Source organism: Pseudomonas urethralis (assembly GCF_021602465.1).
GTDB classification, from domain to species: domain Bacteria; phylum Pseudomonadota; class Gammaproteobacteria; order Pseudomonadales; family Pseudomonadaceae; genus Aquipseudomonas; species Aquipseudomonas vlassakiae.
In genome coordinates, this window is the sequence record NZ_BQIJ01000008.1 from 115,344 (window position 1) to 171,809 (window position 56,466).

Below are 56,466 nucleotides of genomic sequence, written 5' to 3' on the forward strand. Positions count from 1 at the left end.
CGCGTCGAGCCTAACGAGATGCCGGAAGGCCTGCACAAGCTGCGGCCGAACCACCCGCTGTCGCGTAACCTCGACCACAACTGGCAGCAGGCCCTGCTACGCACCTCGGCCGAGCGCCGGGTTGGCGTGGAATGGCACGCGGTGCTGCGCGAGCAGCGGCTGATGCTGACCGTCAGCAGTGAAGAAGGCGTCAGCGTGCAAGTGGCGCTGGATGGCCCGTTTGGTGCTGCCAACAAGCCGCAGCAGGCCCTGGACCAGTTGCACGACCTGCTCGGCCAGCTGGGCACCACGATGTACCACGCCAACCGCATCGAGCTGGATGCACCGCAGGCGTTCTTCATCCCCAACTCGCAGCTCAAGGCCCTGCGCCGTGAAGCCATCGAGGCGCTGACCGAGGCCCGGGTGAAGGCGCACCCACGTGGCGGGCGCAAGGCCGAGACCACGCCGCCACCGGTGTACCCGGAGTCGCACCTGTCGTTCCTGGCCAACGTCTACAACCAGAAGGCCCGTGACTTCTATCACCGCCATGGCGTGCAGTTGATCGATGCGGCGTACGAAGCCCATGAGGAACACGGCGAAGTGCCGGTGATGATCACCAAGCACTGCCTGCGCTTCTCGTTCAACCTGTGCCCCAAACAGGCCAAGGGCGTCACCGGCGTGCGTACCAAGGTAGCGCCGATGCAGTTGATCCAGGGCGATGAAGTGCTGACCCTGAAGTTCGACTGCAAGCCGTGCGAGATGCATGTGATCGGCAAGATGAAGAACCACATCATCGACCTGCCGACCCCAGGTAGCGCGGTGGCTCAGGTGGTGGGGCACATCAGCCCGGAAGACCTGCTCAAGACCATTCCACGCGGGATGCATTGAAGACATGGGGGCTGCTTTGCAGCCCCGCTTTTTGATACTTACAGAATGCCCAACCCGCGCGCGGTGCGATCCACCGCAATCCGGGTCTTCTCCACCAGCTCATCCAGCTCGCTGTGGTTGGCCACCAGGGCCGGCGCCATGATCATCCGGCCCAAGGTCGAACGGATGATCACCCCTTCCTCGAAGCCATAAGTACGGCACTGCCAGGCCAGGTCGTTCTCATTGGCATAACGCTTGCGGCTGCCCTTGTCCTCGGCAAATTGTAGCGCCGCCACCAGGCCTGCACCTTGCACCTGGCCAATCAACGGATGGTTGGCGAACACCTCGCGCAGGATGCGTTGCAGGTACGGCCCGGTGTCTTCCTTGACCTGGCGCACGATGCCTTCATCGCGCAGCGCCTTGAGGTTGGCAATGGCCACCGCCGCCGCCACCGGGTGCCCGGAATAGGTCAGGCCATGGGCGAACACGCCGCCACGCTCGACCAATGCCTCGGCAATCCGCTTGCTCAGCACCAGGCCCCCCATCGGCACGTAACCCGAAGTCAGGCCCTTCGCAATCGACAAGGTGTCCGGCTCGAAGCCGAAGTATTCGTGAGCAAACCACTCACCGGTGCGGCCAAAGCCACCGATGACTTCGTCGGCGCACAGCAGCACATCGTACTGGCGGCAGATGCGCTGGATTTCCGGCCAGTAGCTTTCCGGCGGGAAGATCATGCCGCCGGCGCCCTGGAACGGCTCGGCGATGAAGCCGGCGACGTTCTCGGCGCCCAGTTCCAGAATCTTCTCTTCCAGTTGCAGGGCGCAGCGGCGGCCGAACTCGGCCGGGGTCAGGTCACCACCGGCGGCATACCAGTACGGCTCGTCGATGTGCGCGACATCCGGGATCATGCCACCCATTTCGTGCATGAACTTCATGCCGCCCAGCGCGGTGGCGGCCAGGGTCGAGCCGTGGTAACCGTTCCAGCGGCCGATCATGATCTTCTTGCTCGGCTGGCCGACCACCTGCCAGTAACGACGCACGGTGCGGATCAGTACCTCGTTGGCCTCGGACCCGGAGTTGGTGTAGATGGCGTGGCTGTAGTGGCCCGGCAGCAGGCTGAACAGCAGCTCGGACAGCTCGATCACCGCCGGGTGGGTGGTGTGGAAGAACATGTTGTAGTAGGCCAGCTGGTCCATCTGCGCGGCGGCAGCGGCGGTGAGGTCCTTGCGGCCATAGCCGAGCTGGGTGCACCACAGGCCCGACATGCCGTCCAGGTAGCGCTTGCCGTCGCTGTCCCACAGGTGCAGGCGCTCGCCGCCGACCATCACCCGCGGCCCCTCGGCGTTCAGCGCCTTCTGGTCGAGGAACGCGTGGATGTGGTGGGCGGCGTCGCCGGCCTGGTAGTCACGGGTATCGCGCTGGGCGTGCAGCTTGGCTTGGAACGGTGCGTTCATTGTTGTTCTCCAGGGTAAGACGCGGCGTGCAGTTGGCCCTGCCAGACCGCTGACAGTAAAAATCGGGTGGGGTGAAACGGCGCGTTCAGCGCCTTCGCAGGTAGCTTTCCAGCGGGTCCTTGCTCAGGCCCTCCTGGGCCTGGGCCAGCGAGTCGATGAACAGCGAAAACAGCTCGGACTGCTTGGCGATATCGAGCTTGGTGTAGAGGTTCTTGCGGTGGGTCTTCACCGTGTCCTCGCTGATCCCCAGGCGCTCGGCCAGGGACCGGGTCGAGTGGCCGCGCAGCAGGTACTGGGCGATGCGGCACTCGCGTTCGGTGAGCAGCGAGCAGCCGAAGTTGTTCAGCGCGGCGTTGATCTGCCGGCCCAAGGCGCTCTCGAAACGCCCGCCCAAGGCGTCGACATCGAGGTGGCTCCACTGCCGCCGCACCGTTGCCACGACCCACGGCGCCACGCACTTGAGGTCATTGACCTGCTGGCGGTCCAGGCGGCGGGTGCTGGCCAGGGCCACGGCGATGGTCAGGTGCTCGTCGAGGGGGACGATGAAGTTGAGTTCGTCTTCCAGGTGGGCGTGCTGGTAGAACGCCAGGTAGTACTCGCTGCGCTTGAAGTGGTCAGGGGCGACGTCACTGAGGCGGTAGCAACCGGGGCCGATGCCGTCCATGCAGGCCCGGTAGAACGGGCATAGCAAGTAGTAGCCTTCGAGGTACTTGTGGATGTTGCCTTCCGGTAGCCACGGACCTTCCTCGTCCTTTTCGAACAATGCCGAGGGCAGGCCTTTGCGCGGGTAGAGGAACACGGTGATGGCCTGGCACGGGGCAATCAGCTTGAGCGCAGCGAACAGTGCCTCGACGAAGCCCGGCGAGCCCTGGGCGTCGACGACACGGGCCATCTGCACGTACCAGTCGGGCGATTTCAGCCGGTCTTTGCTCATTGTCGTGGTCCCATGCCGGGGTTGTTGTGGTTGGGATTCTTGCATGGGGCCGTGGTGCAGGCCATCACCCTTCGGGGTGAGCTAGTGCGATTGTGGGGGGGCTGACAGGTGCCTGCCTCTGAATAGCGTCAGGGCTGACAGGTGCTTGTATATAGCTCTTCAGCGCCTATGAGATCGAGCGCCGCCCGCGCGGCGCATCGCGGGCAAGCCCGCTCCCACATCTGTTTCGGGCCAATCTCTCCTATGAAGCCAACAGGGACCGCCTTGTTTGCTCCCTTCGATATCGAAGTGGGCGCCACTGCTTTTCATCGATTTTCAGTCTTGCACCAAGGCGGATCCTGTTGGCGGGACAGGAGTAACTGGCCCGAAACAGATGTGGGAGCGGGCTTGCCCGCGATGCGCCGCGCGGGCGGCGCTCGATCTCATAGGCGCTGAAGAGCTATAGACAAGCACCTGTCAGCCTTGATTCTATTAAGAGACAAGCACCTGTCAGCCTTGACCCTATTCAGCGGCAAGCACCTGTCAGCCCTAACAATGTCTAAAGGCATGCCCCTACCAGCCCCACCCTCCCTCACACCCAGACAGCATCCCAGTGCGGGTAGTCGCCTATCCTGCTCACCAACCCTGTTCTTACCGGGTTGTAAACGATGTAGCGGGCAACCTTCACCACATCTTCATCCCGTCGCAAGGCGCGATCGTGATAGCCGTTTTGCCAGATTGTAGAGGCTCGCGCACCGGCCTTTCGCAGTGCATGGCTGGATCGAGACTTGAAGCGACGCATCAATTCGCCGAGCGTCACTTCTTTCAGCTCGATCAACCAATGTACATGGTCAGGCATCACTACCCAGGCAAGGGTTCGGCAATTGTCTTCCTGATCGGCTTGGCGAAAGTACCTGATCACCAGCCTGGCAGAATGGAAATCTTGGAACAAAGGCCTGCGATGGTCAGTGCTGGAAGTAAGTAAATAGACCCTGCCGGGTTCAGAGCAGCGGCCGCGGCGGAGCAAGCAGCTTTGTGGGGTTGGCATGTGTTCATCCTTGAGCAAACACGACTGTTGGAAGGCTAGCCATTTCAGTGATGGATGATCTGTTGAACCATTTCAAGATATGAAGCTGCTGGTGCATCGGGGTTGCATCAGGGCTACAAGGTGCCTGTCTGAGACCTCTACGCAACCCTCACGCACCCTCCCCCAAAGGAACCAGCAACATGGGCTGCTGCCTGATGCTGTACCCATCTTCAACTTAGCTATACAAGACCAACAGCGTTGTACAATTGCTGCCCCTTCAAATTGGAGCCGGCATGAAGAAAAACCCACTGAGCCAACGCAAGGACGATCACCTGGATATCGTCCTGGCCGCCGGCAACAACCCCCTTGGCGCAGACCCCGGCTGGTCGTCAGTGCGCTTCGAACACTGCGCATTGCCGGAAATGGCCCTGGACGACGTCGACCTGAGCACCGAGCTGTTCGGCTGTGCACTAGGCGCCCCGCTGTTGATCAGTTCCATGACCGGCGGTGCCGAACGTGCGCGCTTCATCAATCACCATCTCGCCGAAGCCGCCCAGGCACTGGGCATCGCCATGGGCGTTGGCTCGCAGCGCGTCAGCCTGCGCAGTGGCCAGGACCAGGGCTTGACCGGCGAGCTGCGCCACCTGGCACCCGATGTACCGCTACTGGCCAACCTCGGCGCTGCCCAGCTGCGTGAGGCCGACGGCCTGGACCTGGCACGCCGTGCCGTCGACACCTTGCAGGCCAATGCCCTGATCATTCACCTGAACCCCCTGCAGGAAGCCGTACAGCCAGAGGGCGACCGTGACTGGCGCGGAGTGCTGCAACGCATCGAAACCCTGACCCGCCAGCTGCCAACGCCGGTGATCGTCAAGGAAGTCGGTGCAGGCATTTCCCCCCGGGTGGCGCGCCTGCTCTGCGATGCAGGCGTTGCCATGGTCGACGTGGCCGGTGCCGGCGGAACCAGCTGGGCAGCCGTGGAGGCCGAACGTGCCGGCAATGCCGCTGAGCGCGAGGTCGCCCTGGCGTTTGCCGGCTGGGGCATCCCGACCGCGCACTGCCTGCTGGCGGTGCGCCGCGCCGTGCCGGAAATCGGCCTGATCGCCTCCGGTGGCGTGGCCAACGGCGTCGATGCCGCCAAGGCCATCCGCCTCGGCGCCGACCTGGTAGGCCAGGCTGCCAATGTCCTCAGTGCCGCCGTGATCTCGACCCAGGCCGTGGTGGAACATTTCGAGATCGTGCTGCGCCAGTTGCGCATCGCCTGCTTCTGTACCGGCTCGCGCAACCTTGCGCAACTGCGCCGGGCACGCTTGCTGGCTGGCAACCTGACGCCGCCATGAGGCTTGCGGCTGTGGCATGATCAGCGGCTCCCTTCACTCTGGCGCGCGTGCATGCTGATCGACGAAGAACTGACCCTGAAAAAGCTCGAGACCTTCCTCGCCTTCATGCGCAGTGGCAACCTCGGCCGCGCCGCCGCCGAGCTGTCCACCAGCGCGGTCAGCGTGCACCGCGCCATCCACTCCCTGGAAAGCGCGTTGCGCTGCCCGCTGTTCAAGCACGAAGGCCGCCAGCTGATTCCGCTGGAAAGCGCCTACGTGCTGGAGAAGAAAGCCCGCCAACTGATCCAGGACGCCGAACAGATGGTCCGCCAGACCCGCGAGGCCGCCGGTTTCTATGCCGAGCGCTTCCGCCTCGGCGCGCTGTACTCGCTGACCGTCAAGACCGTGCCGAAGCTGGTGATGGGCCTGAAACTGCGGCGCAGCGAGCTGAACATCGACCTGACCCTGGGCTCGAACGTCGACTTGCTGCAACGCCTGAAGAACCACGAGCTGGAAGCCATTCTGGTGTCACTGGACGAAAGCGCAGCAGACACGGCCTGCGAACAGTTGCCACTGTTCTCCGACGATATCTTCCTGGCCGTGCCCACCGATTCACCGTTCGCCGAGCAACAGGAAGTGGACCTGGCGGACCTGGCCGACTCCACCTTCATCACCCTGACCCAGGGTTTCGCCACTCACCGCGATGGCGCCCGGGTGTTCCAGCAGGCGGGGTTCGAGCCGAAGGTGGCGATGCAGGTGAATGACATCTTCACCCTGCTGAGCATGGTCAGCTCGGGCGTGGGGTTCGCCCTGCTGCCAGGGCGCATCGCAGCGGTATACGAGAACCGCGTGAAGCTGATTGCGCTGCAGGCGAGGTACCGGTTACAGCAGCATATCGGGGTGGTGTTTCTCAAGTCCCGGGAGCGGGAGCCGAATTTGTTGGCTTTGCTGGCTGAATGCCGGATGTACAGCCGGGACAATTGAGCTGGGCCATTCGCGGCTAAGGCCGCTCCTGCAGGGATACCCTCTGCACCGAGGGCAACGCGGTACCTGTTGGAGCGGTTTTAGCCGCGAAGAGACCAGTACTAGCCAACCAATCCCCTGACACAGAAATACAGCACTGAAGGTCCCATGAGACACCCCAACCCAGTATGGAAAGTAGCGGTCAGTGCACCGTAAGGCACCAGCCGACGATCCGTAGCCGCCAACCCGGCGGTCACCCCCGACACAGTCCCCGCCAACCCACCAAACACCATTGCCGAGCGCGGGTTGTCCAGCGCCAGCAACCGCGCCGACACCGGCGTGAACACCATCACCAGGATCGCCTTGATCAACCCGGTGGCAATCGACAGCGCCACCACATCCGAACTCGCCCCCAGCGCCGCCCCGGTCACCGGCCCGACGATATAGGTCACCGCCCCGGCGCCGATAGTGGTCATGCTCACCGCATCCCGGTAGCCAAAGGCATAGGCCACCGCGCAACCCACGATAAATGGCAGCACCGTACCCAGCAGCAACGACACCGCACCAATCAACCCGGCCTTGCGCGCCTCGGTGGCCTGCACCTCGAAGGCCGTGGCAACGATGGCGAAGTCGCGCAGCATGGCCCCGCCCATCAGGCCGATACCGGAAAACAGCGCCATGTCGGCCAGGCCTTTCTGACCGCCGGTCAGGGTACCGCCAACCCAGGCCAGCACCAGGCCGATGACGATGGCGATTGCCGAGCCATGCACCCGGCCAAACGTCAGGTACTTCGACAGCAGCACCGACAACCACATGATCCCGCCAACCACCGCAAAGGCCGTGATCAGGCCGTTGTGCTCCAGGGCATTGTCAATGATCGGCCACATGATCAGCGCCCTCCGGCAGGGGCGACCTGCGCATTTGCAATTTCAGGCGCTTCAGGCGCCGGCAAGGGTTCGCCGCGATGGCTGCGGCTGATCACGGCAATGGTCAGCCCGCACACCAGCACCGCACCGATCGCCGCCAGCAGCGCCACCGGCCCGCCGTGCAGGGCGGTAACCACGTTCTGCTGGGCGGCCATGGCCACCACCACCGGGATGTACAGGGCGCCCCAGAAGCCGACACCGAACTCGCACTCCTTGCTCATGCCGCCATTGCGGTGCATGTACAGCCGCGCGCAGATCAGCAGGATCATGGCGATGCCGACCCCGCCCACATTGGATTTGACGCCCAGCAGCACGCCCAGGAAGTCGCCGACGATAACGCCAGCCAGCGTGCATACCGCCAGCAGAGCCACACCATAGATGATCATTGTTGTTGTCCTCAGCTTGAGTCGAAGTTGCTTGTTGTTGTTCTTCGAGTTACGGCGCCGTCATCGGTTGTCGGCCACCTCCTGGCGCAACAGCGCGTCGACGGTATCCCAACGGGTGGCGTCGAGGGCAACCACCCTGCCCTGTTCGAACACCGGGCGGGCCAGGCCGCTGAGCACGCTGCCCGGCGGCATCTCCACCTGCAGGCGCACGCCGCGTTCATAGGCGTTGCGCAACGTAGCACGCCAGTCGACCAGCCGGGCCATGTTGCCGGCCAGGTCATCGCGCAGGCGTTGTGGATCGAAGATCGGCCGCGCACTGCTGCCGCTCAGGTACGTGATGCGCGGGCGACGCAGCTCGACGCTGGCAAAGGCAGCTGCCAGCTCGGCGGCCGGGCCGTCGAGCAACGCGCAGTGGGATGGCACGCTCACCGCCAGGCGGCGGGCTACGCCCTGACCACGCTGGCGAGCCCTGGCAGCGACCTCGGCCATGGCGCTGTCGCTGCCAGCGATGACGATCTGGTTGTCGCTGTTGAGGTTGGCCAGGTACACCTCACCGCCCACCTCGGCCAGCAAGCCTTCGACACTGCTCAAGTCGAGGCCGCTGAGGGCGGTCATGCCGTAGCCCTGCGGATAGGCCCGCTGCATCAGTTCACCCCGCAGGGCCACCAGGCGCACTGCATCGGCGAACGCCAGCGCCCCGGCGGTCACGGCGGCGGGATAAGCGCCGATGGACAGGCCGGCAACATAGCCCGGTGCCGGGCTGCGCTGCAGCAACCAGCCTGCCCAGGCCACCCCGGCCAGCAGCAGGCACAACTGCACGGCGCGGGTCGACTGCAACGCCTGCTTACTGTCGAGGGCCGAAACCTGCTCGCCCAGCGCATCACTGGCCTCTTCCAGTAACGGCGTGGCGCCCTCGGGCAAGCGCTCCAGCATGCCTGCCTGTTGCGCACCCTGGCCAGGGAAGGCAAACAGGCTGCTCACGCCGCATACTCCAGCGCATGCCAGGGGTCCGCTACCAGGCATGCGCCATGGCACGATTTGAGCAACACCCGGCGCGCCATGCCGGCCCATTCACGCAAGGCTACCGCACCCGCCGGCGTCTCCAGTTGCACGTCGATGCGGCATGGGCCGCAATCGAGCATGTCGAGCAGTTCGCGCGCCTGCGCCCGGGTCATGCGCTGCGGCGTACGCACCAGCAGATCGAGGTCACTGGCGCCATGCACGACGTTGCAGCCGGTGGCCAGCTGGTAACCGACGCCCCCGGTCGGCCCCCAGGCCAGCCCGCTGGCATCGAGCACCGGCGCCACCGAGGCCAGCGCGCGCACGGCTGGCCAGGCCCCCTCACCGGCGCCGCGCAACGCCTCGGGGCTTGTTTGCCGCTGGATATCGCACACACGCATCAGCACACCCAGGCGCTGCTCACGGCCCTGCCCGCGCACGCCCACGGCCACCCAGCCACTGGCGCAGGCGGCACGCCGTACCACCACCGGCTGCCCGGCGGCCAGTGCCTGCACGGCCCAGGCAGGCGCGTCGCCAGGCAGGTCGGCTGCGGGCATGCCCCAGAGCAGGTCATGTGGCTGTGGCGCGTTCATCTCAGGCCTCCTGCCACTGGCTGCGCAGGCGTGTGCGCACCTCGCGCGAGGCACTGCGGTTTTCACCGTTCAACCGCGATGCCAGGTCAGTCTCATGGCCGATATCACGCACGGCGTCGGCCAGGCAGGCACGCACCTGGGCAATGTCGGCGGCACTCGGCGCCTCGGCACTGGCGACCTGCAGGCGCCGCCATAGCAAGCCCAGCGAGGCATAGCTGGCAAGGTCATAGGCCATCGGCGGCACCTCGGCGGCCAGCGCCTCCAGTTGCTCGACACTGCGCAGGGTAATGCGCGCTGCTGCCGCCTTGCCCATGGCATGCACCATCACCCCGCTGTCATCCAGGGCGATCAGCCGTTGCGCCTGGTAGCCGTGGGCCAGGAAGGCACCGGACATGGCCTTGCCGACCAGCAGGCCAATCACCGGGTGCCCCGCCAGGCGCGCTTGCGCGTAAGCCTGCACCGCGCCAGCCAATGCCTGGTGAATCCCCAAGGCTTCCTCGCGTCGGCCATAGGCCTGGCTGGGCACATCGATGACGGCCACGATGACGCGCTTTTCGCCCTCGCGGTCCAGCTCGACCGCATCGCTGACGGCCTTGGCCAGGCCCCAGCCTTCAAGCAGGCCGACTTCGCCCGCACGCGCCCTTGGCAACGGGTTGTGCGCATCCGGCACTACCGCAATGAAGCGCGCCAGGCGGTTATCCAGTTCACCATCGACCACCCGCAACGAGGCGGGATAGCCTGCCAGCGGTTCGCCAGCGGCCAGGCCGGGCAGCCAGTTCAGGGCACGGTTCATGGAGCATCTCCTTGGTAGAGGGCACGCACGGCAGCGGCGTCCAGTTGCGGGCAGTCGGCGCCCAGGCTGGCCAGGCGCTCCAGGTACCAGGCGTGGCGGCCGGCGCGGTCGGCCGACGGCGCGTCCAGCAGGTGCAGCAGTTGCTGGCGCAGGCTATCGACGTCGTCTGCAACAAAAGCGTCCACCAGGCCGCTGGCGTACCGCTGTTCGCCACCGGTCAGGCTCCAGATGAATGGGCGATCCTTGGCGTCGTACTCGGCGATACCGGCTTCCTGCTCGATCACTTGCGGGCCATTGAGGCCCAACCGCGCCTCGCGGGTGACCAGCAGGTGGCTGCACAGCCCGGCCGCGATGGACATGCCACCGAAGCAACCCACCGAGCCTGCGATCAAGCCGATCACCGGTTGATGGGCGCGCAGTTCGACCATTGCCGCCTGGATCTCGGCAATCGCTGCCAGGCCGAGGTTGGCTTCTTGCAGGCGTACGCCGCCGGTTTCCAGTAACAGTACGGCGCAGGTGGGGATGCCGTTGCGGTTGTCCTCGATGGCCAGCTCCAGGGCGCCGGCAATCTTGGCGCCACCCACTTCGCCCATGCTGCCGCCCTGGAAGGCACCTTCGATGGCGGCGAGCACGGTTTGGCGGCCATTGAGCCGGCCCTTGGCGATGACCACGCCGTCATCGGCCTGGGGCACGATGCCTTGGCGCGGCAGCCATGGCGACATCAGGCGGTCGAACGGGCCGAGCAGTTCGCGGAAGCTGCCAGGGTCGAGCAAGGCGCGAGCGCGCTGGCGAGCGCCCAGCTCGACGAAGCTGCGGCTTTGCAGCAGACGGGCGGTGTCAGTCATGGGCAATCTCCTCGAAACCTTGCTCCAGGCGCAGGCGCACCACGCCAGGGGTGGCGCCGAAGTCGTGGATGTCGATCTTCACGGCAGGTAGCGTGCGGCCGTCGAACAGGCGCTGAAACAGCTGGCTCCAGCGGGCGCTGCTGCCGTTGACCGAGGTGACCACCTGGATCTCCAGGCGGCCGGCACTGCCGGGCTCGATCAGCACCTCCAGGTCGCCAGAACTGACGCAGCCGACCTGGGTGCGGCCGCGGCCAGGCTCGGCGGCAGGGAATTGAAAGTTCAGGGTTTCCATGTCACAGGCTCCCGGCTTTGTCGAGGAACAGACAGGCGGCCAACAGATCGGCGGCGCCGCCCGGTGAGGCGTTCAGTTGCAGCAGTTGCGCATCCAGCAGGCGCAGCTCACGGCGGCCATCGAGGCTGGCGCAGCCGCCGGCATCGAGCACCGCGCGGGCACCCGCTTGCATGGTTTGCAGGCCTTGCGGGCCGGCGCGCCAGAGCACACAGGTGTCACTGAGTGCGGCCATGATCGCCAGCAAGGCATCCAGCCGAGCCTGGCTTTCGCTGGCGCCCGCGGCGCGGCTGCGGCGCAGTTGTGGCAGGCCATGTTCGAGCACGGCGGGGAAGCCTTGTTGGGCCTGTTCGCGGGCCCCTCCGGCGCCGTAGCGGTGGCGCACCTGGATGCCGTGGCTGTCTTGTGCGATAGCGGCCGGGTCGTCGATCAGGGCGATGCGCCCGGCGCGGGCGGCAACTGCCTGGGGGCCGGCCTTGGCATCGAGCGCTTGTGCGGCGACCAGCAGGCCAAGGGCCCAGATTGCGCCGCGGTGGGTATTGATGCCGCCTGTGGTGGCGAGCATGGCCTGTTCGCCTGCGCGGCCGATACGGCCCAGTTCGGCGCGCAGCGGTTGGCCGATTTCGCCATGGGCTTGCGCGGCTTCGGCCATCTGCCGCAGGCAGGACCACAGGGCCAGTGCCGAGGCGTGCATCAGGGCCAGGGTCATGTCGGCGTGGGCGCCATTGCTGCGGCGGTCGACCAGGCCGGGTTTTGGCGACAGGTCGGCTTCGTCGATGAGGGCCTCGACGGCGAGGTCGGCAAGTCGGTCGGCCTGGGCGCTATCGGTTTGCAGGTCCGGCCTCTTCGCGGCTGAAGCCGCTCCTACAGGGATCGCGTATGCCATCATTTACCAGCTCCTGAACCTTGCGGGCGGGTTGTAGAGGCCGCCAGACCACTCGACCAGGTCGGCGATGCTGCGCGCGGCGAGCAACTCGCGGCTGGCGTCGGTGCGGCGGATGCCGAGGTCCTCGGGCAAGGCGATCAGGCCTTGCTGACGCAGGCGCAGGGTGTCCTTGGGGTCGTGGCGCAGACCGATGACGGTGACCCCGGCCACGGCGGCGATCATCTGCTGGCGCTCTTCCAGGCTGCGCGCCTTGTACAGGTAGGCGATGCCTTCCTCGGTGAGCAGGTGGGTGACGTCGTCGCCGTAGATCATCACCGGTGCCAGAGGCATGCCGGCTTTCTTCGCCACGTCCACCGCGTCGAGCGTTTCGACGAAGGTCGGTTTGCCACCTTCCTGGTAGGTCTCGACCATCTGCACCACCAGCTTGCGGCCGCGTTCGAGCAGGGTCTCGGGCACGGTCATGTCGAGCCAGGCCGGGGTCGCATGGCGCCGCCCGCGAGGGTCGTGCCCCATGTTCGGCGCCCCGCCGAAGCCGGCCAGGCGGCCACGGGTGACGGTCGAGGAATGGCCGTCACCATCGACCTGCAAGGTGGCACCGATGAACAGGTCGACCGCGTATTGCCCGGCCAGCTGGCACATCATCCGGTTGGAGCGCAGCGAACCATCGCGGCCGGTGAAGAACACGTCCGGGCGCTGGGCGATGTAGTCCTCCATGCCCAGCTCGGTACCGAAGCAGTGCACGCTCTCGACCCAGCCGGTCTCGATGGCGGGGATCAGGGTCGGGTGCGGGTTGAGCGTCCAGTTGCGACAGATCTTGCCCTTCAGGCCCAGCGATTCGCCGTAGGTTGGCAGGATCAGTTCGATCGCGGCGGTGTTGAAGCCGATGCCATGGTTCAGCGATTGCACCTGGTGTTTCTCGTAGATCCCACGGATCGCCATCATCGCCATCAGCACGTGCACCGGCTTGATGTGGCGCGGGTCGCGGGTGAACAGCGGTTCGATGTAGAACGGCTGGTCGGCGACCACCACGAAGTCGACCCAGGACGCCGGGATGTCCACCCGCGGCAGGTCGTCGACACGGTCCACCAGCTGGTTGACCTGGGCGATCACCAGGCCGTCGCTGAAGGCGGCAGGCTCGACCAATGCCGGGGTGTCCTCGGTGCTGGGACCGGTGTACAGGTTGCCGTCGCGGTCGGCCATGAAGCCGGCGACCAGGGTGACATTGGGGATCAGGTCGACCAGTAGCCGTGAATACAGTTCGATATAGGTGTGGATGGCACCGACTTCGAGCAGGCCATCTTCCAGCAGCTGGCCGATGCGCAGGCTCTGCGGGCCGGCGAAGGAAAAGTCGAGCTTGCGTGCGATACCACGCTCGAACAGGTCCAGGTGCTCGGCGCGGCTGACGCTGGGCATGATCATGTGCAGGTCATGCAGGCGCCCAGGGTCGGCCTTGGCCAGCGAACGCGAGAGGAAGTCGGCCTGCTTCTGGTTGTTGCCTTCGAGCACCACGCGGTCGCCGGGGGCGATCAGCAGCTCCAGGGCTTCGACGATCCGCGCGGTGGGCAGCACCACACCGTCGGCCAGGTGACGGACGCGGTCCAGGCGGCGCTGCTTCTCGGCGCGTCGCCTGGACCATTGCGGCGGTGGATTCTTCGTTACGGTCATTGGGTGACTCCACGGGTTCGCTGTCGTGTAGGCACCTTAGGGCGAGCAGGAAGGCGTGATCAATCAAGGTGGGGCGCTGATCGTTACGGCCAGGGTAATGATCTCGCGGTTATGGCCTCCGGCGATACCTTTGCTAGAGTGGCCATGCACAAACGGAGGGTGCGCTCCCTACGGCAAAAACGCACGATGCCCCTGCAGATTTGTCGATTGTACAAGGCAAATTCGCATGCCAGGATCCAGCGATCCTCCAGCGCACTCCAGACTTCATTTGGAAAATCAATAACAAAGCAGGGAGAACGCGATGACCGCGCACGCTCATACCTCGGCAACGGCTCATGTACTGGCCGAGGTCCGCAACCAGATTGGCCACCTCACCCTCAACCGCCCAGCCGGTCTCAACGCCCTGACCCTGGACATGGTGCGCAGCCTGCGCCAGCACTTCGACCAATGGGCCGACGACCCTCAGGTGCAGGCCGTGGTGCTGCGCGGCGAAGGCCCCAAGGGCTTCTGCGCCGGTGGCGATATCCGCTCGCTGCACGACAGCTACAAGGCCGGCGATACCCTGCACGAAGACTTCTTCGTCGAGGAATACGCCCTGGACCTGGCCATCCACCGCTACCGCAAGCCGGTGCTGGTGCTGATGGACGGCTTTACCCTCGGCGGCGGCATGGGCCTGGCCCAAGGCTGCGACCTGCGGATCGTCACTGAACGCAGCCGGCTGGGCATGCCGGAGGTCGGCATCGGCTACTTCCCGGATGTCGGTGGCAGCTACTTCCTGTCGCGCATCCCGGGCGAACTGGGCACCTACCTGGGCGTCAGCGGCGCTCAGGTCCAGGCCGCCGATGCCCTGTACTGCGGGCTGGCCGACTGGTACCTGAGCAGCGACAGACTCGCAGCCCTGGATCAAGGGCTGGATACCCTGCGCTTTGGCGCTCACCCGCTCAAGGACCTGCAGAACCTGCTGGCCAAGCTCGGCAGCCAGGTGCTGGGCGATGCGCCGCTGGAAAAACTGCGCCCGGCCATCGACCATTTCTTCGCCCAGCCCGACCTGCCGGCGATCATCGAACAACTGCGTGCGGTGCGCATCGGCGACAGCCACCCATGGGCGTTGGCCACCGCCGAACAGCTGGAAAGCCGCTCGCCTCTGGCCATGGCGGTTACCCTGGAGATGCTGCGCCGCGGTCGCCACCTGGCACTGGAAGACTGCTTCGCCATGGAACTGCACATCGACCGCCAGTGGTTCCAGTACGGCGACATCATCGAGGGCGTGCGTGCCCTGATCATCGACAAGGACAAGCAGCCGCGCTGGAACCCGCCAACCCTGGCCGGGTTGACGCGCCAGCGGGTCGACCAATTCTTCGAAGGCCTGTGAGCCCGGGAGTACACAGATGCAAGACCTGGAACTGAACGAAGAACAGATCATGATCCGCGACATGGCCCGGGACTTCGCCCGTGGCGAGATCGCGCCGCATGCCCAGGCCTGGGAAAAGGCCGGCTGGATCGACGATGGCGTGGTGCGCAAGATGGGCGAGCTGGGCCTGCTGGGCATGGTCGTGCCCGAGGCGTTCGGCGGCAGCTACACCGACTACGTCGCCTACGCCCTGGCAGTCGAGGAAATCGCCGCAGGCTGTGGCGCCACTGGCGCGATGATGAGCATCCACAACTCGGTCGGCTGCGGCCCCCTGCTCGCCTACGGCACGGCTGAGCAGCAACAGGCCTGGTTGCCGCGCCTGGCCGCTGGCGAAGTCATCGGCTGCTTCTGCCTGACCGAGCCCCAGGCCGGCTCCGAAGCACACAACCTGCGCACCCGCGCCGAGCTGGTCAATGGCGAGTGGGTCATCAACGGGTCCAAGCAATTCGTCAGCAACGCCCGCCGTGCAGGCCTGGCCATCGTCTTCGCGGTGACCGATCCGGAGCTCGGCAAGAAAGGCCTTTCAGCCTTCCTGGTACCCACCGACAACCCAGGCTTCAAGGTCGACCGCAGCGAGCACAAGATGGGCATCCGCGCCTCCGACACTTGCGCGGTGACCTTCGACAACTGCCGCATCCCGGCGGCCAACCTCCTCGGCGAGCGCGGCAAGGGCCTGGCCATTGCCCTGTCCAACCTCGAAGGCGGCCGCATCGGCATCGCCGCCCAGGCCCTGGGCATCGCCCGTGCCGCGTTCGAGGCGGCGCTAGTGTACTCGCGTGACCGCATCCAGTTCGGCAAGCCGATCAACGAGCACCAGAGCATCGCCAACCTCCTGGCCGACATGCAGGTGCAGGTGAATGCGGCACGCTTGCTGATCCTGCATGCCGCCCGGCTGCGCAGCGCAGGCAAGCCGTGCCTGTCGGAGGCCTCGCAGGCCAAGCTGTTCGCGTCGGAAATGGCCGAGCGGGTGTGCTCGATGGCGATTCAAGTGCATGGCGGGTATGGCTATCTGGAGGACTACCCGGTCGAGCGGTATTACCGGGATGCGCGGATTACACAGATTTACGAAGGATCGAGCGAAATTCAACGAATGCTGATTGCGCGGGAACTCAAGCACTACACGGTGTAGCGTGCGCGGGTTGATTCTGATGACCTGAAAAGCCCTGTTCCTGTTTATGCACTTCGCAGTGAAAAACAGGAACAGGATAGACGCGCAGCCAGCTAGGCCTGTCAGAACGGTTGGTAACTGATATCAAAGATGTAATGGTTGGCGTCACCGTAAGACTCGACGAACTCGAATGCTGCGATCGCCGCGCTCGGTGTACTGAAGGAGACACGTTCAGTATAGGGCTGATATCCCACCCGCCCCGGCGTACGATTAAACAGAGTGTAAATGGTTTTTATCGGTGTACCCGCCGCCGTATAGAAAGTAATAGCGTTGTTCCGAATGGTATGTCCCGTCATGTAGAATTCAACTTTATTGGCCAGCCCTCGCAGCTCGAATCGCGCATGAGTCTTGTGATAGCCTCCAACGACCAATGCCTGAGCATGCGTGCCCGCCCTAACATAGGCCATATTCACAGAGTTGAGCCCTTTCTTCATGACAATCCGCAGTGCCGGCAAATCAAGCGTATCGTTTATCAGGTGACCCTGAAAGCCTGCAAAGCGTTCCCGAGTCACTGCACCTTGTAAGACCAGAGGCACAGCCTGGGAGACCTTAGGCACTTTGGTACCATTAGGCACAAGTTCGTAGCTCACTAGCAGAGGGTGATTGGCAGGGTCAAGGACCGACTGCATGTTTTGCGCCAACACATGATCCAATGGCAGCACCTGAGAGTGCGGGCCGGGCTTTTTCAGTAGTATTTTTCCTGTCCGATAGTTGCCCACCCGAATGATGATCTCATCACCCTGCGCCAGACTCGGGTTATCCAGTTCCACAACAAACTGATTATTGACAATCGGCGTCAGATTGAGTTTATTTCCTACCGCCGAGACCACCTTAGGTTCACCAATGAAGTTTTTTTGCATCTCAGTGGTGGCCACGGTGAACTCGAGCGGCTGCGAGGCCACGACCGGCTTGCCCTTCCGGATGACCTGATAATAGAACTTGATCTTCACCGGTGAGTTGCCCTTCGGTTCGAAGACGGAGCGCTCCACCTCGAAATCTATGCCATCCTTGCTGACTTCAGCCAGATCAAGCACGTCCCAACCCGACTCACCCTCTGAGGTTTCCCAGAAGAGCTTGATCTCGCAAGGCGGCTGCTCGGCCTCTTTGGGCACCTTGATGACCATGCCCATCTCATACTTTTCATCATCCGGATTCAGCACCTTGTTCACCAGTGCATACTCTGGAATGGGTGCCGGCAAGCTCGCAATCGGCTCACCGATTTGATACCTGACCGTTCCGGATTTGAATACGCCATTGGCTCGCTCTATCGTATAAGAAATATCGACATAGCCGCCTTCAAAGGGTTTTACGAATGTCTCTCCTTTGAGCCGGAACGGGAATACCTTTCCGGCACGCTTGACGGAGACTTCTTCCGGTTTGATGGGGATTTCAAAAGCACTGCCATCTGATTTCACGCCCTTGTAGGACAAGCGTACCTTGTCTTTGTAAAGGGTATTGGCAAGCGCCGGAATCAGCACATTGATAAAGCTACGATCGGGGTCGACACGAAAATCCTCTACCTTGAAGATGCTCGGCGTCGGCAACAGCGACGGCATGCCCAGGATGTTGATATAGGTACTTTTCGACTTGCTGGCCGTCCCGGTGCTGGAGGTCAGTGTATAGCTCAGCTGGGCGCTACCCCCTCCCAATGGCCACCACTCGTCAAAGGGCACAGGAATGTGCTGAGGTTTATTCGGGTCTGTCACGGTCAGCGGGCCGAACGTTTTGGCCGTGACCTGATCCTGATGTGTCTTGCCGACCATGTGCAGCAACAGGCTGTCCCCGACCTGATATTTGCCAGGGAACTGAATAACGACATGGTCGGATACGACATCAGCAGTCTTCAGTTCACCGGAGCTGATGACCACACCCGCCTCGTTCAATACCTCGGGCGCCGCCAGCGCGTCTGCCGTAAGCTTGACGCTTACCTCGAGCCAGTCAGACCATTCCGAGTCATTGTCTACGGGATCTTTTACAAAGTAGTACACAAACAACTCGTCGCTGTCGCCTTCCGCCTTGATTGTCGTTTCAGGCACGGTAATCGCCACGGGTTTATCGACTTGCCCGGCAGTCACCTCGTGGGAAATGATCTGGTTTCCCCAGTAAAGATAAATGAGGTCCCCCGCGCGCATGTTCAAATAGGCTGGGACCGTAACGATCACCCCTGCTTTCGCCTCAGCCGGGCCGATCGTACCCGAGGCAGGCTTGGTCATTACCGGAGGGGCCAGTTCGGCATCGATACCTTCATCCCCTTTGACACCCGGCTGCCCCTTGATGAACAACGTGCTGACAATGGGTGAGGTCGCAACTAACTTGCCTTTCCTTACCAACCGATAGTAGAGAAAGCTACTACCCTCTTGAACATCTTTGCCTTTCACCAGCAATGTCTTGTATTTCTGAGCCACTTCAGCTTGTGAAACACTACCGCTGGCTATCGCAGTGTTCCCCCACATCAAACTGAGTATGTCGCCTGCGGCCACCAGTTTACCCAGGCGGACCATGACGCTGAGTTCAGCGTCTTCGCTCGCAACCCACTCGTCGTTAAGACCGAAGTCTTCAATGGCCGTGTCGTTGATCGTCACTGGGTGAACAGCGCCAAGCACATAAGGTGGCGCCAAGTCGTCCACCTTCGTTGCGGGGTACTTTTTCTGGTAGTAGCTGCCAAATTGCTCTAGTACATAATCAACTTCGGACACGGCCTCGACCGCATCGTCCATGGACGCATCATTTAGATCGCTCATGATTCCTTCCTCGTTGGTTTGCCGGGTTAACCGCCATCCCACGATAGGAATCGCTCATGTCCTGTACAACTGGCAGAAATATCAGTTTTCGCGAGGCGCGGCCGGTCGTAGATTTACAGGCGCTGCCGCAATGTCTGCGAGGGCGGCACGCCATATCGCTGGCGGTATATTTCGGAGAAACGCCCCAAGTGCAGGAAGCCATACTCCATGGCTAGCTCGGTCACACTGCGCACGGTACAAGTGCGGTCAATAAGGCATGCATGCACACGCTGCAGCTTGCGCTGGCGCACGTACTGTTTGGGTGATGTGCCCAACTGCCTGTCGAACAAGGCGTACAACGAGCGCACGCTCATGCAGGCCTGTTCTGCCAACGCCTCGGCAGACAGTTCAAGCTTGAGATTGCGCTCGATGTAATCGAGGATCCGCTCCAGGCTCGCCCCTGGCGTACCCAGGCTTTCGCGGCGGATATTGGTGCTCATCAGGGTCATCAGCTTGCTGGCGACGATCTGGCTGTAGTGCCCCTGTACTCGCGGTAGCGAGTCACTGACCTCGGCTTCGTGGCAGACCATGGCCAACAAGTTGACGAAGCCATCCAGCTCTTCCAGCCGGTAGTGGTTGCGCAAGAACCGTACGCCGCCGTCCGGCCGTTGCCAGCGTTGCTCGTCGCAGATGCTGTCGAGCATGCGGGTCGGCACTTTGAGGATGAATTTCTCGCAGTCTTCGGAATAGGTCAGGTCGACCGGATCGTCCGGGTTGATCAACAGCAGTTCGCCCGGCACCAGGTGGTGCTCACGCTGATGCCCGCGCCATAGGCAGTTGCCGTTGAGCAGGACCTGCAAGTGGTAGATGGATTCCAGCGCCGGCGAGGTGACCCGCACACTGCCGCCGTAGCTGATGCGGCACAGGTCGAGTTCGGCGAACTTACGGTGGCTGAGACTGGCCTGCGGGTGGCTGGTGCGTGACAGGCCGATGCAGTGCTGGCCGACGTGCTGGTTCACGTAGTCGGACACGGCATAAGGGTCGGCGTGATGAAACACGCTACTTCGCTCGCTCAGCAGGCGGCTTTCCATAGGCTAGGCACTCGGCATCGTTATTGTTCTGGGCGCCGCGCCCTACTGGCCCGCGGGCCTGTGGTTGCGGTCGTTCACGGTCATTCTATCGGGCCGGGGTCAGGGGATAGCTGGCAGCTGACCACTGGCGCATGGATGACACCCTAAGAAAAAGACGGGGGTTGGGCAATCCGATGTTCGGATTGGGTGTGCGAATAACGAACCGCGGCTGGTGTTATCCGGTCGACTATCGAACAAAATCGATTTTTTATCGCATGCAACATCGATATCGAAGGGTAAAAACAAGGCGGACCCTGTTGGCCTCACAGGCGTAATTGGCCGGAAACCTGTTTCGGGCCAATTATTCCTGCACCCGTTGCGCGCGCCTCACTGCACCGGCAGGAAATTCATCAACAAAAGGCTCTGCGCGTAATTCAGGCCGATCCGCCGATAGCGCTCGTCCAGCAGCTCCGCCAGTAAATCCAGCCGCGACACGATCTTGCCGAACTCCACGGCGAAGCTCAGGTTGCTGCCCTCTTCGGAAATTTCGTTGGAAAACAGCAGCAACACCCCGTTGGCATCCTGGCGCTGGCTGAGCATCCAGGTGGCCTTCTCGATATTGCGTGCCGCGTTGTTGATGAACAGCGGATCGAGGGTGTCGGTCATGTAGAACTCGGTACGCCCGCCATGCGCGGTGATCAACATGCTGCCGATGGCGTAGATGAAGGCGCCGACCCGGTCGCCACGAAACTCCGGGCTCAGGGCATAACTCAGCGCCACGAGGTCGCGGCGGTTGCCCAATTGCGCCAGGGGTAGGCGCTGTTCGATGGCGATGCGGGTCTGCCGTTCGGCAGTGGCGGCGTCGAGGTAGCCGGACATCTTCCACTGGTTGGGGTTGCGCAGGTACAGCTTGTTCATCAGCAGGTACAGGCTTTGCAAGTTGTCGCGCATGGCCAGGGTGGCCATACGGTCGACGCTGGTCTGGAACAGCTCGCCGGGCTTGCCATTGCCGAACTGGCTGACGATCTCGTGGCCTTGCTGCTGGCTGCAGCCGGCCAGGCCTAGCAGAGCGCCTGCCAGCAGCAGACGCAGGAAAAATCGGAGATTGCTTGCAACCATCGGCACCGGGTCGGAATCGGCGGCCGCGCCGGGGATCGGCGCAGCCTGGCCAAGCATAGAGCCCGGGAATCGGAAAAAGTGCAGTGCCGCTCAGTCCGCTGACCGGATCACATGGCGTGGCGGAGCATCTCCACCACCTGCGCATGCAGCGCCGGGTCACCACAGGCCACTACACAACCGCCATTCTGCGCGCTGCTGCCATCCCAGGCAGTGATCACCCCGCCCGCCCCTTCAATGATCGGCATCAGCGCCTGCACGTCATACGGCTGCAGGCTCGCCTCGACAATCACGTCGACGAAACCCGATGCCAGCATGCAGTAGGCGTAGCAATCACCACCGTAACGCATCAGCCGCGCCTTGCCGGCCACAGCCTCGAATGCGGCCTTGCGCTCGGCGGTGTCGAACATGTCCGGCGTGGTGCACATCAGCGTGGCCGAGGCCAAGTCGGCACAGGCACGGGTCTTCAGCGGCGTGCCGCTGCGCCATGCACCTTGTGGGGTGCCGACGAAGCGTTCACCGGTGAACGGTTGGTTCATCACCCCCACCACCGGGCGTGTGCCATCGTTCAGGGCAATCAACGTGCCCCACAGCGGCAAGCCGGTAATGAACGCACGGGTGCCGTCGATCGGGTCGAGCACCCAGGTCAGCGGGCTGCTGCCCACGGCGACGCCGGCCTCTTCACCGAGGATGCCGTGCTCCGGATAGCGCGCCTGGATCAGCTCACGCATGGCGTCTTCGGCGGCCTTGTCGGCCACGGTCACCGGGTCGTACAGGCGCCCGCCCTTGTCCTCGACCTCAAGGCTTGCGCGGAAGTACGGCTGGATCGCCAGCGCAGCGGCATCGGCCAGTTGCTCGGCGAAGGCTTTGAATTCGCCGATCTGTTCAGCGCTCAGGGACATGGTGCAGGCCTCGTGGAAAATATCGGGGCTGCATCATACCCGACAACCTGCGTGTTACACCGCTGTCAGGTGCTCATACCGAATAGTTGCCCCCACCAGCATCAGTACGATGCCACCATGAGCTTGGCGCGCTCATACCAGTGCAAGGTGAAGCGAGCGCGAAAGGTTTTGCTTGGCTGAACCGGGTCTAGACTGTACAGACCAGATGACATGGCATGAACCGGGGGGCTGCCACACGTGGAGGTGTGCGATGAGCCAGTTCAAGCGTCTGTTCGTCATGCTCGGCCGGCAAATGCGCCATACCCCGGCGCTGCAGCGCGCGGCGGCGCTGGCCGAATCCAGTGGTGCCCTGCTGGATATCAATGTGTTCGTCGACGATGTCGACACGTTTGGCCTGATGAGCGACAGCCACGAACGCGAACGGCTGCTCGCCGACAACCGCCAGTGGCTGGCCGACGAGGCTGAGCAACTGGGCAACGCCGGGCTCGATGTGTCCACCGAACTGCTGCTGACCCGCGACCCGCTGGGCAGCGTGCTGGAACGCATCGAGCGGCTGGGTTGCGACCTGCTGATCAAGGACGTGCAGCACGAGCCGGTGCTCAAGCGCCTGCTGGTCACGCCGCTGGACTGGCAATTGCTCAAGGAAAGCCCGGTGGCCGTGCATCTGGTCAGCGACATCCGCCTGCCGCTACCGCGGCAGATTGCGGCGACGGTGGACCTCGAGTGCCACGGCGCAGGCGAACATCTGGACGACAGGGTGATCCGCAGCGCCCATGCCCTGGCCTTGCAATGCAACGCCGAACTGCACCTGCTGCACGTGTGCGATGCGGCCAAGACCCATATCGCCGACTTCGGTGCCGGCACGGTCACCATGCCGGGGTTCGATGGCAGTGTGCGCACAGCGCAGCGGGCAGCCTTCAACCGGCTCGGCGACCATCACCAGATACCCTTGGAGCGACGGCACTTTATCGAGGGTGCGGCCATCCGCGCGATTGCCCGGTTCGTCAGCCACAGCCGGGTCGATGTGATCGTGATGGGCAGCCATCGGCATGATGCGATGCAAACGTTCCTTGGCGGCACCACGGCGCATGTGCTGGAGCATCCATTGTGCAATGTGCTGGCAATCAAGGACAGCCGCTGAGACTTGCACGGCCCGAACTGGCCTCTTCGCGGGCAAGCCCGCTCCCACAGGTATACCATCAGCCCGAAGCACTGCAGGCACCCTGTGGGAGCGGGTTTACCCGCGAAGAGGCCAGACCTGCAAAACAATGGCATCTGGCACACCAGTTCTAACTAAAAAGAATGCATTTGATAATGATTCGTAGTAATTTCTCGGCGCTTCTACCACTTCCCATCAGCGCCCTACTCCAGGATCGTACCGTCGATGCGTCGCACGTTCGTTTCGCTTTGTGTGCTTCAAGCTATCTCCCCGCTGGCCTTTGCCGAGCCTGAACCTTTCGGCGAACCCGCCCAGATCGAACTCCAGGCCCTGAACATCACCAGCAGCGCCGACAGCGAACGCGCCGATGGCCCGGTGGATGGCTACAAGGCCACCCGCTCGGCCAGTGCCACGCGCACCGACACCGCCCTGCACGAGACCCCGCAATCGATCAGCGTGGTGCCCAAGGATGTGCTTGAAGACACCGGTGCCACCCGCCTGCAGGATGGCCTGGACTACGCGGGTGGCGTCGGCCGCGCCAACAACTTCGGCGGCCAGGGGCTGACCACCTTCACCGTGCGCGGCTTCACCACCGGCGAGTTCTACCGCAACGGCTTCCCGATCAACCGCGGCTACCCCAACGCCCCTGACGCCAACACCGTCGAGCGCCTCGAAGTGATCCGCGGCCCGGCCACCAGCCTGTATGGCCGTGGCGACCCTGGTGGTACGTTCAACGTGGTCAGCAAGCAGCCGCTGGCCGAGCCCAAGGTGACCCTCGCCAGCCAGTTCGACGACCAGGGCATGCACCGGGCGACCCTGGACGCCACCGGCCCTTTGAATGCCGATGGCTCGCTGGCGTATCGGCTGAATGTGCTGGGCGAAGGTGGCGAAAGCTTCCGCGACGATGTCGAAAGCGAGCGCTATGACGTTGCACCGGTGATCAGCTGGCAGGTCAACGACGCCACCAGGGTCATCTTCGAAGGCGACTTCATGCGCAACAACCACCCGCTGGATCGCGGCCTGACGCGCCTGCCCGGCCAGATCGGCACGGCCTCGCGGGACACCAACGTCTGGGAAAAAGGCAGCGACAACCTGCTGCACAACGACAACGACATGGCCCAGTTGCGCTTCGAGCACCTGCTCAACGACAACTGGACGCTGGGCGGTGGCCTGCAATGGCTGGACGGCTCGCTCAAGGGCAACGCGGTGGAAGCCAACGGCCTGCAGGCCGACGGGCGCACGCTGGGACGCAACTTCAACTACCGCAAGCTGGAGTGGACCGACCGTGACTACCAGCTCAACCTCACCGGCCACTTCGACACGGGCGGCTTCGCCCATACCCTGCTGACCGGTATCGAATACGAAGACTATGACTACAACTCGATCATCCAGCGTTCGGCCGCCGGTAGCGGTGCCTACCCGATCGACATTTTCGACCCGGTGCTGGGCCAGCCACGCCCTGCCCTGACCCGCACCACCACCCATGACCAGGAAAACCTCAAGACCTGGGCGGCCTTCATCCAGGACCAGGTGGCCCTGACCGAGCGCCTGAAAGCCCTCGCCGGGGTGCGTTTCGAGCGCTACGAGCATGACTACGACAACAAGCTCAACAATGCCGGTGACTTCAACAAGGGTGAGAACGGCGTCACCCCGCGCCTGGGCCTGATCTACGACCTGACCGACAGCGTCGCCGTCTATGCCAACACCGCGCGCTCGTTCAAGCCCAACAGCGGCGCGAGCCTGCAAGGCACGGGCTTCGATCCGGAAAAGGGCAAGTCATACGAGCTGGGCGTGAAGTGGGAAGCGCTGGATCGCCAGCTGAGCGTCGACGCGGCGATCTACCACATCGTCAAGGAAAACGTGCTCACCCGCGACCCCAACGACCCGAGCGGCACCTACAGCGTCGCAGCCGGTGAAGTGCGCAGCCGCGGCCTGGACATCAACGTCGCCGGCAACCTGACTCCGGAATGGCGGATGATCGGCGGCTACGCCTACGTCGACGCCGAGGTGACCAAGGACAACAGCCTCCCCACCGGCACCCGCCTGGCGAACATCCCGCGCAACAGCTTCAGCCTGCTCAACACCTATGAATTCCAGGATGGGCTGGCCAAGGGCCTGGGACTCGGGGTTGGCGTGAAGTATGTGGATGACCGCGCCGGGCAGACGGCGGCCAGTACCTACACCATGGAACGCTACAGCGTGGTCGACCTGCTGAGCTTCTACAAGGTCAATGAGCACGTGCGCTTGAACCTGGACGTGAAGAACCTGTTCAACAAGGGCTATGACGAAGGGGCGTTCAACACCTATGTGTACCCGGGTGCGCCGCGCACGGTACAGGCGGGGGTTGCCTATACCTTCTGACATGACAGGGGGCCGCCTGGCGGCCCCGTGCATCAGAAGCTCTTGCTGTAGAACAGCGAGTAGGACTCGATACCGTCGTTCGGTTGCTTGATGCCGGCATTGGAGTAGTGCATCAGGCGGACCCCCACCTTCTGCGCACCCGGCAGCTTCAGGCCAAAGCCGATGCGGTCTTCGAAGTTGACCGATGAGCCCAGGTGCTGGTCGCCCACATCGGTCTTGGAGAAGGCCGCCAGGCCGATGCCGGCTTCGACATACGGGGTGTAGCTGAAACCGCTGAATTCATAGGTGAACACCGGGCTGAACGACAGCGAGTGAGCGCCGCTGGCATCGCCACCTTCCCAATAGGTGTAGGCCGCGTCCCAATATCCCGTCACAAAGCCGATGTCGCTTTTCAGCCACTGCTTGTCCCAGTCGAACGCCATACCGAGACGGTACGTCATGTCGCCCTGGCTAGTAGCTCCCACGGCGCCGGAAATCTGTGCGGCCTGGGCCATAGAGGTGCCCCCGAGCACCAATAGGGCGGCGGCCAGCGTGCTGGCAAGACGGGTTTTCATCAATGACTTCTCCTGATGGTCACACGGGCAAGTGGGGGCTAGGGCCCCTCGATTTTGGCGGTGAACGGTGCATCCAACCGGTCACACGGCGTAATACTTTTCTGATTATTGTCCAGATAATCAGAAAGTTGAAAGTAAATTGCCAGCATTGGTTGTATTTACCCGCAGTGCCCAGCGACTGATGCCGGCAGGTCCGCGCCAAGGCGGAGTACAGATGTACTCCGCTCGTCCTGGGCGCTCAATGCCAGTTCAGGCTTGCGGTGACAGGCGTCTTGCCGTTTACCGTGACCCGTTGCTGGACCGTTGCACCCTGCGCCTGGCCGGTGACCTGGTACTGGCCGGGTGGCAGCTGGACATAGACCAACGGCCCGGCATCCTGCAGGCTCAACACCGGCTTGCCTTGTGCAGTGCGGATGTCGACTGCGGCGCCGCTCTCGAACTGGCCGTGTGCACCGGTCGACAGTTCGATGTGCAGGTCATAACCCGGGGTCCTGCGTATGGCATTGGCCTCATCCTGGCCGATACCGCCCGCCAGGTAGCGCACGCCATTCTGCTCCTGCGGCTGCACTTGCACGGCTTGCATGTCGATGGGCGCGTTGTGGTCGTCGACTTCTGCGGCAGCGGCCAGGGTCCAGGGCAGCGCCAGTGCGATCAGCAACGTGGCGCCCACAGCATGGTGATGGTTACGCATGGTCAGCTCCTCCTCAAGGAGATGGCTTACCTGATGTTTGACCTCACACCGTGCTGATGTTCACGCCGCCCGCCGCTCTTCGAGAAGTTTCACGAACATGCTCAGGCTGCGCGAAACCGTGCCACGACGCCATACCAACCAGGTCTTGAGGTAGCGGAACTGCTCCTGCATCGGCCAGGCGCAGACCGTGCTGCAGCCAGGCATGTTGTCGAGCATGCTGCGCGGCAGCATGGCCAGGCCGGCACCGGCGCTGACGCAGGCGAGCATGCCATGGTACGACTCCATTTCGTGGATCTTGCCGGGCACCGCCTGGTCCTGGACAAACCAGTTCTCGAAGTGGTGGCGGTACGAGCAGTTGGCGCGAAAGGCATAGATGCTCGCGCCGTTGACGTCCTGGGCACGGGTGACCGGGGCGTGGTTGAGGGGCGAGATGATCACCATCTCCTCCTCGAACACCGGCATGCCTTCGAGCGTGGGATGCAGCACCGGGCCGTCGACGAAGGCCGCCACCAGGCGTCCCGACAGCACGCCTTCGAGCATGGTGCCGGAAGGCCCGGTGGACAGGTCGAGGTCGACTTTGGGGTAGCGCTGGTTGTAGGCCGCCAGCAGCGCCGGAATGCGCACCGCTGCCGTGCTCTCCAGCGAACCCAGGGCGAAAGTACCCTGGGGATCCTCGCCGGCCACGGTCAGGCGTGCCTCGTGCACCAGGTCGAGGATGCGCCGGGTGTACTCAAGGAAGTTCCAGCCCGCTGGCGACAGGCGCAGGCGGCTCTTCTCGCGGATGAACAGCTCGACGCCGAGGTCTTCCTCCAGCTGCTTGATGCGCGTGGTCAGGTTCGACGGCACCCGATGGATATGCTGGGCGGCGGCGCTGATGCTGCCCTGCTCGGCCACGGCCTTGAAGATTTCCAGTTGCACCAGGTCCACAGTCATTCTCCAAACGTGAATGTTTCGCTCATTATTATTCAGTTTTCATTAAAGCCATAGCCCACTAGTCTGGCGTCACTGATTAACAACAACGAGAGTGCCCCCGCCATGAGTGCGATCAGCAGCCTGACCCACGCCATCTCCGTCGACCCGTTCAGCGGCGAGCAGATCGGCGCCTACCCCTTCGACACCGACGCCGCACTGGAAGCGGCGCTGCAACGTGCCAAGGCTGGCTACGGCCAATGGCGCCAAGTGTCGCTGGGTCAGCGCAGCGAGTACCTGCTCGCCCTGGCCAGCACCCTCGAAGCCAAGGCCGAAGCCTTCGCGCAGATGATCAGCCGTGAAATCGGCAAGCCGATCGCCCAGGCCCGCGGTGAAGTCGCCAAGTGCGTCGGCCTGTGCCGCTGGTATGCCGAGCACGGCCCGGCGATGCTCGCCGCCGAGCCGACCCAGGTCGAGAAAGCCCGCATCGAGTACCGCCCGCTGGGCCCGATCCTGGCCGTGATGCCGTGGAACTTCCCGGTCTGGCAGGTGCTGCGCGGCGCCGTGCCGGCGATCCTGGCCGGCAACACCTATGTCCTGAAGCACGCACCGAATGTGATGGGCAGCGCCTACCTGCTGGGTGAACTGTTCAAGGACGCCGGCCTGCCTGAAGGCGTGTTCGAAGTGCTGAACGTCACCCCGGACGGCGTCACCCGCGCCATCAACGACGTGCGCATCGCCGCCGTGACCCTGACCGGCAGCGTGCGCGCCGGCATGGCCATCGGAGCCCAGGCAGGTGCTGCGCTGAAGAAATGCGTGCTGGAGCTGGGCGGTTCCGACCCGTTCATCGTGTTGGCTGACGCTGATATCGACGCCGCTGTGCAGGCCGCCGTGATCGGTCGCTACCAGAACACCGGCCAGGTCTGCGCCGCCGCCAAGCGCCTGATCATCGAAGCAAGCATCGTCGAGGAATTCACGCACAAGTTCGTCGAAGCCACGCGCAAGCTGAAAGTCGGCAACCCGCTGGAAGACGACACCTACATCGGCCCGATGGCCCGCTATGACCTGCGCGACGAGCTGGATGGCCAGGTCCAGGCGTCGCTGGCCGAAGGCGCCACCCTGCTGCTGGGCGGCAACAAGGTCGAAGGCGTGGGCAACTTCTACGCACCGACCGTGCTGGCCAACGTCACCCCGGACATGACTGCCTTCAAGCAGGAGCTGTTCGGGCCAGTGGCGGCAATCATCACGGCCCGTGGCGCCGACCATGCGGTTGAGCTGGCCAACGACAGCGAGTTCGGCCTGGCGTCGACCGTCTACACCGCCGACTATGCACTGGCCGAGCGCATGACAGCGGCGCTGGACACCGGTGGCGTGTTCATCAACGGGTACTGCGCTTCGGACCCCCGCGTGGCGTTTGGCGGCGTGAAGAAGAGCGGCTTCGGCCGTGAACTGTCGCACTTTGGGGTGCGCGAGTTCACCAATGCCCAGACCGTGTGGCTGGACCGCAACTGAGGCCAGGCCCCCGGGGCCGCAGAACGGCCCCGGCGTTAGCCATTCCGGACCTGGTCCGTGACCCAGTCCAGCATCCCCCCCGGCACGATCAGTTCGTGCCGCGCCCGCGAACAGGCGGTATACAGCCCCGCCAACAGCCGCGCCCGCTCGTTGCGATTGCCCGCCGTGCTCGGTGCCACCATCAGCTCCGGCGACACCATCACCCGGGCGAACTCCATGTTCTTCACATCCCGCACCCGGCCAAGGAACAGCTTTGGCGCCTTGTCCCAGCGGTAACGGCTCTTGGCCTTGGCAAAGTGCTCGGGGGTATAGCCTTTGCGCAGCATGCCGGCCACGGCGACAAAGGCCTTGTCGTCGCCCTTGTCCTGCTCCAGCGCCTGCCAGCTGGGGTAACGGAACAACATCGGGTGGCGCGCCCGGGTGCCATAGCGGTACAGCTCGATGCAGTCCTCGACGAACAGCTCGAAGTCCTTGCGCGCGCTTTGCAGCAGCACGAAGGGCACCCCTTGATGGGTCAGGCGCTGGAACCAGCCGAACAGGCCCCACTCGTCATCGACGATCAAGGCGGTTGGCTGCTCAGGCACGGTCACCGTGTCGAAGAAACTCACCCGCGTGTAATGCTCGGCACTGCCGCTGAAGGCCGCCTGGATCGCCGCCGGGTGCGCCTGGATCAACGGGTTGAGCACGCCGTCCATGGCCGGGCCAGCGCGCAGCGAGTGGTCGATGTAACGCTGGCGGATGAAATTGCCATGGTGCGGGCTGAGGCCATTGAGGTTCTGCAGCTCGTCACCCAGGGCAATCACCGACTGCGGACTGCGATCGAGCACCGCGAGCATCGGCGCGGACAATTCATGGGCTTCGTCGACAATGACGTGGCTGTAGCGGCTGTCGATCACCTCGGCAGTCAGCGACAACAGCTTGACCCGGTGATAGTCACGCACTGGCAGCTGGATTTCGCGGGCTGACGGGCGAATCAGCTCCTGCCAATACAGGCGCGCCTTCTCCAGCAGCACTTCCTGGTCCAGCGGCGAGGTACCCGGCCCGGCCCAGGGCAAGTGATGCAGCTGCAACCGGCTGTCGCCGCTGCGGCAGAAACTGCGCACGGCCTTGACGCACAGGGCCACCACATCGCGGGCGGCGAGCGGGCCGATGTCGGGGATGTTCAGCCAGCGCACCACCTGCGCCTCCTGCGGGCGCCAGGACAGTTTGGTACGGTACGGGTCGCGCAGGCGCCAGCCGTTGCTGGTGAGGTCGCGGTTGAGGATGTCGTCGGCCAGCTGGCCGAAGGTCATCGCGGTGTAGGCCTGGGCGTCCTTCACCCGTGCCTGCAAAGCCCGCAGCTGGCCTTCGGTAAGGGCCAGCAACAGCGTGCGCTGGGGGTCGAGCAGGCGTGCGAACTGGTGGATCAGGAAGGTCTTGCCGGTACCGGCGAAACCCTGCACGGCAACCGATTCGTCGACGCCGCAAAGGAACTCGCGCAGCAAGCGGTTCTGTTGGTCACTGAGCATCAGGTCACTGGCCAGTGATGGCAGGTAGACCGGGTGGAGCGGGGTCACACGCTGGCGGTAGCTGTCGGCGAACTGGAAATTCCACTGGCCTTCGGCATCCTGGAACTCGTCGGCCTGATACTCGGTTTCGGCCGACACCAGGCCCACGCCGTTCTCACCCAGCATGCCCAGCCCCATGGCGAACGCCTCGCGGTCGAAATGCTGCGCGACCTGCCCCTGGAAGCGGCCCGGGGCGGCGCCCTCGACTTCATTGGCGATGCGCACGATCTCGGCGAAGCGACGCTCCTGCGCGTCCGCCGAGGCGCTGGCCGGTTGGCGTGGCAGGTTCTGCACGAACAGCACGGCGGCCGCCTCCAGCAGGCTGGCGGTCGGGAAGAAGTCGGTGGCGGTGGGCGCGCTGGCCAGGCGGTCGGCCTGGTCGCTGGGCAAAGGCAGGTAGAACATCGGGACCTCGGGTGGAAACTGCCGAGCACGATAGCAATTTTCCAATGGCAATGCTGGGTTGTCTGCACAGGCCCTTTCGCGGGTGAACCCGCTCCCACAGGTACTGCACTGCCCTCAGGTCTGCTGATATCCCTGTGGGAGCGGGTTTACCCGCGAAGAGGCCGGTAAAGGCACCATAGGACTCAGCCCCTTGCCCGCTTCAAGGTCTCGCTCGGAAACTCCTTGAACAACTGCCGATAACTCTCTGAAAACCTTCCCAGATGCCAGAACGACCAGCGCATGGCCACTTCGGCCACGGTCACCTCGCCGCCGCGTAACAGATCCCGCCGCGCACCGTTGAGCCGACGCAAGCGCAACCAGTGCGCCGGCGGCATCCCGGTGAAGGCCTTGAACGCCTGCTGCAGCTGGCGCAGCGAGACACCGGCGACCTCGGCCAGCTCCACCAGATTGAGCGTTTCTTCCGGGCAATCTGCCGCCCATTCGCTGACCCGCTGCATGATCGCCCGCTCCTCGCCGCGCCGCCCCAAGGCCCCGCCTTGCAAGCGCTGGCAGGCATTGTCGAGGATGAACAGGCAGTCTTCGAGCAACTGCTCGGCCAGTGCCTGCCCTTGCAGCGGGCAGCCTGCCTGGCCAAGGCGGGTCAAGGTGGCGCTCAGCCAGCTGCCGAACAACGCGTTCTGCCCACTGCCCAGCGGCACCATGAACAACCCTTCGAGCCGGTGCAGGTCCAGGCCATGGCGGGCGAGAAAGGCCTGGTCGAACACCACGGCCACTTCCTGGTAGTTCTCCGGGGTAATCCAGATGTTACGGCTTTGTTCGTTGAGCAGGTACAGGCTGTTCTCGCTCTGGTCGAAACAGAACGCCAGCGAACCGCTCGGTGCGCGGAAAAACTGCTCGACGCGGGTATTGAGCCGTTCCTCGTAGACCTCCACGCCATCGAGCCCCAGGCAGCGCAGCTGGCCGCTGAAATGCCCTGGCGACATCTGCCGGTACTGCTGCTGCCAACCGGGAGTGGCGCGTACCTGTTCGGTGACATCGGTGGTGTGGAAAGCCTGGACCTGCAAGGCGTTGGGCGCTGTCACGCTTTGTCCTAGTTGCACTCTTTTGGTGCATTCATCGTTGAAGAAAGTGGATAGATGGCTTTGCGAGCCTGCGCTCAAGATAGTCTCCAGCGCGCCACCTGGGAAGTCACCGGCACTGCCGCGCACACGAAACCCCAACCAAGAGGTCTGTATGAACGCCCCCTTCGATCAGCTGTCCGCCTGGCTGAAAGAACACCGCATCACCGAAGTCGAATGCGTGATCAGCGACCTGACCGGCATCGCCCGCGGCAAGATCGCACCGACCGCCAAGTTCCTTCACGAACGCGGCATGCGCCTGCCAGAAAGCGTGCTGCTGCAGACCGTCACCGGCGATTACGTCGATGACGACATCTACTACAGCCTGCTCGATGCAGCCGACATCGACATGGTCTGCCGCCCCGACCCGACGGCCGTCTACCAGATCCCGTGGGCCATCGAGCCCACCGCCATCGTCATTCACGACACGTTCGACAAGCAGGGCAACCCGATCGAGCTGTCGCCACGCAACGTGCTGAAGAAGGTGCTCAAGCTGTATGCCGACAAAGGCTGGCAGCCGATCGTCGCGCCAGAGATGGAGTTCTACCTGACCCAGCGCTGCGAAGACCCGGACCTGCCCCTGCAAGTGCCATTGGGCCGCTCGGGCCGCGCCGAAAGCGGGCGCCAGTCGTTCTCGATCGACGCCGCTAACGAATTCGACCCTCTGTTCGAAGACGTCTACGACTGGTGCGAGCTGCAGGGCCTGGACCTCGACACGCTGATCCACGAAGACGGCCCGGCGCAGATGGAAATCAACTTCCGTCATGGCGACGCGCTGGACCTGGCCGACCAGATCACCGTGTTCAAGCGCACCATGCGTGAAGCCGCGCTCAAGCACAACGTCACCGCCACCTTCATGGCCAAGCCGATCACCGACGAACCGGGCAGCGCCATGCACCTGCACCAGAGCGTGGTCGACATTGCCACCGGCAAACCGGTGTTCGCCAACGACGATGGCAGCATGAGCGAACTGTTCCTGCACCACATCGGCGGCCTGCAGAAGTACATCCCCAAGCTGCTGCCGATGTTCGCGCCGAACGTCAACTCGTTCCGCCGCTTCCTGCCGGACACCTCGGCACCGGTCAACGTCGAATGGGGCGAGGAAAACCGCACCGCCGGCCTGCGCGTGCCAACCTCCAGCCCCGATGCGATGCGCGTGGAGAACCGCCTGCCGGGTGCCGACGCCAACCCCTACCTGGCGATCGCCGCCAGCCTGCTGTGCGGTTACCTGGGCATGGTCGAGCAGATCGAGCCGAGCGCGCCGGTCCAGGGCCGTGCCTATGAACGGCGCAACCTGCGGCTACCGATCACCATCGAGGATGCGCTGCAGCACATGGAAGACTGCGAAACCGTGCAGCGTTACCTGGGCAAGCAGTTCGTCCAGGGCTACGTCGCGGTCAAGCGTGCCGAGCATGAAAACTTCAAGCGCGTCATCAGCTCCTGGGAGCGCGAGTTCCTGCTGCTGAGCGTGTGATTCACCGGGCAGGGCCAGGCGCCCTCCTTGCACCGCTTTCAAAGAACAAGACCAACGAGGTGTCGACATGCGTCATCTGCAAGCCCTGATCCCCGCTACCTTCGCCATGCTGTTCGGCGCCGCCGCACAGGCCACGCCCAGCGTCAGCGTGTACAACTGGACCGACTACATCGGTGACACGACCCTGGCCGACTTCCAGGCCAGCAGTGGGATCAAGGTGGTCTATGACGTGTTCGACTCCAACGAAACCCTGGAAGGCAAACTGCTCGCCGGCCGCACCGGCTACGATGTGGTGGTGCCCTCCAACCACTTCCTGGCCCGCCAGGCCCAGGCCGGTGCGTTCCTGCCACTGGACCGCAGCAAGCTGCCGAACTGGCAGCACCTGGACCCGAAGCTGCTCAAGCAGCTCGAGCAGAATGACCCTGGCAACCAGTACGCAGTGCCCTACCTTTGGGGCACCAACGGCATTGGCTATAACGTCGACAAGGTCAAGGCCGCACTGGGTGTCGACCATATCGACTCCTGGGCAACGCTGTTCGAGCCAGAGAACCTGAAGAAGCTCAAGCAATGCGGCGTGGCCTTCATGGACTCACCCGACGAGCTGTTCCCGGCAATGCTCAACTACCTGGGCATGGACCCACGCAGCGAAAAACCGGGCGACTATGCCAAGGCTGAAGCGCGCCTGCTCGAACTGCGCCCGTACATCACCTACTTCCATTCCTCCAAGTACGTTTCGGACTTGGCCAACGGTGATATCTGCGTGGCCTTCGGCTATTCCGGCGACGTGTTCCAGGCGGCCAACCGGGCCGTGGAAGCGAAAAACGGGGTCAAGATCGCCTACAGCATTCCAAAGGAAGGCAGCAACCTGTGGTTCGACCTCCTGGCAATCCCCAAGGATGCGCAGAACCCTGAGCAGGCCCTGGCGTTCATCAACTACCTGCTCGACCCGAAAGTGATCGCCAAGGTCAGCGCCACGGTCGGCTACGCCAACGCCAACCCGGATGCCCAGGCCTACATGGACACGTCACTGGTCGACAACCCGGAGATCTACCCACCCCAGGCAGTGCTGGACAAGCTGTACATCTCCAGCACCCCGAGCCCGAAGATCATGCGGGTGATGACCCGTTCCTGGAGCAAGATCAAGTCCAACCGTTGAACCGAGAACGCACCATGTCTTTCGATACCCAACATACCGCGTCGTACTACGCCGCCACGGCGCGCAACGCGGCGCCCTACCCCTGCCTCGACGGCGAGCTGACGGCTGACGTGTGCGTAGTCGGCGGCGGGCTGACCGGGGTCAACACCGCGCTGGAACTGGCCGAGCGCGGGCTTTGCGTGGTGCTGCTGGAGGGCCGGCGCATTGGCTGGGGCGCCAGCGGGCGCAACGGCGGCCAGCTGATTCGCGGCATCGGCCATGATGTCAGCGGCTTTGCCCGTTACGTTGGCCAGGACGGCGTGCGCTACCTGCAGCAGGCCGGCATCGAGTCGGTGGCACTGGTCGCTCGCCGCATCGAGCAATACGCGATTGCCTGCGACCTGCGCTGGGGCTTCTGCGAACTGGCCAATACCCCGGCACAGTTCGCTGCCTTCAAGGCTGAACAGGAAGACCTGGCCAGCCTGGGCTACCGCCACCACACCCGCCTGGTCGGGCCCGAGGGCATGCAGGAGATCGTCGCCAGCGACCAGTATGCCGGCGGCCTGGTGGACATGGGTTCAGGCCACCTGCACCCGCTTGACCTGGTCCAGGGCGAAGCGCGCGTAGCCCATGGCCTGGGCGTACGCATCTTCGAGCAGAGCCCGGTGCTGCGCATCGAGCATGGCCCCACCGTGACCGTGCATACGGCGCGCGGCAAAGTACGGGCACAGAGCCTGGTACTGGGCTGCAATGCCCACCTCGACGACCTGGAGCCACGCCTGAGCGGTAAAGTGCTGCCGGCCGGTAGTTACGTGGTGGCCACCGAGCCGCTGCCGGAGGCCGTGGCCAGCAAGCTGATCCCGCAGAACATGGCCCTGTGTGACCAGAAAGTCGGCCTGGACTACTACCGCCTCACTGCCGACCGCCGCCTGCTGTTCGGCGGTGCATGCCACTATTCCGGCCGCGACCCCAAGGACATCGCGGCCTACATGCGGCCAAAAGTGCTCAAGGTGTTCCCACAACTGGCCAACGTGCGCATCGACTTCCAGTGGGGCGGCATGATCGGCATCACCGCCAACCGCTTCCCGCAAGTGGGGCGGTTGAGCCAGCACCCCAACGTTTTCTATGCCCAAGGCTATTCCGGGCATGGGCTGAACGTAACCCACTGGACGGCGAAGCTGCTGGCAGAAGGCATCGCGCTGGGGCAGAGCCAGGGCCTGGATGTGTTCAGCGCGGTGCCGCACCTGACGTTCCCGGGCGGCAAGGCGCTGCGCTCGCCGCTGCTGGCGCTGGGGATGTTGTGGTACCGGTTGCGGGAGGCGCTGGGCTAAACGCGAGTCAGGCCGAGCTTGTCGCGGGAGTGACGTTCTCGCGACGGCTCAACTTTATAAACAGCATTACAACTAAAGGGTAAACATATGATTTATAAGCATATTTTGAAAATCAAAATCAAATAAATCCTCTAAAGAATCGCCTGCAATCCCTTGATCGCAATGACATTTAGCAGCTTCAGCGCAGGCCCTGCAGGACGTGTCTCCCCCTGCTCCCATTTACGCACCGTTGATGCGCTGGTATGCAGATGCAGTGCGAATACCGGTTGGCTGAAATTCAGTGCCTCGCGAAGCTGGCGAATATCCAGCGCACTGAAATCCCGCACCGGAGCGGGACAGAGCATTTCGAAATCCCGAAGGGTAACCTTGCCAACAGCCCCGGCCTCATGAAGTACGGTCAGATCCTCACGCAACGATTCAACAATTTTGCTGCTCACAGCAAACCTCCATCAAAACACCTGATTGCAAAGCCCGCCTGAGCGCTACGGGACAAAGCTCCAGGAAAACCCTGCCAGCGAAGCGCAACGCTTTTTGTTCTTCCAGCGTGATATTGGCCTTGTCACTCTTGGCAAACCCGTGCAGAAACACATAACGATTGCCGATTCGAGCAGACAGCAGTGTCCGGTAACCACCTCGCTTGCCAGTACCGTGCCCTGCAACACGCTTCTTGAACAAGTCGCCGCCGAGGCTGGCGTCAATCAGCCCTCTGCGCATTTCATTCACCGCCTGGCACAACATCGCATCTGATAGTTTCTGCCCGGCTTGCCAGCGCGCAAAATCCTTGCGCTTGAGAACTTCCATGAGCGGTCTCCAAACCATACCCGTTACGGGCATAGTTTTTCAACGGTAGCCACGATTGCATAGACGCTCTTTCCGGCCAAATCGTAGGAAAAGTCAACGCCACAACTCGTTACCGAAGCGACTTTTCGCCGACCCACTGGCCATCTGCCAAGCACCTGCTAGCGTTGTTCTGGCCGACCCATCATGGATGCAAAAACATCATGAAATCACTGCCCCGCGTTACCCTGTTGTGCGCCGCTTTGCTCGCTGTGGCCGCCTGCTCCAGCAACCGCGTGGACCCCAAGGACTATTCCGGCTTTCTCAAGGACTACAGCCGCCTGCAGGAAGCGAAGAGCCCATCCGGTGCATCGGTGATGCGCTGGATCGACCCCAAGGTCAATATCAACCAGTATTCGCAAGTCTTCATCGAGCCGAGCCAGTTCTACCCCAAGCCGCAGGCGACGGCGGTCATTTCCCAGCAGACGCTCAATGAAATCACCCGCTACTTCAACGATGCCCTGCGCCGTGAAATGGGCAGCGTGCTGACCCTGGCCAAGGCACCCGGGCCTGGCACCCTCGTGGTACGCCCGGCGATCACTGCCGTGTCAACCAGCAATGAAAGCCTCAAACCCTACGAATTCATCCCGATCGCGCTGATTTCCGCAGGCGTCAACACCGCCATGGGGGGCCGCGACCAGGAAGTGGATGTCGGTGTCGAAGCGGCCTTCCTCGACGGCGGCAACCAGAAGGTACTGGCCCAGGTGGTACGCAAAGGTACCGGCAAGGAGCTGGAAAACGACAAGACCAAGCTGACCCTGAACGACGTCAAGCCGGTACTGGACGGCTGGGCCAAGGACATGCGCGCCAGCTTCATCACCCTCAAGAACAAGAGCAAATAGCCGTCAGCCGCTCCGCTCGTCGGAGATAGTTCAAAAACGCCATCACTGCCTGGCAGCCCTTTACTCAAGCGGGCTGCCAGGCAGGCGGCACCGCACACCAGGGACTGGTTGCACAAGCTGGCTGACATCAGCCGCTCGCGCCGGGCAGGCAGCACTGCCGCTCGGCTCCCCTTCTCCCCGCTTTCCGCCCGCCTTTGCAGCCGTGTATCGGTATTTCATTCATCGAATGCAATGGAGGCAATCATGTCTGACTCACTGCTCGCACCCTCGGCAGGCCTGTTCCCGGTGTCCTACCAGATCGGCAACGCCGCCGCCGGCGCCCCGCGCCTGCAACTCGACCTGCTGGTCTATACCCCGGACCGCAGCCTTAACGGCACGGCCCAGATCACCCAGGCCGTCAACCCACCGCTGGATCTGCACCTGGATGTCTGGGGCAGCTACACCTACCTCACCGTTCAGCCACCAAGCGAAGGCAGGATCCTGATCACCGCCCAGGGCAACCAGGGTGGCCCACACGCCAACTCCCCGGTGCAGTTCAAGTTCAGGGCGCTGCTCGAGCCAGGCTGGCAGCATGGCGTGGCCGATTACGAGTATTACAACGGCCAGCGCTGGGTAAGCGTGGACAACGTCCCGGTCACGCTGGAAGGCCAGCGCATCCAGCAACTGGCCAATGTCGACCTGCACAGCGAACTGCACAACGCCACCCTCGAGGCCGCGATCGCCAATGGCGATCTCGCCCACCTCAAGCAGTTGGCCACGGGCGGCCTCGACCAGGCCATCGCAGCGACCAAGTCCCCGGCCACCAAGGCCGCCAAGAAAGCCTGAGCAGGCAAGGAGAAACATCATGGCAATCGGACTGTTCCATGTTCGCCTGAACGTCAGCAACGGGTTGCTCGGCGCCCCGACGCTGACCCTCGATCTGCTGGTCAACAGCGTGACCAAGAAAATCTTCGACAAGGCCCGGGCCAGCCAGGCCACCTACCCGTCGCAGCCATTCCAGGCGAATGTGTGGGGTGACTACAGCGAACTGCAGTTCGCGCCGGCTGGCGCACCGTCGATCGTCCTCAGCCTGGACGGCAGCCCCAGTGGCCCACTCAGCCAGATCGCGCAGACTTTCCACCTGCACGGTCTGCTGGATACTGGTTGGAGCAACGGCTCGGCCAGTTACCGTTACTTCAGCAACGGCCATTGGGTCGATCAGCACGGGCGAGTGCGCAAGGCTCCGGATGTGACCCACCAGGGCAGGCCGCAACTGGCGCAGCGGCTGAAAGCGGCTGTCAGCCAGCTCGAAAACGTTTAATCCGCATACAGCGTTCGCCGGCAGGGCCACCTGCCGGCGAAACGCCGATCAACACTCGACGAACGCGACCGCCAGGCCGCCCCGCGAGGTTTCCTTGTAGTTGGCATGCATGTCGGCACCGGTGTCGCGCATGGTGCGGATCACCCGGTCTAGCGAGATGAAATGCTCGCCGTCACCGCGCAGGGCCATCTGCACGGCATTGATCGCCTTTACCGCAGCGATCGCATTGCGCTCGATGCACGGCACCTGGACCAGCCCGCCGACCGGGTCGCAGGTCAGGCCGAGGTTATGCTCCAGGGCGATCTCGGCGGCGTTTTCCAGTTGCGGCGGTGTGGCCCCCAGCACTTCGGCCAGACCGGCAGCGGCCATCGAACAGGCCGAACCGACTTCCCCCTGGCAGCCGACTTCAGCCCCGGAGATGGATGCATTCTTCTTGCACAGGATGCCGACCGCGGCAGCCGCCAACAGAAACGCCACCACATCGTCGTCGCAGGCACTTGGGTTGAATTTCATGTAGTAGTGCAACACCGCCGGGATAATGCCGGCGGCGCCATTGGTGGGCGCGGTGACCATGCGTCCGCCGGCGGCATTCTCTTCGTTGACCGCCAAGGCAAACAGGTTGACCCACTCCATGGCGCTCAGGGTCGAACCGATCACATTGGGCTGGCCAGCTTCCTGCAAGCTTCGGTGCAGGCGCGCGGCACGGCGCTTGACGTTGAGGCCGCCGGGCAGGATGCCTTCGTTGCGCAGGCCGTTGTCGACGCACTCGCGCATCGCCGCCCAGATCCGCAGCAGGCCTTCGCGCACCTCGGTTTCCGGGCGCCAGGCACACTCGTTGGCGAGCATCAGCTGGGCCACGCTCAGCTGGTTGGCCTTGCACAGGGCCAGCAATTCGGCACCGCTGGAAAACTCGTACGGCAGGTGAACGGCATTGGCCTCAGCCTGCGGTGCGTCAAGTTCGCCCTGCTCGACGATGAAGCCACCGCCGATGGAATAGTAGGTCTGCTGGAACAGGCTGCCCTGCCCGTCCATGGCCTGCAGGGTCATGGCATTGGGGTGATAAGGCAGGCTCTGGTCCAGCAGCAGCATGTCGCGGGCATACTGGAACGTCAGCGGGTGGCTGCCATCGAGCATCAGGCACTGCTCCTGCAGCAACTGATGGATGCGCGGCTCGATGGTGGCCGGGTCGATACGATCCGGCCACTGCCCCATCAGGCCGAGCAGGCAGGCGCGATCGGTTGCATGGCCGACCCCGGTAGCGGAAAGCGAGCCGTACAGGCGCACTTCGATGCGCTGCACCTGCGTCAGCAGGCCTTGCTCACGCAACGACTGGGCGAAGCTTGCCGCCGCCCGCATCGGGCCTACGGTGTGGGAACTGGAGGGGCCGATGCCAATCTTGAAAAGGTCGAAAACACTGATAGCCATGCTAATGCCTGACCGTGTCGGAGCTTTACACTGCCGCACGGCTGTCTGAGGAAATTGAGCGGTATTGCCAATTTGCGCGATACTGCCGCGGTCACTGGCAGATGACCAACGAAACTTCCTAAGCAAGGCTTTAGTGGTACTAAACGATGAGGCGGCAACTCAATGGCCAGATGTTCGTCTGGCTGCATGTCTTTTCCTGCGCAGCGCGGCACCTGTCGTTCACCCGCTGTGCCGACGAACTGCACATCACCCCCGGTGCTGTCAGCCAACAGATGCGCCAACTGGAAGAGCGCCTGGGCTACAAACTGTTCCTGCGCCGGGCACGCGGCGTGGAGCTCAGTGCCGAGGGCCAGCGCCTGGCACAGACGGTCACCGAGGCCTATGGCAGCATCGAGGCCGAACTGTTGCGCCTGGATGCCGGTGAAATCCGCGGCACCTTGCGCCTGCGTTCGATCCCGTCGTTCCTGGCCAAGTGGCTTACCCCCCGATTGCCGCGCTTCCAGCAGCGTTACCCGGACATCGAACTGCGCCTGGTCGCCGAAGACAGCGCCCATGCGTTGCACCCCGGCGACTTCGACCTGGCCATCGACCTCAACGACGGCAGCTACCCAGGCATGCTGTCGACGCCTTTGCTGGATGAACAGATCTTCCCGGTCTGTTCACCTGCGCTGCTGCGTGGTCGCCCACCGCTGCATGGCCCGGCCGACCTGGCGCATTACCCGCTGCTGCACGACATCACCGCCTGGCGCGGCAGCTCGGAATATGCGGAATGGGAGTTCTACCTGGAGGGCATCGGCGCCGGCGGGCTGGACGTGCGCCGCGGGCATACCTTCAACCGCAACCACCTGACCATCGAAGCGGCGATCGCCGGCGTCGGCGTGGCGATTGCCCGGCGCACGCTGCTCAATGACGAGCTCGAACGCGGCGCCTTGATCGTGCCGTTTGGCCACCCGATTGCCAACCACAAGCGCTACATGGTGCACTACCCCCCAGGCGGCCTGAACCAGCCGGGCGCGCGCGCGGTGCATGACTGGCTGGTGGAAGAAGCGCAAGGCTTTCGCGCCTTGCACCCGCTGACGCTGCCGGCCTGATCACTCGACGGCTATGTGCCGGATGTCGAAGTCGAACGATGGCACAAAGCCGGTCGCGAGCAGGTGTGGGCACTCCGAGGGGTTGTAGTCATCGCTGAGCAAGTCCTGGGTGCTGTCATAGCCGGGCATGGATATCCCGGCCATGTTCAGCACCGTATGCGGCAGCGAGCCGATGCTGACCTGCTGGTCCTCCCTGGCCTTCAACTTTTCCAGTTTGGCCATCTGCTCTGGCGAGAGGTCGCCGCTGGACCATACAAACGCCGATGTCGACAGGTCGTACTCGTTACCGATGCCATGGCCCAACAGCTTTCGGCTGTCATCCAGCAGGTTCTCGCCATGGTCCGACGCGTAGACCAGCAGGGCTTTCCTGTGCCTGGCCGCCAGCGTTTGCATGATCGAGAACAGCAGCCAGTCGGTGTACAGGACCGAGTTGTCGTAATCGGCCGTGATCCGGTCTTTCTGGCTGCCGCTGGCCGGCTTGAACCGGGCGAAGTCACGTGGGAAGCGCCGAGCGTATTCGAAGTGGCTGCCCTTGATGTGGATGAATATCGCCTGGCGGCGCCCATCGGCCTTGCCCAGCACCTGTTGCAACACCGGCACCAGCGCACCGTCATAGCTGCGCTCCAGGTACTGGCGGTACTGAGCTTCTGCGGCGATCTGCGGAATGATCCCGCCAAAGCTGTCGACCTCCTGCGAAGACAGCCAGTACGTGTCGTAGCCGGCCGCACGCAGGATCCCGACCAGCGATTTGTTCGATGCAATCAGGTTCCAGTCGCGGATGGGGTGCAGGCTGAGCAGCGAAGGCACGGCAACCGACGTGTAAGGTGCGGTGGTACACATGCGCTTGAACCTGAACAGCCCGGGCTGCTGATCGAGGTGGGGCGTGGTGGTGTTCGGGTAGCCGTACAACGACCAGTTGTGCGGGCGAGAAGATTCGCCGATGACGAACACCAGTGTCTCGAGGTCGGCCTGGTCGGAGATGCGGGTGATGTTCACCTGCGCCGCCATGCGTTGCTGGATGTACCCCTTGGACTGCCAATACAAGGCCGCCGTCAGGCCGAGCTGCGACAGGTAACCTGCGGGCGTGCTCTGGTCTTTCGCCAACAGGTCGAGCACTGCGCCCTTGCTCAGCGAGTTGAGCGTGACGGTCTTGTAGAAGTACGCCCCATAGCCCAGCAGCAAGCCGCCGATCGCCAGCGCAAGCATGGCCTTGTTGCGATGCTGGCGGCGGCCTTGGAGCCCGGCCAAGCCCACCCCGTAGCACACTGCTAACACTGCCAAGGTCGCAGCGATCGAGCGCCAGTAAGTGGCGAAAAAGTCCGTCGCTTCCTTGTAGTTGGTCAGGGCAATGTACAGGTAGGCCGCCGTCAGCCGCGAACCGAAGTTCAGCACCACGAACAGGTCGATGCTCGCCAGCAGGTAGAACGGCAACAGCAGCAGATGCACCTTGAACGGGTTGGCCGATATGAAGCGGATTGCCAGCAGCCACAACAACGAAATGGCAAAGGTGTACAGGACCAGCAGGTCGATTTTCGCGCATTGGCAATCGGCCAACAGCCTGGCGAACTGCGGCGAAAATAGAAAGGCCCAGAGCAGCAGCGAGGGCCACTCGGCTTTCAACAGCCTGGCGATAGCGGCGCCTCCCGCGGACAAGATGATGATGCCCCTCCCCGCCCTGCTGGACTGCGGCGTCAATAAGCCTGCTTGCCAGTGAAGGCATTGAGGGTTCGTACCAGGATCACGAAGTCGAGCCACAACGACCAGTTGTTGATGTACTCGATGTCCGAATTGACCCGCTGGATCATCTGCTCGATATCCTTGGTCTCCCCCCGGTACCCGCGTACCTGCGCCAGGCCCGTCATGCCGGGCTTGATGTTGTGGCGGGCAAAGTAATCGACGATGTCCTGCGAGTACAACGTGTCGTGCTGCAAGGCATGGGGGCGCGGGCCGACCAGCGACATGTCGCCGGTCAGCACATTGAACAGCTGCGGCAGCTCATCGAGGCTGGTGCGCCGAATGAACGCCCCAACCCGGGTCAGGCGCGGGTCATTGCGCTGCGCCTGCTCGACCACGCCGTTTTCCGGCTGATGCACATGCATGCTGCGGAATTTCCAGATACGGAACGATTCCCCCGTCCAGCCGGTACGGTCCTGGCGGAAGAACACCGGCCCCGGGCTGTCCAACTTGATGATCAACGCGACCGCCAGCAACACCGGCGAGGCGCACAGCAGGATGAGCGCGGCCAGCACGCGGTCCTCCAGGTTCTTCAGGAACAGGCTGGTCCCGGTCAGCGGCGTTTCCGACAGGGTCAGCACCGGGATCCCGGCAATTTCGCGCACGCTGTGGTTGATCAGGCGCAGCGAGAAGATGTCCGGAACCCAGTTGACCGCAATGCACTTGTCGAGCAGCTTGAGGTACACATCCTGAATCACTGCCGACCCGCCAAGGGGCGTGACCAGGTAAACCGTGCGGATGCCATGCTGGGCGATGATCTCGTCGAGATCGGCAATGCTGCCCAGCACGGGCAGGCGCAGCTTTGCATCCTGCCCCTCGCGGGCCTGATCTTCTTCCTGATCGACCCAGATGCACCCCATCACCCGCTCGCCGAACCATGGGTTGTTGCTGATCTTCTGATACAGGAAGTTGGCCAGGTCGCCATTGCCGATGATCAAGGCATTGTCCAGCCGCGCATGGGCGGTGAAGCGCTTTTGCAACTCGCGCATGGCCACGTGCAGGAACAGCTGGACGATGTAGCCGATGACAAACAGTTGAACGACCAGCAAGCGTGAATAGGTTTCGCTCTGCTTGGTCAGGAAGGCGATCACCACCAGGAAACAGAACGTCGCCGACCAGGCCTTGAACAGCCGGAAGGCCTTTACCGATAGCCCCACATTGCTGCGGTAGATGGCGTAGTGGTCATAAATGACCGCCAGCGCGCCGATCAGCAGCAGCAGCATGATCACGTAGTCCGAGGTGATGTAGCCAAACTGGTCGTAGATCAGGTACCACGCCACACTGGTGACGGCAATCCCATCAAGGCCGGCTTGCACGGCGTTGCTGACGCTACTTCTTCGCTGGAGCAACGACCGACTGCTTCTGGGTTCGAACACCATCGTAAGGCCTCACTGAACTGTGTGTGGCAAAAGCCTGACCATCACAACGAAGCGATGGAAACTCACCTCAGGTAGCTGAAAAACCTTTGAAAATTGGCAGCACGGCGCCCCGCCTCGATTGATATCACTGTAGCAGTACCCGGCGTTTGCTGCGGGGGCTCATCGACCGCCCCGACAGGCAGCATTCAGCTTCGCCGTCGTGCTCGCTGCGCAGGCGCTCTGGCATAAAGCAGCGCACGCACCAGGAACAACGGATTACCCAGCACATAACGGGTAAACAGGCGCTTGGGCTCTTTGAGCAACCTGAACACCCACTCACCGTTCAGGCGGCGCACCCAGGAAGGCGCTCGCGCCACCTTGCCACCCAGGAAGTCGACAATGGCACCGCCGCAGACGATCAGGCAGGGGCCGTCCAGTGCCGCCAGGCGAACGGCGAGCTGTTCCTGCTTGGGCATTCCCATGCCCAGCACGATCAGCGCAGGCTGTTGTGCCTGGGCAAGGGCGAGGTAAGTGTCGAGTTCGGCGAAACCCTCATGCCGTGACACCACGTGCACGCCATAGCGCGCTTCGCAGCGTTGCACGGCCTCGGACAGGAACGGTTCGCGGGTTCCCCAGAATGCCACGCGCCTGCCATTGAAGGCCGCCAGCAGCTTCGGAATGAAGTCCGTGCCGTTCATGTTGAGCCCAGGAGCCAGTCCCAGGCGCCGCAGCAATATCGCCATGCCGGCACCGTCGCGCAGCAGCACGTCAGCGGCCGAGAGTGCCTGGCAGTAATCAGCCTTGCCGGCAACCAGGTTCATGGCATGGGCGTTGACGAAAGCCAGTATGGTTGCCCGCTGTGGTGAACCTAACGTCGCGAGCAGGCATTGCTCATCCGTTGCATCCTGGACCAACCGCAGCTTGCCGATGACCGTGTCCCAGCGTTGCAACCCTGTCCAATCCCGCATCAGCTGTCATCCCGCTTCGATCGCACCCAGTCGACCTGGCGCTTGAGTAGGAACCCCAGGTACAGGGGGATTTTCCTCGCCGCATAGAACGGCGCGTACAGCAGTACCGAAAACGGGATCAGCTCCCGTGCGAAGCGCCCCCACGCCAACAATACAGCGGCACCGAGCAGGCCCAACGCCAGCGTGGCAAGTAGCGCCGGCAGCAGCACACCGAACATGCCGAACGCCAGCCAGGTGACCACGAACAGCACCATCAGCAGCAAGGACAACAAGGCCAGCGGCGGTACCAAAAGGTCCATGGCCATGCCCAACAGCGGCCAGTTACGTCGCACCAGCGCGTGACCGAAAAGCCTGGGCCCCTCAGCCAGCACCACCCCCAGGTGCCCGTGCTCCCAACGCTTGCGCTGGATGTTCAGGCCTTCCTGGCTGGTGGGGAAGTGACTGTTGACGACAGCGGCCGGGCAAAACAATGGCGGTTTTCCCAGCGCGGCACACTCCAGGCCCAGCTTCAGGTCTTCGACCAGGTGCCCGGTCGCCAGGTTGAGGGCCGACAGGTCTTGCCAGGCAAATGCCATACCCGCCCCCATCAGCTGGCAAGGCATCCCTACCCGAGCCCAGCCCAGTGGGCGGACCAGGTTCTTCACGCGCCAGGCAAAGGCAGCCACCTGCACCTTCAACCCTGCACCGCCAGGCGCATGCATCAGATACAGCGCTTGCGCAGGCCGGGCGTTGTCGACACAACAGTGCGCCAGCTGCTCGAGCGCACCCGCGCCGAGCTGGCAGTCGGCGTCGATGATGATCAACACCTCAGGGGGCGACTGGCGCAGGTGCTGCACCCCGAAGTCCAGCGCGTAGCCCTTGCCACGCCGCTGGAGATCCTGGCGCTCGACCACTTGCGCGCCCGCCGCGCGGGCCAGGTTCGCAGTCTGGTCCGTGCAGTTGTCGGCAACTACCAGCAACTGGTCGCCCTCGCACAATTGCGGCCTGATGCTGGCCAGCGTCGACGCGATCAGCCTTGCTTCGTTGTGCGCCGGCACCAGCACCGCCACCCGCGCTCGCGCAGCTTGCCGGGCTACCCGTGCAGGCGCAGGCAAACAGGCGAGCACCACCTGGGCAAACAGCACCAGGGTCGGCATCAGGACCAGCAGCGCCGCCAGGACCAGCAACGCGCTCAACAGGTTCAGCATGCCGCCCCCCTGAAATGGCTGACCAACCGGGCTGCTTCGGTGTCGATGTCGTGGCGCTCGAGCACGCGCTGGCAAGCAGCCTCGCCCATGCGTTGCAGCACCTCCACCGGTTGCTGCAGGCAGTCGAGCATGGCCTCGGTCAAAGCCTCGACGGAACCTGCCGCGAACAACCAGCCGTTGTCACCCGGGCAGACCAGTTCGGGAATGCCTGCCACGTAAGTGGTAAGGACCGGCCGACGCAACGCCATGGCCTCCATGATGACCACCGGCAAGCCCTCGGCAAAGCTGGGTAGCACCAGGGCACGCGCGGCGAGGATTTCATCGCGCACCTGCGCGCTGCTGATCCAGCCCGTGATACGCACCTGCGCCTGCAAGCCGTACCGGGCGATCAGCGCCTCGATCGGGCCGCGCATCTCACCATCGCCCGCCAGCACCAGCTTGAAGTCCACACCCCGGCTCGCCAGAGCGCGGGCCGCCTCGACCAGCAGCAACTGGCCTTTCTGCTCGCACAGCCGCCCCACGCAAACCAGCCGGGGCGCGGCGGGCGGCGCCAGTGCAACGCCCTGGTGGAAGCTGCGCTCCAGGCCACAATGCACCACCTTGACCTTGTCCCAATGCTCATGGGCCACCCAGCGATACAACTGACTGCGACCGAAGGAGCTGACGGCAGCCACGAAAGCGGCCCGGCGCACCTTCTCGCCCAGGTGCAGGATCTGCGCCTTGTCGAACTCTTCCGGCCCATGCACGGTGAAGCTGTAGGCCGGCCCGCCGAGGGCATTGGCCAGCACCACCACCTCGGTCGAGTTGGTGCCGAAATGCGCATGCACATGTTCCGTGGCGGATGCCTGCAGCCATTGCAGCAAACGGCATGCTTCGGCCAGGTAGGCCACGTGGTAGGGCCATGGGCGATCTGCGCGCCAGCCCAGGCGAAGCGCCAGGCGCAGTGCGCCGAGAAAACGCTTGGGTCGTGCCCGCACGACGTCGAACAGCGGCCTCAGCAGCCCGTACAACCCTTGCTCCAGCACATAGCGGGTCTTGCCCCGTTCTGCCAGGTCTTCAGGGTCGTGCAGTTCGGCATCCCAGCCTCGCAGGGCGATGCGCTGAACCTCGATGCCCTGGCGCTCCAGCGCCTGTATTTCGCGGCGGATGAAACTGTGGCTGACCTTGGGATACTGATTGATGAAATAAGCGATACGCATAGAGCCCCGAATCTGTGTCCGTTTACGGGATGACCAGGTCTGCCGTGGCCTGCTGCACCGGGCTGCCGGCCAAGGCGCTCTGGATCTGGCCAAACACGTCATCCAGCAACGCGTGGCGCCTGCGGTACATGGCGCGTTTCTTCGCTGCAACGTCCTCTGCCGCGCGTTGTGCGGGGGCCAAGGGAATGCTGAAGAAGTCTTCGCGGTCCGATGGCCCGGCGCCATTTTCCTGCCAGATGACATCGTAGTTGGCCGCCAGGTCCTGGTGCTTGTCGGCGCCAAAATAGGGGTGGCGATGGTGGCGGTATTCGTCCCCCACCGCGTAGATACGCTCGGCCCCCACCGTCCTCGCCACGCATTTGATCGCCTCGATCAGCAGGCTCCTGGGGCGCAAGCCTTCGAAATCCTTGGTCAGCTCCCGGTAGATGGTCAGCGAGGTGTCGCTGTCCACGCCCTTGTGGATGCCCTGCACGGCGCCGATGTACAGGCACAGGCCCGCCGCTTCCCGGCACAGGGTAAAGGCCAGCGACGCCACCCGCAGATCGCCCTGGAACAGGTTGACCACCAGCTCGCCTTCGCGCTGAAACCAGATCGGCCGGTCGAGCACCAGGCTGCAGCCGCTGGCGTATGCCGACAGGTCGCACAACCGCCGATGCTCGTCACGTCGCAACAACAGCAACGGGGCACAGTGCGCAGCGACCACTTCGTAGTGCGACGCCACTGCTTCAAGCCGCTGTGGGGCGCCCCAGCACTTGCTGATGTATGGCCACTGAACGACGCCAATGCAGTCGACGCCCAAGCGCTCGAAGCGCTCCTGGCCCAGTGCCTGCGACATGCGCTGGGCGAACGCCTGCAGGCCGGACCACTCCCGGGCCATCGCTACTGTCAGCTTGAACTTGTTGTTGAGCGCGCGCAGCGAAAAGCCGGGCTGCAAGGTGAGCACGCTCCTGGCCAGCGATCTGAACGTCATCGTCATGTCATTTGTACTCGATCAGCAGCGCCTTGCCGGCCGCATACCTGTTCAGCAGGAACTTCGCCTGGCCGAGCATTTCCGGAAACTTGCCCACTACCAGGAACACCGCCTGCCACCAGTTCTCTCGCGTCGAGCGCCCACCCCGGCGGGCCAGGCGCACGACCTGCAACGGATAGACCAGCAACAACCACAGCCCCCAGCCGCCCGACAACAGGCTCACCGCCAGGATCGCCAGTGGCAGGTTCAGGCCCCACAACCAGGCGCGCCGTGACTCGCGCAGCCAATGGCGCTCCGGCGTCTGCCCATGCAGGTAGGCGCCTTCGGCATAGGCATAACCGGCACGCAGGCTTCGCCGCCACCATTGCCCGAATCGGGTCATGGCGGCATCGTGCAGGGTCATTTCATCGGCCAGACGCCAGATCTTCCAGCCCCCGGCACGCAGGCGCACGCACAGCTCCGGCTCTTCACCGGCAATCAGTTCGGGGCGAAAACCGGACACCGCCATGAAGGCGTCGACGCGCATCAGGGCATCGCCCCCACAGGCCTTGGCCTCCCCCACGGGGGTATCCCATTCGAGGTCGCAGAGCAGGTTGTACACCGAACGCTGGGGGAAGCGTTCGCGACGGCGGCCACACACCACTGCCACGTCAGGGTGCTGGTCGAGAAACGCCTGGGCCTTGCCCAGCCAGCCGGCATCCACTTCACAGTCACCGTCGACGAACTGCACATGGCGGATGCCGGGCACGATGCCTTGCAGGCAGGCAAAGCCTTCATTGCGTGCGCGTGCGGCGGTAAAGGGTTGCGTCATGTCCAGCGCCACCACTTCAACGCCCAGCCGCTTCGCCAGCTGTACCGAGCCATCGGAGGAGCCGGAATCCACATACACCAGCTGATCCGCACGCCCCATCAGCGACAACAGGCAGCGCTCCAGGCGCTGGCCTTCATTGCGGCCGATCACCACTACTCCAATGCCTGTCGTCATGGGCGTCACTCGTCAGCTGCGGGCCAGGTCAGGTGTACTGCATCGCATCACTGTGCTTGCGTGCCTTGATGGTCGCCGGTACCCCTACTGCCAGGCAATTGTCCGGCACATCGGTCAGCACCACCGCGTTCGAGCCTATCGCCACGTTGTTACCGATGCGTATATTGCCCAGCACCTTGGCGCCAGCGCCGATGTCCACGTTGTTGCCGAATACCGGGGCAATGGGTTCGTCGACATTCTTCAGGCCCACCACCACGCCGTTGCGGATCCGGCAATCGTCGCCAAAACGCGCATAGCCGCTGATGACGATGCCGCCGAAGTGGTCGATGACGAAGTTGCGGCCAATCACCACCTCGCAGGGCAGCTCGACCCCTGTGATGATCTGCACGAACTTGAACAGCACCTTGTAGAGCAAGGAGCACAGCTTGCGCAGCAAGGCCGGGCGCACACCATAACGCCAGCGGCCAAAGCGGTAGACCAGCAGTACCCAGAACCCCTGGGCGCCCCAGTCACCACCATGAGCGCGCAAGTCTGCACGGATGTTATCGAACATGGTTTCACCTACCGTGTGGGCTGGCTGGCAAACTGGGTCTTGAACAACAGTGACCAGGTGGCGCGGGTATGCCGCCAGCACGCCTTGATCGCGGCCAGGCCGCGGCCCTTGAGCAATGCCTTGAGCGCCAGCACCAGGTCGCCCAGGCTCACCAGCAGCATGTGCAAGGCCAGCCCCGCTGCACCGTGATGCTTGCGGAAATACAACAGTTCGCTTTCGATCTGGTAGCCGGAAATCTGCCGGCTCGCCGCTTCCAGTTCAGCCACCGACTTGGAGCTTTCTCCGCCGATGTGCACCACGGTGGTATCGGGGAAATACACCACTTTCCAGCCGGCCGCCTTCACCCGCTTGCAATGGTCCACCTCTTCGTAATAAAGGAAGTAGCGCGGGTCGAACAGGCCTACCTGATCCAGCACTTCGCGGCGCACCAGGTAGAAGCAGCCGGGCAGCCAGTCACACTCACGCACCGAGGCGTGGTCCCAGTCCATTTCATCGACCATTTTCAGCCCCGGGAAAAAACGCTGGAGCCCGGTGCGCCCGACGAACACGTTCAAAGGGGTCGGGAAATAGCGACAGCTCGGCTGCAGGTCACCCTCCCGGCCCACCAGCCGCACACCCAGAATGCCGCACTCCGGGTGTGCGTCCATGTAGTCGATGGTTTTCTGCAGGCTGTCGGCGGCCACAAAGGCGTCGGTGTTGAGCAGCAGCGCGTACTTGCCCTGCAAGTGCGCGAGCAACTGGTTGTTGGCGCGGCCGAACCCGACATTGAGCTTGTTGCTCAACAACAGGGCTTGCGGGCAGACCTTGCCCAGACGCTCCACAGAATCGTCCACCGAGGCATTGTCCACCACCAGGTAGCTGGCCAATGCCTCACCCCCTGCGGCGCGCAGTGCATCGAACATCGGTTGCAGCAACGCTGCGGTGTTGAAGTTGACCACCATCACGTCGACAGGCTTCTTATCCATTGCTGCCGTCCCCGAAGAAATAGCGACGCCGGTGCATCGCCAGGGTTGACTCCAGCGATGGGTCGAAGGAGCCTTTGCGTTGCTTGATCAGGTCTATCCAGGGGTAGGCGTTGCAGCGCGCTTCGACCCGCTTGATCAGGTCTTCGGTGGTGCAGATGAACTTGGCCGGGTTGCCGCCGACCACCGTCCCGGGCGCTACGTCTTTGGTCACCACCGCACCGGCAGCCACCACCGCATCTGGCCCGATGGTCACTCGCGGCATGACGATTGCGCCGTGGCCCACGAAACTGTTGTCCTTGACGTCGATGACACCGACCGAGTCGAGCTTTCTGCCATAACAGAGTTCGATCAGCGCCACCACGCCGTCATGGCCGATCAACGTGCAGTCGGACAAGCCGACGTTATTGCCGATGCGTACCAGGGCCGGGTCGGTGACGTTGCAACCCACATTCATGTGAAAGTTGCTGCCCACCGAATAGAACTTGCCCCATCGATGCTGAAACTCGCCCCACTGCCGCGGAGTGGGTTTACAGAGTTTCAGGTAGGCCGTCACGCCCCGCCCGGTGGTGTTGGCATAACGCGCCACTGCACTGCGTATCCATCCAAACATATGGCAAGCCTCGCAAATCAAGCGACCCTGGACTGTCCCTGAGGCGAACACGGTCTCGTTCTTGTGAGTGTTGACCCTGTCGCACTCAACCCTTGCACACCGCTACTTCAGTTCAACAGGCTCAGGCCACCGCCTTTGCCGCACGCATCTTCTCGTTGAGGTGGTCGGCCAGCCTCAAGGCGAATTGCAGCAGTGGCATGGTCGGGTTCGAGGCCCCGCCGGTGGCGAACACACTGCTGCCGGCGACGTAAAGGTTTTCAATGCCAAACACCTTGCAGTTGGTATCGACCACCCCGTCCTTGGCATTGGCCGCCATCCGCGTGGTGCCCATGTGATGCGCATGTGGTGACAACCTCAGCGGCAGGCTGGTGTCGTAGACGTAGTCGTTGAGCTTGACGAAACCCAGGCCCATTTCTGCGAACTGCTTGGCCAGTTCACTGCCGATGCACTTGATCGTGTGCCGGTCGCTGGCGCTCAGTACCCAGTTGACGTTGACCTTCGCCACCCCCAGGTCGTCCTGCTCGTCCAGCAGCGATATGCGGCTCTGCACGTTGGGGAACTGCTCGATCAGCGTGCTGATCACGCCATCGCCGGGGCAGCTGAACTTGGCCACGAATTCGATCTTGCTGGCCACGCCCATTTCGCAGGCCAGGTTTTCCAGGAAGTACTTCACCTCAGCCGTACGCCCGTAGGTGCGCACATCGGCCAGCACAGACGCCAGGACATTGCCTTTACCGGCGTGATACTCGGCGACGAAGGCATCGGTGGTGAAATACTGGCGGGGCTCCGTGTCTTCGCCGCTGCGCAGGACGAAGGTACCCATGTCGATATTCAGGTGCTCCATGAAGCACCGCCCGACCAGCCCGTCCTTGTGCACCACACCGGCCTGCACCAGCGACTGGCTGTTGAGCAGTTGCCTAGCGTTTTCAATGGCCCCCATGGCGAGGATGTAATTGCGCGCGGTGACAGGCTGGCGCTTGCCGTCGTAGTCGGAAACCTGCACGGCCTTGAGCTGCCCAGCGGCCTGATCGAACACCAGATCGACACAGTTGCAGTTGATGAATACATCCAGCCCAGGCGTTTCGTTGAGCGCCGTGGCGTACTTCTGCGCAAAGCGCGTTGGCGGGCTGAGCAGAAAGCGGTCGGCATCGAAATCGCCACCGTTGAGGCCCGCATTCACCGCGCGAAATTCCGCACCCTGGGGCAGATCGACGATTTCCATGGCGCCTGGCAAATAGCGTTCGACTTCTGCATAGGGTATTGGCCAACCCGGCATGTCGACGGGTGGGGGCACGGCAAAATCAGAAGCAGTGAAAGGCCGGCAGCGGCCCATCCAGTGATTGGAGGTGCCGCCCAGGTAACGCAGGCGGGCTTCCCCGGGGTACAGCTCGAGGCCAGTGGAGGTGCATTTGTACAGCGCCTGCGAGCGCGGCGTGTATTCGCGCCCGCCACCTTCGAGCAACGCTACGCTCCAGCCGGCCGCGGCCAGGCGCAACGCCAGGGTGATCCCCGCCGGGCCTGCGCCCAGGATGCAGAAATCGTAGGCCTTTCGCAGGCTTTTGTCGGCGTCGTAATCCTTGATCATGAGCGTCCGTCCTGGAAGTATCCGACCGGCAATACCCAACCATTGATGATGACGAAACCGCCCTTGGGCTCAGGGTTGCGCGCTGCCTTGGCATTGGCGCAGACACCGAACACGGCCGCCCCGGCACTCAGCAAGACACAACTGCGGACAAAGCTTCTGCGCCCCAGCGAAGACGTACAAAACTGCAGCTTCCCCATGATCACAGCCCCATACCGTTGATTTTGTTATGCCCCGCGCACTGCTGCGGGCCTTGTCGGGCGACCATCAGGATCAATCGAAAACGCGCGTCAACAAGGTACCCCTATCGCAATCATAGGCATAACCAACGCCACTCGCCTGTGCTGGAACGTTCGCATCGCCACGTCTCGAATCGACTGCATGACTTCAATCTCCGACCGAATGGCTAGAAGTCACTATAGTTTCATTTAGCCACGATGCTAGCCTCCATCCAGCCCACCGAGGGATAGGTGCCTACAGCCCATGCCAGAACATTTGCGAGCCCTGGTCGTCATTCTGCTTGTGGCCAGTGTGGTTTTCTTCATGGCCCGCCGTCCGGCGGCCGATCTGATCGCCGTTGCGGACTTCAAGCGGCGCCGCAATCTATGGTTCACCCTGACCCTGATGGCATTCTTCGCCCACAGTTTCTGGGTGTATGCCGCAGCCGCCACGGTCATCCTGCTGGTCGCCAGGCGACGTGAGCACAACCCGCTGGCGCTGTTTTTCATGCTGTTGTTCCTGATCCCGCCGGCGATGACCGAAATACCTGGCTTTGGCGTGATCAACTACCTGTTCGACATCAATCACCAACGGGTATTGACCCTGTGCGTGCTGCTCCCGGCGGCGCTGGTGCTGAGCAGGCAAAGCGAGAGCGTTCGCTTCGGCCGGCTGCTGCCCGACAAGCTGCTGCTGGCCAGCCTGGTACTGACCAGCGTGCTGGCGCTGCGCGAGACCACGGTCACCGACACGCTGCGCCAGGTGTTGAGCCTGTACATCGATGTGTTTCTGCCCTACTACGTGGCCAGCCGTGGCTTGCGCGAACTCAATGACTTCAAGGACGCCATGCTCGCGTTCGTCCTTGTTGGCTTCCTCCTGGCGCTGCTCGGGGTCGCCGAGTATGTCCGTCACTGGCTGCTGTACAACGCCCTGCTCGATGCCCTGGGGCTGCAATGGGACATGAAGGCCTACCTGAGCCGTGGCGGCTCGCTGCGTGCCAGTGTCACCACCGGCCAAGCCATCGTGCTCGGCTACGTGATGGCGGTGGCCGTGGGTTTGTTCCTGTTCGTCCAGCACTTCGTGCAGCGGCCTGCGCACCGCTACCTGGGCGCCCTGCTCCTGGCTGCCGGGCTGTTTGCGCCACTTTCGCGCGGCCCGTGGATCGGCGCCGGGGTGATCGTGGTGGTGTTCATCGCACTGGGCCGGCACGCGGTGTCACGCCTGGCATTGCTGGCCCTGGCCGGGGTATTGAGCATACCGCTGCTGAGCGTCATGCCCGGTGGCGACAAGATACTCGACCTGCTGCCCTTCATCGGCAAAGTGGACACAGAGAACATCACCTACCGCCAACGCCTGCTCGACAATTCGTGGATCGTCATCCAGCGCAACCCGCTGTTCGGCTCCTTCGATTACCGCAGCACCCCGGAAATGCAGTCCATGATCCAGGGCGAAGGGATCATCGACATCGTCAACACCTACGTCGGCCTGGCCCTGCGCATCGGCTTGGTCGGGCTGGGCCTGTTCCTGGGCTTTTTCGCCTGCATCCTGCTGGGTATCTACCGGGCGGTGCGCGCGGTCAGCGACAACGCTGACCCGTACCGCCTGCTGGGGCGTGTGTTGCTGGCGACCTTGCTGGGGATCCTGGTCACCATTTTCACCGTCAGCAGCATCACCGTCATCCCGATCGTGTACTGGTCGATTGCCGGGCTCAGCGTCGCCTACATACAGATGATGCGCCGACAGGCTATTGAAGAGCCCCGCCAGGTGACCACCATCAGCCTTCAACCGAGGTAGTTCGATGCCCAGCCTTGCCCTGTGTACATGGACCCGCACATCGCTACTGGTCGGCCTGCTGGCATTGCCAGTGGGCGCCCGGGCATCCGAGTGGGTGGTGCGAGTCGACGAACAGAACGGCCTGCCCACATTGACCCACGGCGGTGGCCCGGCGTTTGTCCCCAGCTTTGACTTCTGGGGCGCGAACTGGGGCTGGACCGGGTTCTATCCGACGCTCAAGGTCGATGGCCCCTACCGTTACACGCTGAGCGGCACCAACAAGGACCTGGACTTCGACCTCAAGGCCGTCATCCATAAGCCCCAGGCGCAAACCCTCAGCTGGGACTTCGACCTGCAGGCGCACAGCCGGCAGAGCGACGTGAT

53 protein-coding genes (2 of these 53 running past the window's edge) are annotated in these 56,466 nt (G+C 63.3%); 17 read left to right on the plus strand and 36 right to left on the minus strand.

Translation table 11 applies throughout. The features are described from left to right. On the plus strand, positions 1–867 hold the end of the coding sequence (locus L6D64_RS15185; protein ID WP_176507274.1) for a peptidase U32 family protein. Its footprint begins 1,134 nt before the window's first position; only the last 867 of its 2,001 coding nucleotides appear in the window; its start codon lies beyond the left edge, outside the window; the stop codon is at positions 865–867. 38 nt (positions 868–905) lie between these two features. Here L6D64_RS15185 and L6D64_RS15190 read toward each other — a convergent pair whose 3' ends face one another. The 3 genes from L6D64_RS15190 to L6D64_RS15200 all read right to left on the minus strand — a co-directional run bounded on the left by L6D64_RS15190 (position 906) and on the right by L6D64_RS15200 (position 4,261). Continuing rightward, a complete protein-coding gene (locus tag L6D64_RS15190) occupies positions 906–2,300 on the minus strand; it encodes an aspartate aminotransferase family protein (protein ID WP_176507275.1) in 1,395 nt (464 codons plus the stop codon). Positions 2,301–2,385: 85 nt separating this feature from the next. Beyond that, complete coding sequence (locus tag L6D64_RS15195) at positions 2,386–3,234, minus strand: helix-turn-helix transcriptional regulator (RefSeq protein WP_176507276.1); 849 nt, start codon at positions 3,232–3,234, stop codon at positions 2,386–2,388. A gap of 571 nt (positions 3,235–3,805) precedes the next feature. Continuing rightward, complete coding sequence (locus L6D64_RS15200) at positions 3,806–4,261, minus strand: REP-associated tyrosine transposase (RefSeq protein WP_176509544.1); 456 nt, start codon at positions 4,259–4,261, stop codon at positions 3,806–3,808. A 272-nt stretch (positions 4,262–4,533) separates the two neighbouring features. Between L6D64_RS15200 and fni the strand changes: the two genes are divergently transcribed. Together fni and L6D64_RS15210 are read left to right on the plus strand one after the other, a co-directional pair. Continuing rightward, positions 4,534–5,580: a type 2 isopentenyl-diphosphate Delta-isomerase gene (fni, locus tag L6D64_RS15205; RefSeq protein WP_176509545.1), complete on the plus strand. Its 1,047-nt coding sequence runs from the start codon at positions 4,534–4,536 to the stop codon at positions 5,578–5,580. A gap of 51 nt (positions 5,581–5,631) precedes the next feature. Further along, complete coding sequence (locus L6D64_RS15210; protein ID WP_176509546.1) at positions 5,632–6,543, plus strand: LysR family transcriptional regulator; 912 nt, start codon at positions 5,632–5,634, stop codon at positions 6,541–6,543. A gap of 101 nt (positions 6,544–6,644) precedes the next feature. On the opposite strand, the gene madM is transcribed toward L6D64_RS15210, so the two are convergent. The 9 genes from madM to mdcA are packed head-to-tail and all read right to left on the minus strand — an operon-like array spanning position 6,645 to position 13,904. Then, entirely contained in the window at positions 6,645–7,409 is a 765-nt protein-coding gene (gene madM, locus L6D64_RS15215) for a malonate transporter subunit MadM (protein ID WP_176509547.1), read from the minus strand. A gap of 2 nt (positions 7,410–7,411) precedes the next feature. Then, positions 7,412–7,834 carry a malonate transporter subunit MadL gene (gene madL / locus L6D64_RS15220; RefSeq protein WP_176509548.1) on the minus strand — a complete coding sequence of 141 codons (423 nt, stop codon included), beginning with the start codon at positions 7,832–7,834 and terminating at the stop codon, positions 7,412–7,414. A gap of 60 nt (positions 7,835–7,894) precedes the next feature. Beyond that, a complete protein-coding gene (gene mdcH / locus L6D64_RS15225) occupies positions 7,895–8,815 on the minus strand; it encodes a malonate decarboxylase subunit epsilon (protein WP_176509549.1) in 921 nt (306 codons plus the stop codon). Further along, positions 8,812–9,426 carry a malonate decarboxylase holo-ACP synthase gene (locus L6D64_RS15230; protein ID WP_176509550.1) on the minus strand — a complete coding sequence of 205 codons (615 nt, stop codon included), beginning with the start codon at positions 9,424–9,426 and terminating at the stop codon, positions 8,812–8,814. Before L6D64_RS15230 ends, mdcH begins: the two co-directional genes overlap by 4 nt. 1 nt (position 9,427) lies before the next feature. Beyond that, positions 9,428–10,219 (minus strand): biotin-independent malonate decarboxylase subunit gamma, encoded by a 792-nt coding sequence (gene mdcE / locus L6D64_RS15235; protein ID WP_176509551.1) that lies wholly within the window; start codon positions 10,217–10,219, stop codon positions 9,428–9,430. Next, positions 10,216–11,064 (minus strand): biotin-independent malonate decarboxylase subunit beta, encoded by an 849-nt coding sequence (locus tag L6D64_RS15240; RefSeq protein WP_176509552.1) that lies wholly within the window; start codon positions 11,062–11,064, stop codon positions 10,216–10,218. The genes mdcE and L6D64_RS15240 overlap by 4 nt, the downstream gene beginning before the upstream one ends. After that, a complete protein-coding gene (locus tag L6D64_RS15245) occupies positions 11,057–11,356 on the minus strand; it encodes a malonate decarboxylase subunit delta (protein WP_176509553.1) in 300 nt (99 codons plus the stop codon). Before L6D64_RS15245 ends, L6D64_RS15240 begins: the two co-directional genes overlap by 8 nt. 1 nt (position 11,357) lies before the next feature. Beyond that, positions 11,358–12,239, minus strand: a complete 882-nt coding sequence (locus L6D64_RS15250) for a triphosphoribosyl-dephospho-CoA synthase (protein ID WP_371870325.1) — start codon at positions 12,237–12,239, stop codon at positions 11,358–11,360. Positions 12,240–12,242: 3 nt separating this feature from the next. Continuing rightward, positions 12,243–13,904 (minus strand): malonate decarboxylase subunit alpha, encoded by a 1,662-nt coding sequence (gene mdcA, locus L6D64_RS15255; RefSeq protein WP_176509555.1) that lies wholly within the window; start codon positions 13,902–13,904, stop codon positions 12,243–12,245. A 301-nt stretch (positions 13,905–14,205) separates the two neighbouring features. Here mdcA and L6D64_RS15260 point away from each other — a divergent pair, with 301 nt between their 5' ends. Next, on the plus strand, positions 14,206–15,276 hold the full coding sequence (locus L6D64_RS15260; protein ID WP_176509556.1) for an enoyl-CoA hydratase/isomerase family protein: 1,071 nt from the start codon (positions 14,206–14,208) through the stop codon (positions 15,274–15,276). Between the two features lie 16 nt (positions 15,277–15,292). After that, positions 15,293–16,444: an acyl-CoA dehydrogenase family protein gene (locus tag L6D64_RS15265; RefSeq protein WP_176509557.1), complete on the plus strand. Its 1,152-nt coding sequence runs from the start codon at positions 15,293–15,295 to the stop codon at positions 16,442–16,444. Positions 16,445–16,545: 101 nt separating this feature from the next. On the opposite strand, the gene L6D64_RS15270 is transcribed toward L6D64_RS15265, so the two are convergent. From L6D64_RS15270 to hisN, 4 genes are all read right to left on the minus strand, one after another. Continuing rightward, the gene (locus L6D64_RS15270) at positions 16,546–19,224 is read right to left on the minus strand and encodes a hypothetical protein (protein WP_176509558.1); all 2,679 of its coding nucleotides are present in this window, start codon (positions 19,222–19,224) and stop codon (positions 16,546–16,548) included. Between the two features lie 113 nt (positions 19,225–19,337). Next, positions 19,338–20,294, minus strand: a complete 957-nt coding sequence (locus L6D64_RS15275; RefSeq protein WP_176509559.1) for a helix-turn-helix transcriptional regulator — start codon at positions 20,292–20,294, stop codon at positions 19,338–19,340. 366 nt (positions 20,295–20,660) lie between these two features. Then, positions 20,661–21,392: a hypothetical protein gene (locus L6D64_RS15280; RefSeq protein ID WP_176509613.1), complete on the minus strand. Its 732-nt coding sequence runs from the start codon at positions 21,390–21,392 to the stop codon at positions 20,661–20,663. Positions 21,393–21,499: 107 nt separating this feature from the next. Then, positions 21,500–22,291, minus strand: a complete 792-nt coding sequence (hisN, locus tag L6D64_RS15285) for a histidinol-phosphatase (protein WP_176509560.1) — start codon at positions 22,289–22,291, stop codon at positions 21,500–21,502. A 250-nt stretch (positions 22,292–22,541) separates the two neighbouring features. On the opposite strand from hisN, the gene L6D64_RS15290 reads away from it, so the two are divergent. Both L6D64_RS15290 and L6D64_RS15295 read left to right on the plus strand, forming a co-directional pair. After that, positions 22,542–23,432 (plus strand): universal stress protein, encoded by an 891-nt coding sequence (locus L6D64_RS15290; RefSeq protein WP_176509561.1) that lies wholly within the window; start codon positions 22,542–22,544, stop codon positions 23,430–23,432. A gap of 243 nt (positions 23,433–23,675) precedes the next feature. Next, complete coding sequence (locus L6D64_RS15295; protein WP_176509562.1) at positions 23,676–25,811, plus strand: TonB-dependent siderophore receptor; 2,136 nt, start codon at positions 23,676–23,678, stop codon at positions 25,809–25,811. A gap of 32 nt (positions 25,812–25,843) precedes the next feature. Here L6D64_RS15295 and L6D64_RS15300 read toward each other — a convergent pair whose 3' ends face one another. From L6D64_RS15300 to ptrR, 3 genes are all read right to left on the minus strand, one after another. After that, the gene (locus L6D64_RS15300) at positions 25,844–26,365 is read right to left on the minus strand and encodes an acyloxyacyl hydrolase (RefSeq protein ID WP_176509563.1); all 522 of its coding nucleotides are present in this window, start codon (positions 26,363–26,365) and stop codon (positions 25,844–25,846) included. A 238-nt stretch (positions 26,366–26,603) separates the two neighbouring features. After that, the gene (locus L6D64_RS15305) at positions 26,604–27,056 is read right to left on the minus strand and encodes a carboxypeptidase regulatory-like domain-containing protein (protein ID WP_176509564.1); all 453 of its coding nucleotides are present in this window, start codon (positions 27,054–27,056) and stop codon (positions 26,604–26,606) included. Positions 27,057–27,116: 60 nt separating this feature from the next. Next, entirely contained in the window at positions 27,117–27,983 is an 867-nt protein-coding gene (gene ptrR / locus L6D64_RS15310) for a putrescine utilization regulator PtrR (RefSeq protein ID WP_085679542.1), read from the minus strand. Positions 27,984–28,091: 108 nt separating this feature from the next. On the opposite strand from ptrR, the gene L6D64_RS15315 reads away from it, so the two are divergent. Beyond that, complete coding sequence (locus L6D64_RS15315) at positions 28,092–29,477, plus strand: aldehyde dehydrogenase family protein (RefSeq protein WP_176509565.1); 1,386 nt, start codon at positions 28,092–28,094, stop codon at positions 29,475–29,477. Positions 29,478–29,512: 35 nt separating this feature from the next. On the opposite strand, the gene L6D64_RS15320 is transcribed toward L6D64_RS15315, so the two are convergent. After that, positions 29,513–31,429 carry a P-loop NTPase family protein gene (locus tag L6D64_RS15320; protein WP_176509566.1) on the minus strand — a complete coding sequence of 639 codons (1,917 nt, stop codon included), beginning with the start codon at positions 31,427–31,429 and terminating at the stop codon, positions 29,513–29,515. Positions 31,430–31,611: 182 nt separating this feature from the next. Then, positions 31,612–32,511 (minus strand): helix-turn-helix domain-containing protein, encoded by a 900-nt coding sequence (locus L6D64_RS15325; protein ID WP_176509567.1) that lies wholly within the window; start codon positions 32,509–32,511, stop codon positions 31,612–31,614. 151 nt (positions 32,512–32,662) lie between these two features. Here L6D64_RS15325 and L6D64_RS15330 point away from each other — a divergent pair, with 151 nt between their 5' ends. From L6D64_RS15330 to L6D64_RS15340, 3 genes are all read left to right on the plus strand, one after another. Beyond that, positions 32,663–34,021, plus strand: coding sequence for a glutamine synthetase family protein (locus L6D64_RS15330; protein ID WP_054885413.1), 1,359 nt, complete (start codon positions 32,663–32,665; stop codon positions 34,019–34,021). Between the two features lie 67 nt (positions 34,022–34,088). Continuing rightward, complete coding sequence (locus tag L6D64_RS15335) at positions 34,089–35,177, plus strand: polyamine ABC transporter substrate-binding protein (protein ID WP_176509568.1); 1,089 nt, start codon at positions 34,089–34,091, stop codon at positions 35,175–35,177. A 14-nt stretch (positions 35,178–35,191) separates the two neighbouring features. After that, on the plus strand, positions 35,192–36,487 hold the full coding sequence (locus tag L6D64_RS15340; protein WP_176509569.1) for an NAD(P)/FAD-dependent oxidoreductase: 1,296 nt from the start codon (positions 35,192–35,194) through the stop codon (positions 36,485–36,487). A gap of 131 nt (positions 36,488–36,618) precedes the next feature. Here L6D64_RS15340 and L6D64_RS15345 read toward each other — a convergent pair whose 3' ends face one another. Both L6D64_RS15345 and L6D64_RS15350 read right to left on the minus strand, forming a co-directional pair. Beyond that, a complete protein-coding gene (locus L6D64_RS15345; RefSeq protein WP_176509570.1) occupies positions 36,619–36,924 on the minus strand; it encodes a helix-turn-helix domain-containing protein in 306 nt (101 codons plus the stop codon). Then, complete coding sequence (locus L6D64_RS15350) at positions 36,905–37,288, minus strand: type II toxin-antitoxin system RelE/ParE family toxin (protein ID WP_176509571.1); 384 nt, start codon at positions 37,286–37,288, stop codon at positions 36,905–36,907. Before L6D64_RS15350 ends, L6D64_RS15345 begins: the two co-directional genes overlap by 20 nt. Positions 37,289–37,488: 200 nt before the next feature. Between L6D64_RS15350 and L6D64_RS15355 the strand changes: the two genes are divergently transcribed. The 3 genes from L6D64_RS15355 to L6D64_RS15365 all read left to right on the plus strand — a co-directional run bounded on the left by L6D64_RS15355 (position 37,489) and on the right by L6D64_RS15365 (position 39,466). Further along, positions 37,489–38,166, plus strand: coding sequence for a DUF3313 domain-containing protein (locus L6D64_RS15355; RefSeq protein WP_176509572.1), 678 nt, complete (start codon positions 37,489–37,491; stop codon positions 38,164–38,166). Between the two features lie 243 nt (positions 38,167–38,409). After that, positions 38,410–38,991 (plus strand): DUF1842 domain-containing protein, encoded by a 582-nt coding sequence (locus tag L6D64_RS15360; protein WP_176509573.1) that lies wholly within the window; start codon positions 38,410–38,412, stop codon positions 38,989–38,991. A 19-nt stretch (positions 38,992–39,010) separates the two neighbouring features. Beyond that, on the plus strand, positions 39,011–39,466 hold the full coding sequence (locus tag L6D64_RS15365; protein WP_176509574.1) for a DUF1842 domain-containing protein: 456 nt from the start codon (positions 39,011–39,013) through the stop codon (positions 39,464–39,466). Positions 39,467–39,514: 48 nt separating this feature from the next. Here the strand turns inward: L6D64_RS15365 and L6D64_RS15370 are convergent, their stop codons facing one another. After that, positions 39,515–40,891, minus strand: coding sequence for an L-serine ammonia-lyase (locus tag L6D64_RS15370; protein WP_176509575.1), 1,377 nt, complete (start codon positions 40,889–40,891; stop codon positions 39,515–39,517). A gap of 146 nt (positions 40,892–41,037) precedes the next feature. Between L6D64_RS15370 and L6D64_RS15375 the strand changes: the two genes are divergently transcribed. Beyond that, positions 41,038–41,982, plus strand: coding sequence for a LysR substrate-binding domain-containing protein (locus tag L6D64_RS15375; RefSeq protein WP_176509576.1), 945 nt, complete (start codon positions 41,038–41,040; stop codon positions 41,980–41,982). Here the strand turns inward: L6D64_RS15375 and L6D64_RS15380 are convergent, their stop codons facing one another. From L6D64_RS15380 to L6D64_RS15435, 12 genes are all read right to left on the minus strand, one after another. Continuing rightward, a complete protein-coding gene (locus tag L6D64_RS15380; protein WP_236192493.1) occupies positions 41,983–43,635 on the minus strand; it encodes a phosphoethanolamine transferase in 1,653 nt (550 codons plus the stop codon). Positions 43,636–43,673: 38 nt separating this feature from the next. Beyond that, positions 43,674–45,095, minus strand: a complete 1,422-nt coding sequence (locus L6D64_RS15385; RefSeq protein WP_176509577.1) for an undecaprenyl-phosphate glucose phosphotransferase — start codon at positions 45,093–45,095, stop codon at positions 43,674–43,676. Between the two features lie 185 nt (positions 45,096–45,280). Beyond that, a complete protein-coding gene (locus L6D64_RS15390; RefSeq protein WP_176509578.1) occupies positions 45,281–46,042 on the minus strand; it encodes a WecB/TagA/CpsF family glycosyltransferase in 762 nt (253 codons plus the stop codon). After that, the gene (locus tag L6D64_RS15395) at positions 46,042–47,229 is read right to left on the minus strand and encodes a glycosyltransferase family 2 protein (RefSeq protein WP_176509579.1); all 1,188 of its coding nucleotides are present in this window, start codon (positions 47,227–47,229) and stop codon (positions 46,042–46,044) included. Before L6D64_RS15395 ends, L6D64_RS15390 begins: the two co-directional genes overlap by 1 nt. Continuing rightward, positions 47,223–48,428 carry a glycosyltransferase gene (locus tag L6D64_RS15400; protein WP_176509580.1) on the minus strand — a complete coding sequence of 402 codons (1,206 nt, stop codon included), beginning with the start codon at positions 48,426–48,428 and terminating at the stop codon, positions 47,223–47,225. Before L6D64_RS15400 ends, L6D64_RS15395 begins: the two co-directional genes overlap by 7 nt. A gap of 22 nt (positions 48,429–48,450) precedes the next feature. After that, positions 48,451–49,398 (minus strand): DUF535 family protein, encoded by a 948-nt coding sequence (locus L6D64_RS15405; RefSeq protein WP_176509581.1) that lies wholly within the window; start codon positions 49,396–49,398, stop codon positions 48,451–48,453. 7 nt (positions 49,399–49,405) lie between these two features. Beyond that, on the minus strand, positions 49,406–50,383 hold the full coding sequence (locus L6D64_RS15410) for a glycosyltransferase family 2 protein (protein ID WP_176509582.1): 978 nt from the start codon (positions 50,381–50,383) through the stop codon (positions 49,406–49,408). A 28-nt stretch (positions 50,384–50,411) separates the two neighbouring features. Further along, positions 50,412–50,936 carry a serine O-acetyltransferase gene (locus tag L6D64_RS15415; RefSeq protein WP_176509583.1) on the minus strand — a complete coding sequence of 175 codons (525 nt, stop codon included), beginning with the start codon at positions 50,934–50,936 and terminating at the stop codon, positions 50,412–50,414. 8 nt (positions 50,937–50,944) lie between these two features. Then, positions 50,945–51,901: a glycosyltransferase family 2 protein gene (locus L6D64_RS15420; protein ID WP_054885424.1), complete on the minus strand. Its 957-nt coding sequence runs from the start codon at positions 51,899–51,901 to the stop codon at positions 50,945–50,947. Continuing rightward, complete coding sequence (locus L6D64_RS15425) at positions 51,894–52,511, minus strand: acyltransferase (protein WP_176509584.1); 618 nt, start codon at positions 52,509–52,511, stop codon at positions 51,894–51,896. Before L6D64_RS15425 ends, L6D64_RS15420 begins: the two co-directional genes overlap by 8 nt. 121 nt (positions 52,512–52,632) lie before the next feature. Beyond that, entirely contained in the window at positions 52,633–54,096 is a 1,464-nt protein-coding gene (locus tag L6D64_RS15430) for an FAD-dependent oxidoreductase (protein WP_176509585.1), read from the minus strand. Beyond that, positions 54,093–54,293, minus strand: coding sequence for a hypothetical protein (locus tag L6D64_RS15435; RefSeq protein ID WP_176509586.1), 201 nt, complete (start codon positions 54,291–54,293; stop codon positions 54,093–54,095). The genes L6D64_RS15430 and L6D64_RS15435 overlap by 4 nt, the downstream gene beginning before the upstream one ends. 283 nt (positions 54,294–54,576) lie before the next feature. On the opposite strand from L6D64_RS15435, the gene L6D64_RS15440 reads away from it, so the two are divergent. Both L6D64_RS15440 and L6D64_RS15445 read left to right on the plus strand, forming a co-directional pair. Next, on the plus strand, positions 54,577–56,103 hold the full coding sequence (locus tag L6D64_RS15440) for an O-antigen ligase family protein (RefSeq protein ID WP_176509587.1): 1,527 nt from the start codon (positions 54,577–54,579) through the stop codon (positions 56,101–56,103). A 4-nt stretch (positions 56,104–56,107) separates the two neighbouring features. Then, positions 56,108–56,466 carry the 5' portion of a glycoside hydrolase 5 family protein gene (locus tag L6D64_RS15445; RefSeq protein WP_176509588.1) on the plus strand. Its footprint extends 2,242 nt past the window's final position, so the window shows 359 of its 2,601 coding nt (coding positions 1–359); its start codon is at positions 56,108–56,110; the stop codon falls past the right edge of the window.

Excerpts from the sequence above, each read along its gene's own strand:
- L6D64_RS15190 (WP_176507275.1), bottom strand. The coding sequence starts at position 2,300 with ATGAACGCACCGTTCCAAGCCAAGCTGCACGCCCAGCGCGATACCCGT.
- L6D64_RS15195 (WP_176507276.1), bottom strand. The coding sequence starts at position 3,234 with ATGAGCAAAGACCGGCTGAAATCGCCCGACTGGTACGTGCAGATGGCC.
- L6D64_RS15200 (WP_176509544.1), bottom strand. The coding sequence starts at position 4,261 with ATGCCAACCCCACAAAGCTGCTTGCTCCGCCGCGGCCGCTGCTCTGAA.
- fni (WP_176509545.1), top strand. The coding sequence starts at position 4,534 with ATGAAGAAAAACCCACTGAGCCAACGCAAGGACGATCACCTGGATATC.
- L6D64_RS15210 (WP_176509546.1), top strand. The coding sequence starts at position 5,632 with ATGCTGATCGACGAAGAACTGACCCTGAAAAAGCTCGAGACCTTCCTC.
- madM (WP_176509547.1), bottom strand. The coding sequence starts at position 7,409 with ATGTGGCCGATCATTGACAATGCCCTGGAGCACAACGGCCTGATCACG.
- madL (WP_176509548.1), bottom strand. The coding sequence starts at position 7,834 with ATGATCATCTATGGTGTGGCTCTGCTGGCGGTATGCACGCTGGCTGGC.
- L6D64_RS15230 (WP_176509550.1), bottom strand. The coding sequence starts at position 9,426 with ATGAACGCGCCACAGCCACATGACCTGCTCTGGGGCATGCCCGCAGCC.
- mdcE (WP_176509551.1), bottom strand. The coding sequence starts at position 10,219 with ATGAACCGTGCCCTGAACTGGCTGCCCGGCCTGGCCGCTGGCGAACCG.
- L6D64_RS15240 (WP_176509552.1), bottom strand. The coding sequence starts at position 11,064 with ATGACTGACACCGCCCGTCTGCTGCAAAGCCGCAGCTTCGTCGAGCTG.
- L6D64_RS15245 (WP_176509553.1), bottom strand. The coding sequence starts at position 11,356 with ATGGAAACCCTGAACTTTCAATTCCCTGCCGCCGAGCCTGGCCGCGGC.
- L6D64_RS15250 (WP_371870325.1), bottom strand. The coding sequence starts at position 12,239 with ATGGCATACGCGATCCCTGTAGGAGCGGCTTCAGCCGCGAAGAGGCCG.
- mdcA (WP_176509555.1), bottom strand. The coding sequence starts at position 13,904 with ATGACCGTAACGAAGAATCCACCGCCGCAATGGTCCAGGCGACGCGCC.
- L6D64_RS15260 (WP_176509556.1), top strand. The coding sequence starts at position 14,206 with ATGACCGCGCACGCTCATACCTCGGCAACGGCTCATGTACTGGCCGAG.
- L6D64_RS15265 (WP_176509557.1), top strand. The coding sequence starts at position 15,293 with ATGCAAGACCTGGAACTGAACGAAGAACAGATCATGATCCGCGACATG.
- L6D64_RS15270 (WP_176509558.1), bottom strand. The coding sequence starts at position 19,224 with ATGAGCGATCTAAATGATGCGTCCATGGACGATGCGGTCGAGGCCGTG.
- L6D64_RS15275 (WP_176509559.1), bottom strand. The coding sequence starts at position 20,294 with ATGGAAAGCCGCCTGCTGAGCGAGCGAAGTAGCGTGTTTCATCACGCC.
- L6D64_RS15280 (WP_176509613.1), bottom strand. The coding sequence starts at position 21,392 with ATGGTTGCAAGCAATCTCCGATTTTTCCTGCGTCTGCTGCTGGCAGGC.
- hisN (WP_176509560.1), bottom strand. The coding sequence starts at position 22,291 with ATGTCCCTGAGCGCTGAACAGATCGGCGAATTCAAAGCCTTCGCCGAG.
- L6D64_RS15290 (WP_176509561.1), top strand. The coding sequence starts at position 22,542 with ATGAGCCAGTTCAAGCGTCTGTTCGTCATGCTCGGCCGGCAAATGCGC.
- L6D64_RS15295 (WP_176509562.1), top strand. The coding sequence starts at position 23,676 with ATGCGTCGCACGTTCGTTTCGCTTTGTGTGCTTCAAGCTATCTCCCCG.
- L6D64_RS15300 (WP_176509563.1), bottom strand. The coding sequence starts at position 26,365 with ATGAAAACCCGTCTTGCCAGCACGCTGGCCGCCGCCCTATTGGTGCTC.
- L6D64_RS15305 (WP_176509564.1), bottom strand. The coding sequence starts at position 27,056 with ATGCGTAACCATCACCATGCTGTGGGCGCCACGTTGCTGATCGCACTG.
- L6D64_RS15315 (WP_176509565.1), top strand. The coding sequence starts at position 28,092 with ATGAGTGCGATCAGCAGCCTGACCCACGCCATCTCCGTCGACCCGTTC.
- L6D64_RS15320 (WP_176509566.1), bottom strand. The coding sequence starts at position 31,429 with ATGTTCTACCTGCCTTTGCCCAGCGACCAGGCCGACCGCCTGGCCAGC.
- L6D64_RS15330 (WP_054885413.1), top strand. The coding sequence starts at position 32,663 with ATGAACGCCCCCTTCGATCAGCTGTCCGCCTGGCTGAAAGAACACCGC.
- L6D64_RS15335 (WP_176509568.1), top strand. The coding sequence starts at position 34,089 with ATGCGTCATCTGCAAGCCCTGATCCCCGCTACCTTCGCCATGCTGTTC.
- L6D64_RS15340 (WP_176509569.1), top strand. The coding sequence starts at position 35,192 with ATGTCTTTCGATACCCAACATACCGCGTCGTACTACGCCGCCACGGCG.
- L6D64_RS15350 (WP_176509571.1), bottom strand. The coding sequence starts at position 37,288 with ATGGAAGTTCTCAAGCGCAAGGATTTTGCGCGCTGGCAAGCCGGGCAG.
- L6D64_RS15355 (WP_176509572.1), top strand. The coding sequence starts at position 37,489 with ATGAAATCACTGCCCCGCGTTACCCTGTTGTGCGCCGCTTTGCTCGCT.
- L6D64_RS15360 (WP_176509573.1), top strand. The coding sequence starts at position 38,410 with ATGTCTGACTCACTGCTCGCACCCTCGGCAGGCCTGTTCCCGGTGTCC.
- L6D64_RS15365 (WP_176509574.1), top strand. The coding sequence starts at position 39,011 with ATGGCAATCGGACTGTTCCATGTTCGCCTGAACGTCAGCAACGGGTTG.
- L6D64_RS15370 (WP_176509575.1), bottom strand. The coding sequence starts at position 40,891 with ATGGCTATCAGTGTTTTCGACCTTTTCAAGATTGGCATCGGCCCCTCC.
- L6D64_RS15375 (WP_176509576.1), top strand. The coding sequence starts at position 41,038 with ATGAGGCGGCAACTCAATGGCCAGATGTTCGTCTGGCTGCATGTCTTT.
- L6D64_RS15385 (WP_176509577.1), bottom strand. The coding sequence starts at position 45,095 with ATGGTGTTCGAACCCAGAAGCAGTCGGTCGTTGCTCCAGCGAAGAAGT.
- L6D64_RS15390 (WP_176509578.1), bottom strand. The coding sequence starts at position 46,042 with ATGCGGGATTGGACAGGGTTGCAACGCTGGGACACGGTCATCGGCAAG.
- L6D64_RS15395 (WP_176509579.1), bottom strand. The coding sequence starts at position 47,229 with ATGCTGAACCTGTTGAGCGCGTTGCTGGTCCTGGCGGCGCTGCTGGTC.
- L6D64_RS15400 (WP_176509580.1), bottom strand. The coding sequence starts at position 48,428 with ATGCGTATCGCTTATTTCATCAATCAGTATCCCAAGGTCAGCCACAGT.
- L6D64_RS15405 (WP_176509581.1), bottom strand. The coding sequence starts at position 49,398 with ATGACGTTCAGATCGCTGGCCAGGAGCGTGCTCACCTTGCAGCCCGGC.
- L6D64_RS15410 (WP_176509582.1), bottom strand. The coding sequence starts at position 50,383 with ATGACGACAGGCATTGGAGTAGTGGTGATCGGCCGCAATGAAGGCCAG.
- L6D64_RS15415 (WP_176509583.1), bottom strand. The coding sequence starts at position 50,936 with ATGTTCGATAACATCCGTGCAGACTTGCGCGCTCATGGTGGTGACTGG.
- L6D64_RS15420 (WP_054885424.1), bottom strand. The coding sequence starts at position 51,901 with ATGGATAAGAAGCCTGTCGACGTGATGGTGGTCAACTTCAACACCGCA.
- L6D64_RS15425 (WP_176509584.1), bottom strand. The coding sequence starts at position 52,511 with ATGTTTGGATGGATACGCAGTGCAGTGGCGCGTTATGCCAACACCACC.
- L6D64_RS15430 (WP_176509585.1), bottom strand. The coding sequence starts at position 54,096 with ATGATCAAGGATTACGACGCCGACAAAAGCCTGCGAAAGGCCTACGAT.
- L6D64_RS15435 (WP_176509586.1), bottom strand. The coding sequence starts at position 54,293 with ATGGGGAAGCTGCAGTTTTGTACGTCTTCGCTGGGGCGCAGAAGCTTT.
- L6D64_RS15440 (WP_176509587.1), top strand. The coding sequence starts at position 54,577 with ATGCCAGAACATTTGCGAGCCCTGGTCGTCATTCTGCTTGTGGCCAGT.